Source organism: Pseudomonas sp. UBA6753, assembly GCF_002453565.1.
Taxonomy (GTDB): domain Bacteria; phylum Pseudomonadota; class Gammaproteobacteria; order Pseudomonadales; family Pseudomonadaceae; genus Aquipseudomonas; species Aquipseudomonas putida_Z.
The window spans coordinates 1-56,648 of sequence record NZ_DKHD01000006.1 but is presented as its reverse complement, the minus strand read 5'-3'; the positions used below and the strand labels follow the sequence as shown (position 1 = coordinate 56,648).

Here is a 56,648-nt window from a genome sequence, read left to right as displayed (position 1 = left end):
AACTGTGCGTGCAACCCGCTGCCATAGCTGCGCGGGAAGAACACGAACGGCTCATTGGCCAGGGCGGTCATGTGCACGCCATGCTCCGTGCCCTCGGCCAATGGATGCGAGGCATTGATCACTGCCACCAGCGGCTCGCGAAACAGCTCGGTGGCCACCAGCCCTTCCGGCAGCGGCATCGGCCGCATCAGCCCGACCTCGATGGACTCGTCGAACACCCCTTCTGCCACGTCGCGACTGCTCATTTCCTTGAGGTTCAGGTGCACCGCCGGGAAGCGCTGGCGAAACGCGTGGATGGCCTTGGGGATCTTCGAGGTGAACGGTGCCGAGGAGGTAAAGCCGATCTTCATCTCCCCCAGCTCCCCCAACTGCGCACGCCGGGCGACATCGGCGGCCTTTTCCACCTGCGCCAGCACCTGGCGGGCTTCCTCGAGGAACAACCGCCCCGCCTCGCTCAGCTCGACCCGACGGTTGGTACGCTCGAACAGCCGGGCCCCCAGCTCCTGCTCCAGCGCCTGGATCTGCTGACTCAAGGGTGGCTGCGAAATGCCCAGCTGCTGGGCGGCGCGGCCAAAATGCAGCTCTTCGGCCACGGCGATGAAGTAACGCAGATGGCGCAGTTCCATGATCAGCTCCGAACAGGTCGCAAAACATCTCAAATAGGTCGAACAATATATTGGATCTAATCATTAGCCAGCTATATGCTTTTTTTCATTGCGCCAGAGGTACCCCCCGTGAAAACTGCTGTAGCTCCCCTTCCCGCCGAGCCAGAACCTGCCTCGCTGAACGAAATGTGGATCGAAAAAGGCACCCCCGCCTTCATGAAGACCGTGCTGGCGCTATTTAGCGGCGGCTTCGCCACCTTCGCCCTGCTGTACTGCGTGCAGCCGATGATGCCGTTGCTGTCGAAGGAATTTGCCATCAATGCGGCGCAGAGCAGCCTGGTGCTGTCGGTCTCCACAGCCATGCTGGCGTTCGGCCTGCTGATCACCGGGCCGATCTCCGACCGCATCGGGCGCAAGCCGGTGATGGTGTTTGCCCTGGTCTGCGCCGCCCTTTCCACCCTGGCCAGCGCGGTGATGCCGAGCTGGGAGCTGGTACTGGCCACCCGCGCTCTGGTCGGCCTGTCGCTGAGCGGCCTGGCAGCGGTGGCGATGACCTACCTGAGCGAAGAGATCCACCCGCAGCACATTGGCCTGGCCATGGGCCTGTACATCGGCGGCAACGCCATTGGCGGCATGAGCGGGCGCCTGATCACCGGCGTGCTGATCGACTTCGTCAGCTGGCACACGGCGATGCTGACCATCGGCGGCCTGGCCCTGGTGGCGGCGCTGGTGTTCTGGAAGGTGCTGCCCGAATCGCGCAATTTCCGCCCGCAGGCGATGAACCCACGCAGCCTGCTGGATGGCTTCGTCATGCACTTCAGGGATGCCGGCCTGCCCTGGCTGTTCCTCGAAGCCTTCCTGCTGATGGGCGCCTTCGTCACCCTGTTCAACTACATCGGCTACCGCCTGCTGGCCGAGCCCTATCACATGAACCAGGCGCTGGTCGGTTTGCTGTCAGTGGTGTACCTGTCTGGCATCTACAGCTCGGCGCAGGTCGGCGCACTGGCTGACAAACTGGGCCGGCGCAAGGTGTTCTGGGCCAGTATCGTGGTGATGGCGGGCGGCTTGCTGATGACCCTGGCCAGCCCGCTGGTGACGGTTATCGTCGGTATGCTGGTGTTCACCTTCGGCTTTTTTGGCGCGCACTCGGTGGCCAGCAGCTGGATCGGCCGCAGGGCTTTGAAGGCCAAGGGACAGGCGTCGTCGCTGTACCTGTTCAGCTATTACGCCGGGTCGAGCGTGGCCGGTACGGCGGGCGGGGTGTTCTGGCACCAGTGGGGCTGGAATGGCATCGGGCTGTTCATTGGCAGCCTGCTGGCGGTGGCGTTGCTGGTGGCACTGCACCTGAGCAGGTTACCACCGAAATCGGTGTGAAACATTCGCGGGCACGCCCGCTCCCACAGGGACGGCGCCTCACCTGAAGCCACCGCCAAACCTGTTGGAGCGGGCGTGCCCGCGAACTTGCCGTTGGATCAGTTGGTGATTTCGACCATATCCACATCCACTTCCCGGCTCATCAGGTGCTTCTCCACCTCACCGGTCAGCTTGACCTTGGTCTTGTCGTTGAACGGCGTCGGCGGCAGGTCTTCATCATCGATTTCCACAGTGATGGTGCCGGTGTTGTCCTTGAACTCGTACTTGTCGTCGTTGTTGATCTTCTTGGTCACGAAGCCTTGCAGCACCACTGGGGTGTCGTCGGCAGCATCGTTGGCCGCAGCTACGGTGGTGACCGACTGAGCGCCGGGGCCGGTGTAGCCGGCAGCCAGGGCGGCAGTGCTGAACAGAGGGGCGAGGATCAAGGCGAGGTAACGGATTTTCATGGGACAGGTCCTGATTCGATTTCGATGGAAACAGCCTACCGCTGCTGGCTGAAGCCAACCTTAATCAGCACTGGCCTCATCCAGCGCCAACCCCAACTGCGCCTGCAGCTGCTCCCCAACAACTTGCAACTGCAAACTGCGGACCTGCGCGCCGTCAAGCTCCAGCGCATGCAGCCACCCCAGCAGTGGCGCAGGCTCGCCCTCGAGGCTTACGTCCACCTGACCGGCCCGTGCCTGCAACCCGGTAATTTGCAAATCGGCGACCAGTGCGCGTTGGTTCAGAACAGCAGGTGTCAGCACCGTCACCGCTTCCCCGGCCAAGGCCGGGCCTGTCGAAACCCGTTGCAGATGCCCGCTGAGCTTCAGCTCATGCGCATGGGCGAGCTCGGCCTGTTGCGAGCGCTGCTTGCCGGGTACCCAGGCAAACTGCCAGAGCACGACCATGGCCAAACTCCAGAGTGCGGCCATGATCACGGCCCTTCGATCACCGGGTATCGATTGCCATTGGCCTATCAAGGCCTGCCCAATCCACCGCATCAGCGAATCTCCCTGAAAGTCAGGGTCGCGCGCACAACCTGCTCGACCTGCCGGGCTTGATCCATCAGCACGGCAGGGGCCCGCTGGCGCAAGCGCTCAAGGTCATCGAAACCTTGCGCAACCACTTCCATTCGCCACCCTTCGCCGGGATTGGACACGGCCCGTTCAACCGTGATGTTCCCGGTTTCCACCAATTGCTCCGTGAAAGAAACCAGCCCCTCGACGGTAGTCTTCTCCCGGGGACGGAACTCCAGCGCCCTGATCTGCGTGGCCAGGTCACCTGCGACAGACTGCTCGGGCGCCCAACGCAGAAACGTCTGAAGATTCTCGGCATGTAGCTGTGCTGTACGTTCCGACAGCCATTCAGCACGCAGATGTTCCGCCAGGCACACCATTGCGAAGGCCAGCAGCGCTCCGCCCGCCAGGGAGGGCCAGGGCACGATCGGGCTGCGTCGCCGAAATGGCCCCTGACGCAGGTCCAGGGCCTTGGCCCGACCTTGGATGAAGGTGTGAAAGGCGCTATCGACGGTTTGGTTGTGGAGCGCCTGCCCTGCATCAGCAGGTTCGGCCGGCCGCTCCATCGGCGGCAGCTGGCGCACCAGGACCTCGGCCGCCTGGGGGCCGGCGACCAGCCAAGGCCCACCATGCCCACCCGACAACCAGCGACCCTCGAGCCACAGTGCACGGGGCTGCTCTGCGCCCAGCAGGTCGGCATCGACATGGATCCCGAGCGGGTCGATTCCCTGGCTTTTCAACAAGGCCATCAGGCTGGCCAGAACCTGACGCTCTATTACCAGAGCCCGGCGATGCCCCTCCGCATCCGGCGGGCCGAACACCAGATGCAGCGTTTCCAGCGGCGCTGCCAAATGGTCTTCGGCAGCGTAGGCCAATGTTTCAGGCTTGGGCCGCTTGCCCGGCACAGGACCGATCTCGCAACTGCCCAGCATCTCCATGGGTACCACCACGATAGCAGGACCGGTGAGCGTCGAAGCCAGCTCCTCCAGTCGTGCCTTGTGCAGGCTGCCGTCCGCCGCACGCAGCCACACCGGCCACCGCGCATCGGCCGCCGCAACCCCTTCCGGCAACAGGTACAGCCAATTCTCACTCATCTGCTCTTTGCTCCCGCATCGCAGAAAACATACGCCGCACCACACGAACCTGATGCGTGTCCAAATCGATCTCCAGGTCGCTGTACAGGTACATGCGCTTACCTGCCATCTCTGCCTGCACCTCCAGGCGAAACCAGCGGCTGGTCACGGCCAGCCCGCGCCTGTCCAGACCCACGCCCTCCAGTTGGGGCAGAGCCAAAAAACGCTCTACCGTGGGGTAACCCGCTTCGGGGCGCTCGCTTACCAGTTGGCTTGCCACCGTAAGCGACACCTCGGCGGACGCCGCAAGCAGTAGGGCCGGGGCCGTATTGATGTTGAGCCGCGCCTCCTTGGGCAACACCACGACCCAAGGCTGCAAACGCGCCATTACCTCAGCGGAAACACCCGGCAACGTACGCAACTGGGTTGGGTCGAGCATCGGCTGGCCAGCGAGCCCTTCCAAAGCGGGTGGCTCCACCTGCAACGAATGGCAAAGGCGCTCCCAGCGCTTGAGCAGCAGCGGGTCGGGGGTCTTGCCTGCCATCAGGGCGCCGAGGTTCAAGCGGCCCGAGAGGTCCTCCAGCTGCAGGCTCAGTTGCCCCTGACCAAGGGTGAGCGCTCGGGGCTGGGCCCAGGATTGTCGAACATGAGTGACCTGCAGTACTTCGCCTACCTCACGGCGCAAGCTCGCCAGGGCATGCTGCTCGCCGGCCTGAGCCAAACGCAGCAAGCGCGACGCTTCGATCTGCTGGCTGACACCACCAATCAGCAGTTGATGGCTGCGCAACATACCGGCTGACAGCAACGTGAGCAGCGCCATGACAAGCAGCACGGTGACCAGCGCAAGCCCCTTTTGCCGTTGCCCCCTCATTGGCTGGTGCCTCCCAGCGGCAGTACCCGCCGGATCTGTTGAAAACGCCTGGTCGACAGTGTCACCTCCAGCGCCTGCGGTGGCACCGGCCGGCGCTGGGCCATTGGCCAGCGCGCCTGCCAGCCGCGACCGGGCACGTGCAGACGCCAGTGCAGCTCGCCTACACCTTCGAGCAAACGCTGCGGGCGTGGCTGACCTTGCTCCAGCGTGCGTCGCTGGCGCCACAGCACGCCGTCTTCGAGCCAGTACTCGACAACCCTCAGCTCGCTGCGCTTGAGCGCTTGGCTGCCTTGTTCGCTGGCCAACCAATGGGCCCGAGTGCCGTTCAGCAGAATGCCGTAACCGCCCTTGCCCAGGCTCGCGGGCGCATACCCCAGCATGGCGTCGCGCTGGATCAAGCTCATGGCCCTGCCCAGCGCACGCAGCTCATCGGCCTGTGCCTGGCGTGCGTTCTCGGCACGCATGAACACATCGAGCACGCGCGCACTTCCGATAGCCAGGACGGCAAAGATAGCGAGCGCCAACAGCAACTCGATCAAGGTGAAGCCCCCCTGGCGGGTCATCCTGCCCGGGCTAGCGCGGCGCATCCGCCATCCCCAGCCACCCCGTGGCCTGATGCAGCACCTGGCGATCCGCAGCGAGGCCCACACGTACCTGCACTTCCAGCAAGCCACCCACGTCCAGACGGCGGCTTTCGTGCAGAGTCCAGCGGTGTTGACCGAACATGACCTCCAGGCTCCGCTGGCCGGGAGCCGGCGCAGCTTGCAGGCCCAGCTCCGTCAGGTGGTTGTCGGCCACCCAGCTAGCCAGTAGGCGCTCTCGAACCCCCTGCGATTGCGCCAGTACATGCTGGCTGGCCGTGGTCACCGCCACGGCCAGTACTGCGAAAATCGCCAGCGCCACCAACACCTCCAACAGGGTGAAGCCGCGTTCAGTGCACGAACTGGGGGTCATTGAGGCCATCACTCGACACGGAAACAAGGCGCACATCGTCCGCCTCGAAATGCAGGGAAAACGGCGTGTGCTCGTCATTACCGTACATCAGCAGCTGCGGCGCCCCGCCAGCCAGAGCATATGGCACAGGCAGCCCATCGATCTCCAAGCGCAGGTCCAGGTCAATATTGCGATGCCTGCCGGCTGCCTCCCAGCCATCCTCGGAGGCTTTAAGCAGTTGGTAGCTCTGGGCATCGATGCGAATACCTTGCGTCAGCCCTTCCAGCACCGCCTGCTGCCGCGCGTACTGCACCAACTGGAGGAAGAGGCTGGCCTCCTGGCTGGCCACACGCTGCGGATCGCGTGCGAACGTGAACCCGGCCATGCCCATCACAATGCCCAGCAACAGCATCACCAGAAGCAGCTCCAGCAGGGTGAAGCCTCGAGAGCGGCGCTGTTTCATTCAGACCAGTTACCGATATCAGCATCCATTTCCTCACCGCCCGGCTGGCCGTCGCCGCCCAGGGAGTAGAGGTCATAGCCCTGGGTCGAACGGGTTCCTGGGCTTGCGTACTGGTAATGCGAGCCCCAGGGGTCGGTTGGTGTGCTCTTCAGATAGCCTTGGGCACTCCATTGACGTGGCAGTGGCGCCACCGTGGGGCGTTTCACCAAGGCGTCCAGCCCTTGCGCGGTTGTCGGGTAGCGGCCGTTGTCCAGACGGTAGATTTCCAGCGCGGTGGAAATTGACTGGATATCGGTGCGGGCTGCGGTCAGCTTGGCATGGTCGGGACGGCTCATGACGTTGGGCAGCACCAGCGCGCCAAGAACCCCCAGGATAATGACCACCACCATGATTTCGATGAGAGTGAAGCCGCGTTCGGCGCGGCGTGATGAACGCATGGACATGTCAGTTGACCAGTTGGTTGAGGTTGAGGATCGGCAGCAGGATGGCGAGCACGATGAACAGCACGATGCCCCCCATCACCAGCAGCATCAGGGGCTCACAGAGGCTCACCAGCAAGGAAATACGCCCTGCCAGTTGTTTGGCCTGAAGGTCTGCGGCACGTTCGAGCATGGTGTCCAGCTCACCGGCGCGTTCGCCGCTGGCGATCATGTGCAGCATCAGCGGTGGCAAGGCTTCGCTGCGTGCCAGGCAGTTGGCCAGCGTGGTGCCCTCGCCCAGCTCACGGACGGCCCGCAGCAGGCGCTCGCGTAGAATCAGGTTGCCGATCACGGCCGCGCTGATGTTCATCGCCTCGACCAATACCACGCCGCTGCGCCCCAGGATCGCAAGGGTGCTGATGAAGCGGGCCGCTTCACTGGCCCGGACAAATTCGCCATATCCGGGCAGGCGCAGTGAAAAGCCATGCCATTGGCTGCGCCTTGCCGGTTGGCGAAGGGCACAGGCAACCAGTGCAATGGCCATGGCCAATAGCGCCAGCGCTGCCAAGCCGTAATGGTTCGTGGCATCGCTCAAGGTGATCAGCACTCGCGTTGCCAGCGGCAGCTGTGCATGGTCACGCGTAAAAGCCTGCACCACGTCTGGCACCACATAGCCCAGCAGAAAACCCACCACCAGCAACGAGACAACCAGCAGGATCACCGGGTAAACCATCGCCAGCTGTACCTTCTGTCGCAGGGCCTGATGGTTCTCGCCATGCTCGGCCAAACGCTCGAGCACGCCCGCCAGGTGGCCGGAACGTTCGGCAGCGGCCACGGTGGCCCGATAAACCATGGGAAATGCCTGTGGGTAATGCGCCAGGGCCTGCGCCAGCGCATGGCCTTCGGCAACCCGCTCAGCCACGCCGCGCAATACCTGACGTACGTGGCGCGGCGTACTCTGCTCGGCAACTGCCTGCAACGCCTCGGTCAACGGCACCCCGGCATGCAGCAGAGTCGCCAGCTGGCGCGTCAGCAGCGAGCGCCGGGCCAGACTCAGGGTATTGCGTGCCAGCAACCGGGCCAAAGGGGATGCCCCCAAGGGGCTCATGCTCAGCACCAGCAACCCTTGCTCGCGCAATGTTTGCCGGGCCTGGCGCGCACCCGACGCTTCCACGGTGCCTCGCTGGCGCACACCCTTTGCATCCTGGGCCTGATAGCGGAACAGCGCCATGTCAGTCCTGCCCCGTAACGCGCAGCAGTTCTGCCACGCTTGTCTGCCCCTGGCAGACACGCTGGACGCCATGCTGGAACAGGCTTGGTGTATCCACGCGGATCAATTCGAGCATGTCGTCCTGAGACGCCCGGGCGTGAATCGCCTGGGCCAACGCGGGCTTCACCACCAGCATCTCGTGCAACGCCACGCGCCCGCTGTAACCCAGCTGGCATTCGCTACAGCCCTGCGCCTTGTAGAGCCGCGGCGGCAATTCGGCCGGGTGGCCCAGGACGCTCGCCGTGGCCTCGTCCACTTCATGTTCGACCCGGCAATGGGGGCAAAGCCGTCGCACCAGACGCTGGGCCATGACCCCGGCCAGCGAAGATGCGAGCAGGCACGTATCGATGCCCATGTCGGCAAGGCGTGTGATTGCGCCCAGAGCGCTGTTGGTATGCAAGGTGGACAGCACCAGGTGGCCCGTCAACGAGGCCTGCACCGCAATCTCGGCGGTCTCCCGATCACGGATCTCGCCCACCATGACCACGTCGGGGTCCTGTCGCAAGATTGCACGCAGCCCCCGGGCGAAGGTCATGTCGACCTTGGTGTTGACCTGGGTCTGGCCGATGCCGGGAAGGTAGTACTCGACCGGGTCTTCGACGGTGAGGATATTGCGCGATACCTGGTTGAGGTACGAAAGCGCGGTGTACAGCGTTGTGGTCTTGCCGGAACCGGTGGGCCCGGTGACCAGGAAAATGCCATGTGGTTTCTCCAGCATGCGCATGAAGCCAGCACGCACAGAGCCAGGCATCTGCATATGGTCGATGTCCAGACGCATTGCCTGCTTGTCCAGCAAACGCAGTACCACCCGCTCGCCATGGGCGGCGGGCAAGGTCGACACCCGCACATCCACTTCGTGGCCGGCCAGGCGCAGGCTGATCCGGCCATCCTGAGGCACGCGCTTCTCGGCGATGTCCAGGCGCGCCATGACCTTGATGCGCGAAACCAGCAGTGCAGATAGCTCCCGTGGTGGCGCCAGCACCTCGCGCATGACGCCGTCGATACGCATGCGTACGCGCAGCTGATGCTCGAAGGTTTCCAGGTGGACGTCCGAGGCCCGGGCCCTCACCGCCTCGCTGAACAGGGCATTGAGCAGGCGGATGATCGGCGCGTCGTCCTGTTGCTCCAGCAGGTCGCTGGTTTGCGGCAAGGCTTCAGCCAGCTGCGCCAGGTCGATTTCCCGGTCCAGGCCCTGAACAACGGCCTGCGCTGCATCCTGGCCGGGGCCGTAGCAACTGGCCAGGCGCTCGGCGAAGTCGGCATCGCTGACACGCCGCAGGTGCCAGTTGCTGCCCACCACACGGCAGGCTTCGGCAAGGGCGGCCAGCGAAGTGCCTTCTCGCATCAGCAAGGCAGGCTCAGCCGCCTGGCGGTCGAGCAGGATGCCGTGACGTCGGGCAAAGCTGAACGGCAGGTCGCTTTTCATGAGCGTGGCCCTGGTGCCCCGGGCAGAGCCTGCGACTCGAACATCTGCCGGGGATCTTCCGGCAGGGTCGAATCATCCGCAGCGCGTACCCCTTCGTAGGCGCGTCGCCCCGTTTCGACCAGCTCGGCCTGGCTGCGCAGAATGGTCGGGCGCAGGAAGACCATCAGGTTGGTTTTTTCCTGAGTATCGCTGCGCCACCGGAACAGACCGCCCACCCATGGGATTCGGCTGAGCAGCGGAACACCGCGCTCTACCTTGCGCACGCTGTCCTTGATCAGGCCGCCGATCACGATAATCTCGCCATCGGCGGCCAAGATGGTGCTCTTGAGCGTGCGCTTGTTGGTGATCAGGTCGTTCTCGGCCGTGCTGGGTGCAATTTCAGAGCTCTCCTGCTCGACCTCGAGGCGCAGGCTGCGCCCTTCGTTGATGTGCGGGCGCACCTTCAGGCTGATACCGATGTCCTTGCGCTCGACTGTGGTAAAGGGGTTCTCCGAACCACTACCGGGGGTAACGTAGGAGCCGGTCTTGAACGGCACGTTCTGGCCTACCAGAATCTGCGCCTCCTGGTTGTCCAAGGTCAGCAGGCTCGGCGTCGACAACAGGTTGCTGCGGCTATTGCTGGCCAAGGCCGAAACCAGCGCGGCAAAACGGTCCGAGCCAATGGCCAGGGCGACGCCCCCCGGCAGCTTGGTTTCCTTGCCCAGCAGGTCGGCCAGGGCAGCACCACTTTCGCTGAAGGTAACGCCGCCTTTGAGGCCACCTTTGTCGATGCCCCATTGCAGGCCCAACGCTTCATCGATGCTGCCACTGACTTCGACGATTGCTGCATGGATCAGCACTTGCGCCCGGGGCTGGTCCAGTTGTTGGATGATCTGCTCCACGCGGCCCAGCGTCTGCGGCTCGCCCATTATTACCAGAGCGTTCTGGCTGGCATCGGCCTTGACCATGGCCTCGCCGGGGAGGTCCGCGCCCAGAGCCTTGGCGCCCGGCGTACCATCGAGCCGCTTGCCCACCTCACCCAATACTTCGGCAAGCTGCTCGGCACTGCTGTGTTGCAGGCGCACCACCCGCCAGTTCTGCGAAGTGGCCGGAACCGGTACATCCAGCGAGCGGGTCAGTTGCGCAAGACGTTGCCTGGACTTGATCGGGCCCAGGATCAGAAGACGGTTGCCGTTCATGTCAGCCAGTACCCGAACGCCGCTGTCCGGGCCACCGGCGGCGGCTTCGACCACCGGGAATACAACCTCGGCCTGGGCTTTGCGCAAGGTCACCAGTTCATGATCATGCCGCTGGCCACTGTCGAGCTGCAGGACCAAGTTTTCCAGGCGGTCCAGGTTGGCTGCGGAGTCGGTGATCACCAGGGCGTTGGCGGAGCTGGACGGTCCAATGTAGCCATTGCTGGAAACCAACGGCCGCAGCAAGCCGGCCAGATCGGCAGCGACACTACCCGACAGGTTGAAAACCCGTGTGGTGACCGCTGCCGGTATGGCCTCCACCTGCTGGTTTGCCCAGGCCTTGGCTTCGCTTGCAGGCAGCACCAGCAAGCGGTCGCCGTCGTTCACGGCGGCAAAGCCCTGGGCATTGAGCACCGAGTAGAACAGCCGCCGTATCCCTTCGCGATCAAGCGCCTCGTTCGAAAGGACGGTGATGCGCCCCTGCACGCGCGGGTCGAGAATGATCGGCTGGTCAAGGATCGCCCCCACCTCACGCACCACGTCGCGCACGTCGGCATCGCTCATCGCCAGTTGCCAGGTGGGTGCCTCAGCAAGCGCCAGGGAGCAGGCAAGGGTTAGAGAGGCGCCGAACGAGGCGGCGCGCAGATATCGCATCAAAGTCATTGCACCTCCCGCAACAGGCGGGCTGAGGGGTCTGAAACAGGGCGCAGGCGAGTCGCCGCACCCGCGGGCAGAAATACAGAGGGGGTATCGCTGGACAACGACACGACTTCCTCGCGGCCGTCGATCCACAGCACGATGGAACGCACATTTATTTGGCGCAGCACGCCATGGCCAGGTAACCGGTCTCCGACGCGATAGATAGCCTCGCCGCTATCGCTTCTCACCAACGCTCGGGCATCGCCCTGGCTGGAAACGAAGCTGGCCTTGAGGGCGATATCCGCCCGGCTCGACTGTCGTTGACCCGGCGCCTGAAAGCCGAACGCCAGGGCCAAGGTAGCCGCCGACAGTGGTTCTTCCGGCAAAGACGCTGTCGTCACCGGCGGGTCTTGGACGACCGGGGGCGCAACTGCGGGATAAACGCTTTCACGCCATGCCAGGCAGGCAAGCGTTACCAGCGCGAACGCCAGCCAAATCAGATACGACGAGCGCTTCATCGTAATCAGGGCAGCATCCGCCTCAGCACGCGCCGCCCGGACAGCTCATGCAAGAGCACGGCGGCGATGTGCATCGAAACGCCAAGGCCTAGCAACAGGCAGGAAGCGATGTGAGTCTTGAACCAGACGTTGTGCCAGAACGGGTCGCTCAGCATGGGCGCGATTGAGAACCAACCGAACACATCGATGAGCCGATCCATCATCAGCACACCGGACAACAGCACGATAGCTGTGGTCCAGTACAAGCCCTCATGGGCGACATGAGCGATGCGCTGGTGCTTGAGATGGTCATGCGGGCTGCGTGGTTTGGGTCTGGTCAGGCGCAACAGCCAGCGCAGCATGAATACCGGGATGAACAGCGTCGTCATGGCCACATTGACGAATGCCACAAAGTGGCGTGTAGCGGGGGAGACATTCAGGTACGCCACGTAGAAACCGCTGATCAAGACCCAAATGATGACCGTGGCAGAGATCCAGTGCAGGAGGATCTGCTGCCAGCAATATTTTTGTACTTGCATAGATAGTACTCGAGGAGCCTGGCCCCGCCGGAAGGGGCCAGGTCGGACGCTTTACTTCTCGGTCCAGGCCATGTTCCAGTCGGAGCCAACACCTGGCTCGAACTGGTTGGCAGCCGCTGAGTACTGCCCGCAGTAGCCCGAGTTAGGGAACGGCTGGCACTCGTAGACCTTGCCATTCTTAGGCTGCAGCACTGTTGTGCCAGCCTTGTAGCTCGACAGCGATTCCGGGAAAACGAAGTCGTGAGACCCATCGCCAGCCGCTTTGAGCTGAACCGTCTTCTCGTCCTGCAGCAGCACCCGCTCACGCTTGTCCACGCCTACGACCTTGAGGGTATGCTCGCCTTCGGTACTTTCGACATTCAGCACGAACGGCTCGGTGCCGTTGACGCTCTGACGCGAGTAAGAGACCTGCTTCTTGTTGGTATCGAACAGCCGCGCTGTCACTGTCAGGGCCTTGTTGGTCATGACGGTGAAATCCACACCACCCTTGCCGTCGGTGATCGTGTATTCGGGTTTGACATCGTGCAGGTGCATCGTGGCCTGCTCGCCAGCGGCCGTTTCAAAGTGCAGAAGGTAGTTGGTCAGCCCACTTTCGGTTTTGGCAAAGATGCTGTTGGAGCCCTGCACAGGCTCGATATTACCGTCCGCATCCATTTTACCGGCACGTACCAACGTCTGGGTTTCGTTGATCTGCTTGGCGAGCTTATAAGCCCAGTTGGCAGCTATGGCTTCTTCGGCATTTTCGATCTTGATGCTTACATGGTTTGCAGGACGCTCCCCATTGGCATCGAATGCCCGGGCAGTAACTTTGTCCCCAACTTCAAGGTCACGGCTGGCGCTGATTTCAGCCAGGCGCGGCCACTCAGGGACCGGGCCGCCATCCAGCTGGATATCGACGTCAGCAACACTGTGGAAAGCCTTATCGGTATCGCCAACCTTCCAGACGGCGAGAATCACGTGCTGGCCCGAACGGTCGGCTGGCAATGTGCAGCTATGCCTTGGATTGGTGTCAGTACCTTTTGCCGGTATCTGGTTGCTGCCATCCAACGCACAGAACGGGGTCGAATCGAATGAGTCACGGGTCAGCGCAGCGTTGGGGTTCCAATCCGCCTTGGTAATGAAGTACTCCCACGACCGCACCGGATGCGGGGCTTCATAATGCCAGTCGAACTGCATGTTACGGTCCACGACCGGGGTCAGATGCCAACGATTGGCTGATTGCTCATCGAGTGCGGCAAAGTCGCTTCGAACACCACCACTGGCGATTTTTCCATTCTCGGGACCTTGGCTTGGAAAGCGCCCTATCACTTCGCCGACCGACCACGGTTCGTACTGGGCACCTCCGCAGTTGACGTTCAGGTTTTTAAAACCTGCATGGCAGAGCGCTGCACGAGACGGAGGGTCAGCCAGGTAACCATGTGCATTGGCGATTTGCGCCTGCAAACCTGCACCTACGATCGCCATCCACACACCGGTGGCGACAACGCTTTTTCGCAGGGTCTTTCTTGTATTCATCACGAACTCCGAACGCATTGCTGGTTAAATGCGTAAAGGCGCATTTATTGAAATGCAATGCACCTTCAGCGCGAATGGAGCGCGGAGAGTAAAGAAAACAACTTTGCGTTCATGTAGGAATAAACCTGGCAGGCCGCGGTCTTTTCTCGTGGCCTTGAGGCAATTTCCATGTTGGGACTTTCGAAACAAAAGCGCTAAAGACGCGAGGAGGAATTACTATCGATCTTCAATGTCGAGAGCTTTCTCTACATCGAAAGATTCACAGCGACATGCAAGTTTCTTGGTGAAACGCTGACATGTAACTTGACCAAGCCTGTTCAACATCAGGGAAATATCCCCAATCTGATGCGAACAGGCTTGCGAAAGACTCCCCGACCCGAAACCTCGGGGAGCCTCGAATCAAGCGTGATATTGCGCCGACAGCTCATGCACCGCGTTGATGAACACGCCGGCGTGCTCCGGGTCGACTTCCGGTGTGATGCCATGGCCCAGGTTGAACACATGGCCTGTGCCGTGGCCATAGCTGGCCAGGATGCGCGCCACTTCCTTGCGGATGGCCTCGGGCTTGGCGTACAGCACGGTCGGGTCCATGTTGCCCTGCAGCGCAACCTTGTCACCCACGCGGCGGCGGGCATCGCCGATCTCGCAGGTCCAGTCCAGGCCCAGCGCGTCGGCGCCGGCTTCGGCGATGCTTTCCAGCCACAGGCCGCCGTTCTTGGTGAACAGGATCACCGGCACCTTGCGCCCTTCGTGCTCGCGGATCAGGCCGCTGACGATCTTGCGCATGTAGGCCAGGGAGAACTCCTGGTAAGCCGCCGCCGACAGGTTGCCGCCCCAGGTGTCGAAAATCTGCACGGCCTGGGCACCAGCGAGGATCTGGCCGTTGAGGTAGCTGGTGACCGACTGGGCCAGCTTGTCCAGCAGCAGGTGCAGGGCCTGCGGGTTGTCGTAGGCCATGGCCTTGGTCTTGCGGAAGTCCTTCGACGAGCCGCCTTCGACCATATAGGTGGCCAGGGTCCACGGGCTGCCGGAGAACCCGATCAGCGGCACGCGGCCGTTGAGCTCGCGGCGGATTGTGCTGACCGCGTCCATCACGTAGCCAAGGTCTTTCTGCGGGTCGGGGATCGGCAGCGCTTCGATGTCGGCCGGGGTGCTGATGACCTTCTTGAAACGCGGGCCTTCGCCGCTTTCGAAGTACAGGCCCAGGCCCATGGCATCGGGGATAGTGAGGATGTCCGAGAACAGGATCGCCGCGTCCAGCGGGTAGCGGTCCAGCGGCTGCAGGGTGACCTCGCAGGCGAACTGCGGGTTCATGCACAGGCTCATGAAGTCACCGGCCTTGGCGCGGCTGGCGCGGTACTCCGGCAGGTAGCGGCCGGCCTGGCGCATCATCCACACCGGGGTGACGTCTACGGGTTGCTTGAGCAGTGCACGCAGGAAACGATCGTTCTTCAGGGCAGTCATGTCGGCATCCGGAAAAATAGTGCGGGCATTTTCTCAGACGCACAAAGAAAAGGCACGGCCGTTTGCCGTGCCTTTTCTCTATAGGTATGTCCTGGATCAATAGATTTTGTATACAAAATTCTAATGATGGGGGTTCCGATGGCCCTAGCGCCGGCAAGCCAGCTCCCACAGGGTGAGCCGCAGCCCTTGTGGGAGCTGGCTTGCCGGCGATGAGGCCAGTACAGGCAACCTCAGACTTCCAGGTAGTCCAGGATCCCTTCAGCAGCAGTACGCCCTTCGAAGATAGCCGTCACCACCAGGTCCGACCCACGCACCATGTCGCCACCGGCAAACACTTTCGGGTTGCTGGTCTGGTGCTTGAACTTGCCCTTCTCCGGTGCCACCACGCGGCCCTGGCTATCCAGCTGGATGCCATGCTGCTCGAACCACGGCGCCGGGCTTGGGCGGAAGCCGAAGGCGATGACCACGGCATCGGCCGGCAGGATCTCTTCAGACCCCGGGATCGGCTCCGGGCTGCGACGGCCACGGGCATCCGGCTCGCCGAGACGAGTCTCGACCACCTTCACGCCTTCGACCTTGTCCTCGCCGACAATGGCGATAGGCTGGCGGTTGTAGAGGAACTTCACGCCCTCTTCCTTGGCGTTCTTCACCTCACGACGCGAACCCGGCATGTTGGCCTCGTCACGGCGATAGGCGCAGGTCACCGACTTGGCGCCCTGGCGGATCGAGGTGCGGTTGCAGTCCATCGCGGTGTCACCACCGCCCAGTACCACCACCTTCTTGCCCTGCATGTCGACGAAGTCTTCCGGCGACTTCTCGAAGCCCAGGTTGCGGTTGACGTTGGCGATCAGGAAGTCCAGCGCATCATGCACGCCCGGCAGGTCCTCGCCCGGGAAGCCGCCCTTCATGTAGGTGTAGGTACCCATGCCCATGAACACCGCGTCGTACTCGGCGAGCAGTTGCTCCATGGTCACGTCCTTGCCCACCTCGGTGTTCAGGCGGAACTCGATGCCCATGCCGGTGAACACTTCACGGCGGTTGCTGAGCACGGTCTTTTCCAGCTTGAACTCGGGAATACCGAAGGTCAGCAGGCCGCCGATTTCCGGATTGCGGTCGAACACCACCGGGGTCACGCCGGCACGTACCAGCACGTCGGCACAGCCCAGGCCGGCCGGGCCGGCACCGATGATGGCGACGCGCTTGCCGGTTGGCTTGACCTTGGACATGTCCGGGCGCCAGCCCATGGCGAAGGCGGTGTCGGTGATGTACTTCTCCACCGAGCCGATGGTCACCGCACCGAAGCCGTCGTTCAGGGTGCAGGCACCCTCGCACAGGCGGTCCTGCGGGCATACGCGGCCGCACACTTCCGGCAGGGTGTTGGTCTGGTGCGACAGTTCCGCCGCGGCCAGGATGTTGCCTTCGGACACCAGCTTCAACCAGTTGGGGATGAAGTTGTGTACCGGGCACTTCCATTCGCAATACGGGTTACCGCAGCCCAGGCAGCGGTGCGCCTGCTCCACGGACTGCTGCGGCTTGAACGGCTCGTAGATTTCCACGAACTCCTTCTTGCGCTGGCGCAGCAGCTTTTTCTTCGGGTCCTTGCGGCCCACTTCGATGAACTGGAAGTCGTTGTTCAGACGTTCAGCCATTTTTCAAAACCTCTTTACCGCAGTTGCCAGCCTCAGGCTGCAAGCTGCAAGACGATCACTTGAGCACGACAGGCCCCGCGCACGGGGCCGTCACTTGCAGCTGTTGTTACTGCGGGTTGGCACGGGTGCTGGACAGCAGTTGCTTCAGGTTGGCTGCCTTCGGCTTGACCAGCCAGAAGCGCCGCACGTAGTCGTCCAGGTTCTCCGAGAGCTCACGCCCCCACTCGCTGCCAGTCTCTTCCACGTACTCGGCAAGGACCCGCGCCAGGTGGCTGCGGTAGGCCTCCATCGCTTCACCACTGATACGCTGGATTTCCACCAGCTCATGGTTGAGCTTGTCGACGAAGGTATTGTCCATGTCGAGCACGTAGGCGAAGCCGCCAGTCATGCCAGAACCGAAGTTGTAACCGGTCTTGCCCAGCACGCAGACAAAGCCGCCGGTCATGTATTCACAGCAGTGATCGCCAGTGCCCTCGACAACAGCGTGGGCGCCGGAGTTACGTACAGCGAAGCGCTCGCCAGCAGTACCAGCGGCGAACAGCTTGCCGCCGGTGGCGCCGTACAGGCAGGTGTTGCCCACGATGGCGCTGTGCTGGGTTTCGAACGGGCTGCCGGCTGGCGGCACGATGGTGACCTTGCCACCGGTCATGCCCTTGCCGACGTAGTCGTTGGCGTCGCCTTCCAGGTGCAGGTTCAGGCCACCGGCGTTCCACACGCCGAAGCTCTGGCCCGCAGTGCCCTTGAAGCGGAAGGTGATCGGCGCCGCAGCCATGCCCTGGTTGCCGTGCAGGCGGGCGATTTCGCCCGACACGCGCGCACCGATGGAGCGGTCGCAGTTGCAGATGTCGAGGCTGAACTCGCCACCGGCCTGGTCGCGGATGGCCGGCATGGCCATTTCCACCATCTTCTCGGCCAGCTCGCCCTGGTCGAACGGCGGGTTCTTGTCGACTTCGCAGAACTGCGGCTTGTCAGCCGGGATGTGCGAGCTGCCCAGCAGCGGCGACAGGTCCAGGTACTGCTGGCGCTCGGTGTCGCCTGGCAGCACGTCGAGCAGGTCGGTACGGCCGATCAGCTCGCCGAGGCTGCGCACGCCCAGCTTGGCCAGCCACTCACGGGTTTCTTCGGCGACGAAGGTGAAGAAGTTGATCACCATGTCGACGGTGCCGATGTAGTGGTCCTTGCGCAGCTTGTCGTTCTGGGTGGCCACGCCGGTGGCGCAGTTGTTCAGATGGCAGATGCGCAGGTACTTGCAGCCCAGGGCGATCATCGGCGCGGTACCGAAGCCGAAGCTTTCGGCGCCGAGGATGGCTGCCTTGATCACGTCCAGGCCGGTCTTCAGGCCACCGTCGGTCTGTACCCGTACCTTGCCGCGCAGGTCGTTGCCGCGCAGGGTCTGGTGGGTCTCGGCCAGGCCCAGCTCCCATGGGGCGCCGGCGTACTTGATCGAGGTCAGCGGCGAAGCACCGGTACCACCGTCGTAGCCGGAGATGGTGATCAGGTCGGCATAGGCCTTGGCCACACCGGCGGCGATGGTGCCGACGCCAGCTTCTGCCACCAGCTTGACCGAAACCAGGGCCTGCGGATTGACCTGCTTGAGGTCGTAGATCAGCTGGGCCAGGTCTTCGATCGAGTAGATGTCGTGGTGCGGCGGTGGCGAGATCAGGGTCACGCCCGGTACCGCGTAACGCAGCTTGGCGATCAGGCCGTTGACCTTGCCGCCTGGCAGCTGTCCGCCTTCACCGGGCTTGGCGCCCTGGGCAACCTTGATCTGCAGCACTTCGGCGTTGACTAGGTACTCCGGAGTCACGCCAAAGCGGCCGGTGGCCACCTGCTTGATCTTCGAGCTCTTGATGGTGCCGTAGCGCGACGGGTCTTCACCGCCCTCGCCAGAGTTGGAACGCGCGCCCAGGCGGTTCATCGCCTCGGCCAGTGCTTCGTGGGCCTCTGGCGACAGTGCACCCAGCGAGATACCGGCGGAGTCGAAGCGCTTGAGGATCGCCTCCAGCGGCTCGATCTGCTCCAGCGGCAGCGCCTGGTCGGCCACTTTCACCTTCAGCAGGTCGCGGATCATCGACACCGGGCGCTGATCGACCAGCGTGGTGTATTCCTTGAACTTGGCGTAGTCGCCCTGCTGCACGGCGGCCTGCAGGGTGTTGACCACGTCCGGGTTGTAGGCGTGGTATTCGCCACCGTGGACGAACTTCAGCAGGCCGCCTTGCTGGATCGGCTTGCGCGCGCTCCAGGCTTCGGCTGCCAGCAGCTTCTGGTCGCTTTCCAGGTCTGCGAAGCGCGCACCCTTGATGCGGCTGGAAACGCCCTTGAAGCTCAGGCCCACCACTTCCTCGGCCAGGCCGATGGCTTCGAACAGCTGCGCGCCACGGTACGAGGCGATGGTGGAGATACCCATCTTCGACAGGATCTTCAGCAGGCCCTTGGAGATGCCCTTGCGGTAGTACTTGAAGACTTCGTCCAGGTCGCCCAACACTTCGCCGGTACGGATCAGGTCAGCCAGCACTTCATAGGCCAGGTACGGGTAAACGGCCGAGGCACCGAAGCCCAGCAGCACGGCGAAGTGGTGCGGGTCGCGGGCGGTGGCGGTTTCCACCAGGATGTTGCTGTCGCAACGCAGGCCCTGTTCGGTCAGGCGGTGGTGCACCGCACCAACGGCCAGCGAGGCGTGCACCGGCAGCTTGCCCGGGGCGATGTAGCGGTCGCTCAGCACCAGCTGGGTCTTGCCTGCGCGCACGGCTTCTTCAGCCTGGTCGGCGATGTTGCGGATGGCCGCTTCCAGGCCGACGCTCTCTTCATAGTTGAGGTCGATCAGCTGGCGGTCGAAACCTTCGCGCTCCAGGTTCATCAGCGAACGCCACTTGGCGGGCGAGATGACCGGCGAGCTGAGGATTACCCGCGAAGCGTGCTCCGGGGATTCCTGGAAGATGTTGCGCTCGGCACCCAGGCAGATTTCCAGGGACATGACGATCGCTTCGCGCAGCGGGTCGATCGGCGGGTTGGTCACCTGGGCAAACTGCTGGCGGAAGAAGTCGTACGGCGAACGCACGCGCTGCGACAGCACGGCCATTGGCGTGTCGTCACCCATCGAACCGACCGCTTCCTGGCCCTGCTCGCCGAGCGGGCGCAGCACCTGGTCACGCTCTTCGAAGGTGACCTGGAACATTTTCATGTACTGCTTGAGCTGGTCAGCGTCGTAGCTGGCCACGCCCTGGTCATCGGTCAGCGTCGCCTGGATGCGCGTGGCGTGCTGACGCAGCCAGCGCTTGTACGGGTGGCGCGACTTAAGACGGTTGTCGATGGCGTCGGTGTCGAGGATCTGGCCGGTTTCGGTGTCCACGGCGAAGATCTGACCCGGGCCGACGCGGCCCTTGGCGATGACGTCCTCGGGCTTGTAGTCCCATACGCCGATTTCCGACGCCAGGGTGATGTAGCCGTTCTTGGTGGTCACCCAGCGCGCCGGGCGCAGGCCGTTACGGTCGAGCAGGCACACCGCATGGCGGCCTTCGGTCATTACGATACCGGCCGGGCCATCCCACGGCTCCATGTGCATGGAGTTGTATTCGTAGAAGGCACGCAGGTCGGCGTCCATGGTCTCGACGTTCTGCCAGGCTGGCGGTACCAGCATGCGCACGCCACGGAACAGGTCGATGCCGCCAGTGACCATCAGCTCCAGCATGTTGTCCATGCTCGAGGAGTCGGAACCGACGCGGTTGACCAGCGGGCCGAGCTCGTCGAGGTCGGGGATCAGGTCGTTGGCGAACTTGGTGCGACGGGCCATGGCCCAGTTGCGGTTGCCGGTGATGGTGTTGATCTCGCCGTTGTGGGCGAGGAAGCGGAACGGCTGCGCCAGCGGCCATTTCGGCAGGGTGTTGGTGGAGAAGCGCTGGTGGAACACGCAGATCGCGGTTTGCAGGCGCTCGTCACCCAGGTCTGGATAGAAGGCCGCGAGATCGCGCGGCATCATCAGGCCTTTGTAGATGATGGTCTTGTGCGAGAAGCTGCAGATGTAGTGGTCGGCGTCGTGGGCGTTGGCCACGGATGAACGGCGACGGGCACTGAACAGCTTGATGGCGAATTCCTGGTCGCTCAGGCCTTCACCGCCGATGAACACCTGCTCGATCTGCGGCAGGCGCTCAAGGGCCAGGCGGCCGAGCACGCTGGTATCGATCGGCACCTTGCGCCAGCCGACCAGCTTCAGGCCAGCAGCGAGGATTTCGCGGTCCATGTTGGCGCGGGCGGCTTCGGCTTTGACCGGGTCCTGGTTGAAGAACACCATGCCGACAGCGTACTGCTTGGGCAGCTCGACAGCGAAGTGCTCCTGGGCCACGGCACGCAGGAATTGATCGGGCTTCTGCATGAGCAGACCGCAACCGTCACCGGTCTTGCCGTCGGCGTTGATACCGCCGCGGTGCGTCATGCAGGTCAGTGCCTGCATGGCGGTTTGCAGAAGGTGGTGGCTCGGTTCGCCCGTCATATGGGCGATCAGGCCAAAACCACAGTTGTCCTTGAATTCTTCGGGATGGTACAGACCTGTTTTCATAGACACATTCTCACCAGGTTCACCTCTCAACGGAGGTAAATCTCTTTTTTAACAACCACTTACCATCCACGCCGATCAAACGCCAGCTTTTTTGCGGTGGCCATGGAAAACCATTGTTGCACAGCGACAGCGATGCCCACAAATTTTCATGTCTCACCATTGAAAATTTATGTCGCAATTTTGAATGTTTTTGCGCCATGCGCCGTGATAGCGGCTTGGCTCGAGTCTGAAGCGTTTCAGCCATGACTGCAAGTAAGGCTTGTGGCCGGCAGTCTGGGACAGAAAAGCCTGCCGCGTGACAACGCAGCAGGCTATTCGAAAGTCAGTAATCGCTCAGCAACTGGGCGGCGGGGTGGTGCCGCCCGGAAGGTATCAGCGGGCCGAGGCCAGCTCTTGTTGGACGCTGGCGACGGTACGTGGCCAAGGTTTACCAGCCTGGACCTTCGCTGGCAAGTTCTTGATTGCCGCAACCGCTGCGTCGCGGTTGGCGAAGTTGCCGTAAGTGACTACGTACAGCGGCTTGCCCTGCAGGTTTTTCTTGAAGTAGCGATAGTCGCCACCCTGGGCCTTGACGAACGCCTGGGCCGAAGCTTCGGAGCTGGTACCCAGGATCTGCACCACGTAATTGCCCGGTTTCTGCCCGGCGTACCAGCCGCTGTTGCCGCTGCCACCGGCTGCCGGCTTCTCGACAGGCTTGGCGGCCGGCTTGGCCACGGCGACCTGGGTCGGTGCTGGTGCAGGCTTGACTGGCGCAACCGGCTTGGCAGGCTGGGTTGCGACAGGTTTTGGCGCAGGCGCAACCGGCTGCGGTTGCGGCTGTATCGGCTGGGCTGGCGCCGCGGCTACTGGCTGGGCAGGTACCGGTGCCGGGCCCGCCGGCACACCTTGCGGCGGTGCGATGGTGGTCACGGTTGGCGGCGGGTTGCCTGGCTGCAGGGCGGTATCACCGGCCGGGCTGCCCTCTTCACCCTCACCCATGCCCGCGGCCTGGGCCAGCGGCTCGCGCATCACCGGCTGCGACTGGCCAACCAGCGGCAGCGGCATCGGCTGGGACGAACCCGAGAACTCGATGGCCGGGTTGCCACCATTGGCCTGGCCCTCGCCAAGCGGCAACTGGGCCTGGGCGGCCGGCGCTTCGGCAGGCGCCTTGTCACCTTTCTTCGGCATCAACACCGCAGCCGCAACGGCGACCACAACCACAGCGGACAGCGCGAGCACATGTTTTTTAGGCATCTTGAACCCCATGGATGGTCGCTTGGCCGTCGAGCGGCTGGCGATCATGGCTTCGATCAAAGTGTCACGGGCGACCTGGTTGATGTTGCCAGGCCAGCCGTCAGAGTTTTCATGGATATCGACGATCTGTTCACGGCTGAACACCTCGATGCCCCGGCCAGCACCTTCCAGGCGCTGCTCCAGGTACTCGCGGGTTTCTTCTTCACTGTAGGGGGCGAGTTCGATGATGTGGAAGCGTTCTTCCTCGATATTGATCTCGTCCAGCCCGGCAATCAGCGACGGCTCACCGAACAGGAACACATGCGGGCGCCCTTCCGGCACACCCGCCGCCAATTCCAGCAACGCTTGGAGTGCCGACTCGTCGAGTTGTTCCGCATCGTCCACCAGCAAGTACACTTCCTGGCCGGTCAGTGCCAGTTGCACCACCTTGGCCAGGATCGCCTGCATTTCGGCCTCGGCCACATCCAGGCTCTGCGCGACCTGGCCGAGTACGCTGGCGGCATCGCTGGCACCACGGGCGGACACCACCACGCTCTGCACCGCCTGCTTGTTGGTACTGGCCACCAGGGCCTGGCGCAGCAGGGTCTTGCCGCTGCCCAGCGGGCCGGTGACAACCAGCATCAGCTGGCTGTAGCGCGCCAAGTGGTGCAGTTGGCCGAGCACGGGCTTGCGCTGGGCCGGGAAGAACTTGAAGCCGGGCACGCGGGGCGCGAACGGATCGTGGCTCAACTGGTAATGGTCGAGAAAGGCCTCATCGGCATGCAAACTGGTCATTGCGCTGTCACAACCTCAAAGCTGGGCCACGATCGCGCGGTAATCCGCCGACAACGTGGCCTGTAGAATCTCTTTCGGATAGTCGTCGGTCACCACGGCCTCGCCCATCTGGCGCAGCAGCACCAGACGCAGACGGCCGTCGAGCACCTTCTTGTCGACCGCCATGTGCTCCATGAAATGCGCCGGGGTCATTTCCTGTGGTGGCACCACCGGCAAACCTGCGTCCTGCAACAGGCGGATTCCGCGATCGCGCTCGGCCTGGTCGATCCAGCCAAGGCGCATGGACATCTCCAGGGCCATCACCGTGCCCGCCGCCACGGCTTCGCCGTGCAGCCACACGCCGTAACCCATGTGGGTCTCGATGGCATGCCCGAAGGTATGCCCCAGGTTCAGCGTGGCGCGTACGCCAGACTCGCGCTCGTCGGCACCCACCACCGCGGCCTTTGCCGCACAGGAGCGGCGGATGGCTTCGGTCAACGCCACCGGGTCGAGGGCACGCAGCGCCTGCATATTGTCCTCGAGCCAGGCGAGGAACGGCTTGTCGCAGATCAGGCCGTACTTGATCACTTCGGCCAGGCCTGCGGACAGCTCGCGCGCCGGCAGGGTCTTGAGGCTGGTGGTGTCGATCAGCACCGCATTGGGCTGGTAGAAGGCACCGACCATGTTCTTGCCCAGCGGGTGGTTGATGCCGGTCTTGCCACCGACCGAAGAGTCGACCTGGGACAGCAAGGTGGTCGGCACCTGGATGAAGTCGACGCCGCGCTGGTAGCAGGCGGCGGCGAAGCCGGCCATGTCACCGATCACGCCGCCACCCAGGGCGACCACGGTGGTGCGGCGGTCGTGCCGTGCAGTCAGCAGGCCATCGAAGATCAGTTGCAGGGTTTCCCAGTTCTTGTGGGCTTCGCCATCGGGCAATACCACCGGCAGCACCGAATAGGCACCCAGGGTCTTGCTCAGGCGTTCGAGATACAGGGGCGCGACGGTCTCGTTGGAAACGATGGCAACCTGCCGCCCGGCGATGTGCGGCGCCAGCAGCTCGGGCTGGTCCAGCAGGCCTTCGCCAATGTAGATCGGGTAGCTACGCTCGCCCAGGTCGACCTTTAGTGTCTGCATGTATCCCCACAATGTACTTGGGCGCGGCGCCGTTCAGGCACCCGCGCGGTAACGTTGAACCTCGCCTCGGCGCTGGTGGCCGAGAATAGTCCCGGGCTAACGGGGCGGCAACTGCTGCAAGCGCTCGAGAATATCGATCACCACCATGCGTGGCGGCCGCTCGTCGGTTTCCACTACCAGGTCGGCGATCTCGCGGTAGAGCGGGTCGCGGGTTTCCAGCAGGGCGCGCAAGGTCGCCTCGGGATTGGCGGTGCGCAGCAGGGGGCGATTGCGATCACGTGCGGTGCGGCCAACCTGCTGTTCCACCGAAGCATGCAGGTAGATCACCCGGCCACCCTGGTGCAGGGCCTGGCGGTTGGCTTCGCGCATTACCGCGCCACCGCCGGTCGCCAGGACCACGCCGTCGAGTGCGCACAGCTCGGCGATCATCGCCTGCTCGCGGTCACGGAAACCCGGCTCGCCTTCCTTGTCGAAAATCCACGGGATGTTGGCGCCGCATCGCAGTTCGATTTCCTTGTCGGAATCCTTGAACAGCAGGCGCAGCTCTTTGGCCAATAGGCGTCCGATGGTGCTTTTACCAGCGCCCATGGGCCCCACAAGTATCAAATTTCGCACAGAATCAACGACTCACAGCAATCGCCTGGTCACTCATGATACGCGGAGTCAGGAAGACCAGCAGCTCGGATTTTTTCTCTTGTAATGCATCGCGTCGAAACAGCCGCCCAACATACGGCAGATCGCCGAAAAATGGCACCTTGTCGACCACATTGTTTTGCGAAGTCGAGTACACGCCACCAATCACGATCGTTTCACCGTCCACCACGCGAACCTTGGCATTGACCTCGTTCTTGCGGATCGGCGGTACGTTGTTCAAGGCATTGACGTAATCCGGCTCGTCCTTGGTCACCCTGACGGTCATGATCACCTTGTTGTCCGGGGTGATCTGCGGGGTCACCTCCAGCGACAACGAGGCTTCGCGGAACGCTACCGAGGTGGCGCCGCTCTTGCTGGTTTCCTGGTACGGCACCTCGGTACCCTTGAGGATCCTGGCGGTTTCCTTGTCGGCCGTGACCACCTTGGGCTGCGAGATGATTTCGCCGTTTCCGCTCTTTTCCATGGCACTGAGCTCCAGGTCGAGCAGCACGTCGCCACGCAGCAGGCCCAGGCCGATGCTGCCACCCACCCGCTCCACCCCGAGGTCGACGAACAGGTCCTTGCCCGGCAGCGGGTCTTCAACGTAAAGCGGCCCACCCCAGCGTACCCCCAGGCTTTTTTCGTAATCGACGTTGGCCTCGACGATACGCGCCTCGATCGCCACCTGGCGCACCGGTACGTCCAGCTGCGCCACCAGTTGCCTCAGCTCGGCAAGGCGATCGGCCGGCAGGTGTACCACCAGCGTATTGGTGCGCTCATCGACACTGAGGCTGCCCCGACCGGTGAGGATGCCGTCATCCGCCAGGCTCGCCAGCAGCAGCTCCGCCAGTTCGCCAGCCTTGGCGTGATGGATGGGCAACAGCTCCCGACGCAACGGCTGCAACTGCGCATCCAGCGCCTGGCCCACACGGGCATCGACAGACTGCGCGGCAAACTCGGCCGCAGGCGCCACCAGCAGCACATTGCCCTCCTGGCGCCGGGCCAGGCCCTTGCTACGCAGCACCAGGTCCAGCGCCTGGTCCCATGGCACGTCCTGCAAACGCAAGGTGACGCTACCCTGCACGGCATCGCTGGCGACCAGGTTGACGCCAGCATAGTCAGCCAGCACCTGCAGCACCGAGCGCACTTCCACATCCTGGAAGTTCAGCGACAGTGGTTCACCCTGATAAGGCGTCGCCGACGCCAGCGGGACCGGCAGCAGGGCTGCCAGCATCCATTTCATCAACGTTTTCATCGTCGTCCGGGGCCTCCTTGCCCAGGTGCTTTGCGAGTGTGATGAACGCCGTGCGTTCATGCCACACCCCTGCCATGAACAGCCGCTCGCGTACTTCGACCTGGGTTTGATCAACGCTCGCCACCACCCCTTGGTCACGCCCGACCCGGTCCCCAGGGCGCACGCGATAGAGCCTGCCAGCCGCCATCAGCAGTGCTTCGTGTTCCGCCCCACGCGACAGGCTGCCGACCATCTCCAGTTGCGCCAAAGGCACATCGGCCAACCCGCTGCCCGTCAATCGCTTCGCCCCAGGCGCAAACGGGTCGACCGGGGGCGCTGCCGTCACGCCCCTGGCCGGCATGCGCGCAAGCATCGCAGGCTCCGGCACTGGCGCCAGCGCCTGATAGGCATTAACCCGCAACTGCAGGCGTAGCAGGCCAGGCTTGCCATCGGCTGCAGCCAGCTGCAGGTCACCGCTGCGCAGAACACGCGCCTGGCCCAACCAGTCGCCCAGCCACTGGCGCAAGGCCGCGTATCGCCCCACCACCTGTAGCTCCAGCGGTACCTTGCGAAAGCCAGCCTGTTGTTCGTCTTCATGTACATCGAAGCGCTCGATGAGCAAGCCGTGCGCATGCCCCGACGCTGCCAGGCGCTCGAGCAGGTCGCTCATGCCCTCCCCGGCCGCCAGGTGCCAGTACGCCTCCCGCAAGCGTCGCTCGGCAATGACCACAGACGCCTGGAGCTGCTCCAGTTCGGCCAGATGCACCGCGCCGGCTGAATGCTGTTCGTGCAACTCGGCGTGCCGGGCCTCCTCCTGCGCCTGCTGCTGCAGCACTGCAGGGAGACGTATGGCGCAACCCAGGCCGAACAACGCCAAGGCCACCAGCACTGGCGCCAGCTGCCTGAAGCGGCTGGAGCGCTCGGCCATGGCCAGCCAACCGAGCACCTGTGCAGCATTCACGACCAGAACGCCGAAACGCGCGCGCCCAGCAGGAATTCATCGCCGCCCGGCAGGCTCCTGATGCGCTTGAGCTCCAGACCAACCAGCGCACTCGAGCGACTCAGGTCCCGCATGAACTGCGCGACCACGGCACCGGACGTGGCCAGCCCGGTCATCTGCAGGCTGCCGTCTTCCAGGCTGAGGTCGAGCAGTTGCACACCCACTGGCAACGCCCGCTCGAGGTCAGCGAACACCCCGGCCAGCACATCCTGGTTGGCACGCAGGCCTTCCAGCGCCACCGCACGCGCCAGTAGCGCCTCATGCTGCGCACGCACATCGGCCAGCGGCTGCAATTGCTCGCCCAACACTTCAAGGGCCGCCTGGTGCCGGATACTGGCCAGCGCCTGCTGCTGCCCGCGCTGGCGGGCCAGCTGGTCGACCAGCGTCACGCCACACAGGGCCAGCAGCGCGCCGGCGACCAGTCGCCTGCGGAAAGACCGCAACGCGGCCTGGCGTTGCCGTTCGCGCCAGGGCAGAAGGTTCAGCCGCATCATCGGCGCAACCCTCCGAGAGCCAGGGCGCACGCCAGAATCATCGCGCCATCGACGTGTTCCACGCGCGCCAGGTCGGGTACCAGGCGACACGGCAGGTTCAACCGGGAGCCGAGGCTCTGCAACTGGCCCGGCTCGATCGGAGAACGGCTGGCGATCAACAGACAATCGGGCAAAGGCTCACCGGCGAGCAGGGCCAGCAGGCGCTCCGGCAGCGCCCCGGCTATCGTCGACAGCCCCAGGTTCAGCTCACGCCGTTGCTGAGGCCGACCCGACTGCCAGCCATGAAGGGTGGTGCTTTGCGCCTCGATACGCAGCAACGCCGAGCTTTGGTGCCTGGCCAGCGGCAGCATGCGCCCCAAGGCAATGCTGTCGACCTCCACGGCCTCCAGTTGCAACCCGGCCTCCTCGACGATGCCCTCAAGTGGCGCCAGTGCACTCTGCCGACACGCAGCCACCATCACCTCGGCGCAGCCTGGCTGGACGCTAGAGCCTCCCAGGACCTGAAAATCCAGGGCCAGGTCTTCCAGCGGAAATGGAAACAGCCGTTCGGCGTCAGCCAGCAGTTGCGCCTCCATTTCTGCCCCGCCCTGTTCCATTGGCAGGTGGCACAGCTTGCAGATCACCTGGTTGCCCGGCAGTGCCAGCGCGACCCGGCGCTGCCTGAGGCCGCTGCGTCGGTAGGCGCGCCTCAAGGCAGCCGCCACGGCGCCAGGCTCTGCCGCCCAGTCACTGCCAGCCGGTGATTCGAACGGCTCTTGTACCGAGGCAAGCACCCGGCAGCGCCGGTTACGCCGCTGCAGTTGCACAATCCGAACGGAGTCGGGGGCAATTTCCACCCCCACGAGTGAACCGGCATCCTTGCCGAAGCGTCCTAGCATCGTGGCATCCTTGTTGTCTGTCGCCGCCATCTGTCGCGGCTACCTGCCCCAACCCCGCGTCAACACTAGGCCGCGCCGGCCCATCGAGGCGACGGGCAGCCTGGCCGGTAACCCGGAGAGGCGAAAAAATGCTTATAATGCCCAGCGTTTTTTGGTCCGCCGGACCTGCGTGCAATCCACTCCCAACCTGGACACCGAAAAGCCTTGATACGTCTGCTGAAGTTCTTCTGGTGGTCTTCCGTCGCAGTCATTTGCGCGCTCGTACTCGGTGTGAGCGGTGCGTTTCTGTATCTTAGCCCCAGCCTGCCCTCGGTCGAGTCGCTCAGAAGCATCCAGTTGCAGATCCCCCTCAGGGTGTACAGCAGCGACGGCAAGCTGATTGCCGAGTTCGGCGAAATGCGCCGCTCGCCGATCCGCTTCGCGGAAATTCCCCCACAATTCATCCAGGCGCTTCTGTCGGCCGAGGACGACAATTTCCTCAACCACTATGGTGTCGACCCCAGCAGCCTGATGCGTGCCGCGACCCAGCTGGTGAAAACCGGCCATATCCAGACCGGCGGCAGTACCATCACCATGCAGGTGGCGAAGAACTTCTTCCTCACCAGCGAGCGCAGCTTCTCGCGCAAGACCAACGAGATTCTGCTGGCCCTGCAGATCGAGCGTGAGCTGACCAAGGACGAGATCCTCGAGCTGTACGTGAACAAGATCTACCTGGGCAACCGCGCCTACGGTATCGATGCCGCCGCGCAGGTGTACTACGGCAAGTCGATCCGCGACGTGAGCCTGGCCCAGATGGCGATGATCGCCGGCCTGCCCAAGGCACCCTCGCGCTTCAACCCGCTGGCCAACCCGGTGCGCGCCAAGGAGCGCCGCGACTGGATCCTCGGCCGCATGTACAAGCTGGGCAAGATCGACGAAGCCAGCTACCAGGCAGCCCTGGCCGAGCCGCTCAACGCCAGCTACCACGTGCCCACGCCTGAGGTGAATGCGCCTTACATCGCCGAAATGGCCCGCGCCGAAATGGTCGGCCGCTACGGCAGCGACGCCTACACCGAAGGCTTCCGCGTCACCACCACGGTGCCCAGCGACATGCAGGAAATGGCCAACAAGGCCATCCTCAACGGCCTCTCCGACTACGACGAGCGCCACGGCTACCGCGGCCCCGAAGCACGCTTCCCGGGCCGCACCCAGGCGGCCTGGCTGCAGGAACTGGGCAAGCAACGCAGCCTTGGCGGCCTGGAGCCGGCCATCGTCACCCAGATCGAAAAAACCGGCCTCAAGGTGCTGACCCGCAGCGGCCAGGAAGAGCTGGTAGCCTGGGACACCATGAAATGGGCGCGCCCGTTCATCAACAGCAACTCCCAGGGCCGTGCGCCGCAGTCGCCGGCAGACGTGGCCCAGGTCGGCGACCTGGTGCGCCTGCAGCGCCTGGAAGATGGCCAGTTCAAGTTCAGCCAGGTACCTGGCGCGCAGAGTGCGCTGGTCACCCTCGACCCTTACAACGGCGCCATCCGCGCCCTGGTCGGCGGCTTCTCGTTCGAGCAGAGCAACTACAACCGCGCCATGCAGGCCAAGCGGCAGCCGGGCTCGAGCTTCAAACCGTTCATCTACAGCGCCGCCCTGGACAGTGGCTACACCGCATCCAGCCTGGTCAACGATGCACCGATCGTGTTCGTCGACGAGTACCTGGACAAGGTCTGGCGACCGAAGAACGACACCAACACCTTCCTTGGCCCGATCCGCATGCGCGAAGCGCTGTACAAGTCGCGCAACCTGGTGTCGATCCGCCTGCTGCAGGCCATGGGCGTGGACCGCACCATCGACTACATCGCCAAGTTCGGCTTCAACAAGCAGGACCTGCCGCGCAACCTGTCGCTGGCACTGGGCACCGCCACCCTGACCCCGATGGAAATCGCCACAGGCTGGAGTACTTTCGCCAACGGCGGTTACAAGATCACCCCGTACCTGATCGAACGCATCGAAAGCCGCAGCGGCGAGACGTTGTTCACCGCCAACCCGGCCCGGGTACCGCAAGGTGCCGAGGACCAGGCAGGTGTGGCCGCCCCCGAACAGCCGATCAGCACCGCCGCCATGCCGGGCGAGGCACCCGCAGCCTTCAGCCAGGTGGCGTCTGCACCGCAGGCGCCGGCCGTGGCCGAGCAGATCATCGACGGGCGCACCACCTACATCCTCACCAGCATGCTGCAGGACGTGATCAAGCGCGGTACCGGCCGCCGGGCGCTGGCCCTGGGCCGCACCGACCTGGCAGGCAAGACCGGTACCACCAACGAGTCCAAGGACGCCTGGTTCTCCGGCTACAACGCCGACTACGTGACCACCGTGTGGGTCGGTTTCGACCAGCCCGAAACCCTTGGTCGCCGCGAGTACGGCGGCACCGCGGCACTGCCGATCTGGATGAGCTTCATGGGCGCAGCCCTCAAGGACAAGCCTGCGCATGCGCCGGCAGAGCCGGAAGGCATCCTCAGCCTGCGCGTCGACCCGGTCAGCGGCCGTGCCGCTTCGCCGAGCACACCGAATGCCTACTTCGAGCTGTTCAAGGCCGAAGACTCGCCGCCGTCGGTGGACGAACTGGGCACTGGCGCAGCACCGGGCAGCCCGTTGCCGGCGGATGAAGCGGCGCCGATGGATCTGTTCTAAGAGCCCTCGAAGGCAACACCGACCCTGTGGGAGCGGGCATGCCCGCGAACACCGGCGTAGCCGGTGCCAGCCTCCGCGCTGGATTCTTCGCGGGCACGCCCGCTCCCACAAAGGCCGCGCCAACCCCACCGGTAAACAAAAAGCCCCGGCTCATACGAGCCGGGGCTTTTTTATGTCGCCAGGCAGCAATCAGCCTTTGAACACGTCATCCACGCTGGTCAGCGGGTAGTGCTTCGGATACGGCAGGGTTGCCACGCCGGATTCGATGGCGGCCTTGGCCACAGCGTCGGAAACGACGGTGATCAGGCGTGCATCCAACGGCTTCGGAATGATGTACTCACGACCAAACTCCAGAGCCTGTACGCCGTAGGCTTCGCACACTTCCTTCGGCACTGGCAGCTTGGCCAGATCTTTCAGGGCGATGGCGGCGGCGATCTTCATTTCTTCGTTGATGCGCTTGGCGCGAACGTCCAGGGCACCACGGAAGATGAACGGGAAGCCCAGTACGTTGTTGACCTGGTTCGGGTAGTCGGAACGACCGGTAGCCATGATCACGTCGCTGCGAGTGGCGTGCGCCAGCTCTGGCGAGATTTCCGGGTCCGGGTTCGAGCAGGCGAACACGATCGGGTTGGCAGCCATCGACTTCAGGCCTTCGGCGCTCAGCAGGTTCGGGCCGGACAGGCCTACGAACACGTCGGCACCGTCGAGGGCGTCAGCCAGAGTGCGCTTGTCGGTAGCGTGGGCGAACTGCGCCTTGTACTGGTTCAGGTCGTCACGGCCAGCGTGGATCACGCCGCTGCGGTCGATCATGTAGATGTTCTCGACCTTGGCGCCCATGCTCACCAGCAGCTTCATGCAGGAGATGGCAGCAGCGCCGGCACCCAGGCAGACGATCTTGGCGTCTTCCAGCTTCTTGCCGGCGATTTCCAGGGCGTTGATCATGCCGGCCGCGGTCACGATGGCGGTACCGTGCTGGTCATCGTGGAATACCGGGATGTCGCACTGTTCGATCAGGGTGCGCTCGATTTCGAAGCACTCAGGCGCCTTGATGTCTTCGAGGTTGATGCCACCGAAGGTGATCGAGATGCGGCGAACGGTGTCGATGAACGCCTGCGGGCTTTCCGATTCCACTTCGATGTCGAAGACGTCGATACCGGCGAAACGCTTGAACAGAACACCCTTGCCTTCCATGACCGGCTTGGAAGCCAGTGGGCCGAGGTCACCCAGACCGAGGATGGCGGTGCCATCGGAAATCACCGCAACCAGGTTGCCTTTGCCGGTGTATTTGTAAGCCAGCTCTGGATCACGGCCGATTTCACGCACGGGCTCAGCAACACCTGGGCTGTAGGCCAGGGCGAGGTCACGGGCGGTGGCGGTGGGCTTGGAAAGTTCGACGCTCAGTTTCCCCGGACGAGGTTGAGCGTGATATTCGAGAGCGGCGGTTTTCAGGTCTGACATGGTGGGCATTCCGCTATTTACTGTTCTGACGGACCGCCGAGGATACGCAAAGAGCCGGGGAGCCACAAGACTGGTCGGTCACTTGTGTCAAGGCCTTTAGCCTACGACTTTACGCTATAACCCACGGGGCATACGGCTAACAGTGTGTACAATCCAATAGCGAAATGTCTACATCTTTTAGCCTGAAATGCGCTCCAACATGCTCGGATCGGTCAACGGCAACAGCCAGCGTCGCTGCCCGGGCTTGAGGCCGCCCTTGCGGGAACGATCCAGCACCCAGCCACGCGCCTCGACTTGGCGTCCCTTGAGGTTATCGAAGAAGCTGGCGGGGAAGTTGCGCTGCAGACGAGCGGGAACCTGCAGCACCACCGCACCGTCCAGGTTCAGCCAGACCCCGCCACGGTTGCGCTCCACGCCTTCGATGCGCCCCGCAATGACCGCGAACCCCGACTGCCGGACATCCCCGGCACGCACCACCGGCGAACGACGCCACAGCCCGGAGCCAGCCTTGCGCGCAGCCTGCTCGGCAAGCTGCTGGCAAGCGCTGAGGCGCACATTTGGGGCAACCGCGACGCGATAGCCCAAGCCCTCGCTGAGCAACTGTGCTTCGATATTGTCGCCATTGCGGCCGTAGATATGCGCCAGCGTGCGGCCGTATTTGTCCTTGGCCTCTACGCCCGGCTCCAGCCCGATACGCCCGTCGCTGGCTTTGACCAAGGCCTGCAAACGCTGCCTGGCGGCCTCGGCATAGGGCTCGCTGGTGCGCCCGTTACGGCCGATTTCCGGGGCATTGATGCCGATCAGTCGCACGCTGCGGCCATCGACCAGACGCAAGGTATCGCCATCGACCACCTGGCGCACCGCCACCTGCTGAGGGCTGCCTGGTAGCGGGCAGAACGCCAGGGCCGGGAAATGCCAGATGACGCCCACAAAAAAGGCGCCCACAAGGGGCGCCTTTTTTTGCAGCAATGCGAAACCCGAGGGGTTCGCCATGCGCATGATTACTTCTTGGTACCGAACATACCGAAGCGATCGGCGAACTTCTGTACGCGACCACCGGTGTCCAGGACTTTCTGCTTACCGGTGTAGAACGGGTGGCACAGGTTGCAAACGTCGATCGCCAGGGTGCTGCCCAGGGTCGAACGGGTTTCAAACTTGTTGCCGCAGCTGCAGGTGACTGCAACTACTTCGTAGTTCGGATGAATATCTGCTTTCATGGTCACTTCCTCGAGCTGCGTGCCGCCACCCAACACCAATTGTTGAATACCGCACGTAATTAGGCGGCGAATAATACCAGAGCATCACGCCAACGCAAGTTGTCGCTTGCACCGACCGTCGTCTGCTAGGCTCGCCAGTCTTTGAAACGCCCTCCGAGACTTTCCGCGTGTCCGACGTCATCCTGCGCCTTGCCCTGCCCTCCCCGCTGCGTCGCCTGTTCGACTACAAGGCGCCGGCAAGCATGGCGCGCCAGGCCTTGACCCCGGGCATGCGCATTCGCGTGCCATTCGGCCGCCGCGAAATGATCGGCGTGCTGGTGGAGGTGTGCGAGCAGAGCGAAGTGCCCGCCGACAAGCTCAAGCCGGCCAGCGCCCTGCTCGACCCGGTGTCGCCGATCCCGCCGTCGCTGTTCAAGTTGTGCCTGTGGACCGCCCAGTACTACCAACACAGCCTGGGTGACACCCTGAGCTGGGCCTTGCCGACCCTGCTGCGCCAGGGCGAGCCCGCCGAGATGCGCCAGGAGCGCTTCTGGCACTTCGCCCCCGGCGCTCGCCTGGAAGACCCGCGCATCGCCCGCGCACCACGCCAGCGCGATGCCCTCAAGACCCTGGCCCAGCACCCGCACGGCGTGGCCCACAGCCTGCTGGCCAAGCTCAACCTGAACAAGGACAGCCTCGACCTGCTGCTGGCCAAGGACCTGGTGCAGATCGAGGTCCGCCGCCACCTGCCGTCGCTGCGCCACGAACACTGGCTGGCACAGCCGGAACTGCCGCTCAACGAAGAGCAACGCGACGCCTTCGACGCCGTGCGCGAAGGCTTTGGCGGCTTCGGCGCCTTCCTGCTGGCCGGTGTCACCGGCAGCGGCAAGACCGAGGTATACCTGCAACTGATCCGCGAAACACTGGAAGCCGGCAAGCAGGCCCTGGTGCTGATCCCGGAGATCAACCTCGGCCCGCAGACCCTGGCCCGCTTCGAGCAACGCTTCAACGCCCGCATCGCGCTGCTGCATTCGGCGGTGAACGACCGCGAACGCCTGGATGCCTGGCTGGCAGCCAGGGACGGCGAGGCCGACATCATCATCGGCACCCGCTCGGCGCTGTTCACGCCGATGAAGAACCCCGGCCTGATCATCATCGACGAGGAGCACGACGGTTCCTATAAACAGCAGGAAGGCCTGCGCTACCAAGCCCGCGACCTGGCGCTGGTGCGCGCCCACCAGGAAAACGTCCCGATCCTGCTCGGTTCTGCCACGCCATCGCTGGAAACCCTGCACAACGCCCTGACCGGCCGCTACCGCCTGCTGCGCATGAACCAGCGCGCCGGCGGTGCCCGCCCGCCGCGCATGCTGCGCCTGGATGTGAAGAGCCTGCCGCTGGATAGCGGCATCAGCGGCCCACTGCAGCAGGCCATCCGCCAAACCCTGGAAGCGGGCCAGCAAGTGCTGGTGTTCCTCAACCGCCGCGGTTTCGCCCCGACCTTGCTGTGCCACGATTGTGGCTGGCTGTCCGAATGCCCGCGCTGCGATGCGCGCATGACCGTGCACCAGCGCTCCGGCGTGCTGCGTTGCCACCATTGCGGCTATGACGAGCGCCTGCCGCAGCAGTGCCCGCAGTGCAACCATGTTGACCTGCGCCCGGTCGGCGCCGGCACCGAGCGTGCCGAGGAACGCCTGAAAGTGCTGTTCCCGGATTACCCGATCCTGCGTGTGGACCGCGACAGCACCGCGCGCAAGGACGCCATGCACAACCTGTTCAGCACCATCCAGCGCGGCCAGCCGAGCATCCTCGTCGGCACCCAGATGCTCGCCAAGGGCCATCACTTCCCGCGGGTGACCCTGGTGGCCATCCTCGATGCCGATGGCGGGCTGTTCTCCGGCGACTTCCGTGCCAGCGAACGCATGGCACAGTTGATCGTGCAGGTCGCCGGGCGGGCCGGGCGGGCCGAAGAGCCCGGCAAGGTCATCATCCAGACCCACCTGGCCGACCATCCACTGCTGGTGCAGCTTACCGAGCAGGGCTACTTCGCCTTCGCCGAGCAGGCCCTGGACGAACGCCGCGCCGCCGGGCTGCCGCCTTACTCGCACCTGGCGCTGCTACGCGCCGAAGCGCACAAGCCCGGGCAGGCCGAAGGTTTCCTCGACGAGGCCTGCGCCGCCGCCGAGCGCCTGGTGGCCGAACAGCGCCTACCTGGCATCGAGCTGCTGGGGCCGGTGCCAGCACCGATGGAGCGCCGCGCCGGGCGCTTCCGCGCACAACTGTTGATACAGGCCAATACGCGGGCGCCTTTGCATCGACTGATCAGCGCCTGGTTGCTAGTGTTGGAGCAGATGCCGAGCGGGCGCCAGGTGCGGTGGTCGCTGGATGTCGACCCGGTAGACCTTTATTGATCCTGCGGGCTGCTTTGCAGCCCCAAAGGTTGGCAACCCGCCCCCAGCCACGGATAATGCCCAGTTTTTCCACCTGCGCATCCAAGCGCTCCACCGCGCTTGCGGTCGAAAAGAGATCCCCATGAAAGACACCATTCGCCAGCTGATCCAGCAAGCCCTCACCCAACTCGTCACCGACGGTGTGCTGCCTGAAGGGCTGTCGCCGGCGATCCAGGTGGAAAACGCCCGGGACAAGACCCACGGCGACTTCGCCAGCAACATCGCCATGATGCTGGCCAAGCCGGCCGGCATGAAGCCGCGCGACCTGGCCGAGAAACTGATCAATGCCCTGCCGGCCAGCGCCGACATCAGCAAGGTCGAAATCGCCGGCCCCGGCTTCCTCAACTTCTTCCAGAACACCGACGCCCTGGCCAACCGCCTGGATGCCGCACTGGCCGACGCCCACCTGGGCGCGCGCAAGGCCGGCCCTGCGCAAAAGGTTGTGATCGACATGTCGGCACCCAACCTGGCCAAGGAGATGCACGTCGGCCACCTGCGTTCGACCATCATCGGTGACAGCGTGGCGCGCGTGCTGGAGTTCCTCGGCGATGACGTGATCCGCCAGAACCACGTGGGCGACTGGGGCACCCAGTTCGGCATGCTGCTGGCCTACCTGGAAGAAAACCCGATCACCAGCGACGAGCTGTCGGACCTGGAAAACTTCTACCGCGCCGCCAAGAAACGCTTCGACGAATCCGAAGAGTTCGCCACCCGTGCCCGTGGCCTGGTGGTCAAGCTGCAGGCCGGCGACCCGGACTGCATGGCCCTGTGGACGCGCTTCAAGGACATTTCGCTGTCGCACTGCCAGAAGACCTACGAGCTGCTGAACGTCAAGCTGACCATGGCCGACGTGATGGGTGAAAGCGCCTACAACGACGACCTGGCCAACGTGGTCGCCGACCTCAAGGCCAAGGGGCTGCTGGTCGAAGACCAGGGCGCCCAGTGCGTGTTCCTCGACGAGTTCAAGAACAGCGAAGGCGAGCCACTGCCGGTGATCGTGCAGAAGGCCGACGGCGGCTACCTGTACGCCACCACCGACCTGGCCGCCGTGCGCTACCGCAGCAACGTCCTCAAGGCGGACCGCGCCCTGTACTTCGTCGACCAGCGCCAGGCCCTGCACTTCAACCAGGTGTTCGAAGTTGCACGCCGCGCAGGCTTCGTGGGCCACCCGATGCAGATGGAGCACATGGGCTTCGGCACCATGAACGGTGCCGACGGCCGCCCGTTCAAGACCCGTGACGGCGGTACCGTGAAGCTGATCGACCTGCTCACCGAGGCCAAGGAACGCGCCTACGCGCTGGTCAAGGAAAAGAACCCGAGCCTGGCCGACGAAGAACTGCGCCACATCGGTGAAGTGGTGGGCATTGGCGCAGTGAAGTACGCCGACCTGTCCAAGCACCGCACCAGCGACTACAGCTTCAACTTCGAGCTGATGCTCAACTTCGAAGGCAACACCGCGCCTTACCTGCTGTACGCCTACACCCGCGTGGCCGGCGTATTCCGCAAACTGGGCAAAGGCTTCGATGAAGTCGATGGCAACATTGTGCTGCAGGCTGCCCACGAGCAGGACCTGGCCGCGCGCCTGGCGCAGTTTGGCGAAATCCTCAACAACGTCGCCGACAAGGGTACGCCGCACGTGCTGTGCAGCTACCTGTACGACCTGGCCGGCCTGTTCTCCAGCTTCTACGAGAACTGCCCGATTCTTGCCGCCGAAACCCCGCAGCAGCAGCAGAGCCGCCTGCGCCTGGCGGCGCTGACCGGTCGCACCCTCAAGCAAGGTCTGGAACTGCTCGGCCTGGAAACCCTGGAGCGCATGTAAGTTGGCTGCCAAGAAAAAACCTGCACCCAAACGCGGCGCCAGCCGCCAGACGGCGCCGGCCAAGCAGCCGATTCCCGGTTGGGTATGGCTGGCGGTCGGCCTGACCGTAGGCGCGTTCATCGTGTTCCTGATGAAGCTCGAGCCTGGTGGCGAAGACATCAAGCGCACCAAGCCGGAGCAGCAGAAAGCGGACAAGGTGGCCGAAGCCGGCAAGTCGGCGCAGCCCACTCCGCAGCAGCCGGTGAAGCCGAAGTACGACTTCTACACGCTGCTGCCGGAGTCCGAGGTGATCGTACCGCCGGAGGCCGTACCAGAGAAGACGCCACCCGTCCCGGCCCAGCCGGTGACCCCGGTGACGCCAGCCGAAGCGGCAAAGATCGACACGGTGCGAGCCCAGGCAGCATTGATGGGCCAGACACCGCCACCGGCACCGCCAGTCATCAAGCCGGCGGCGACCACCCAGTTCTTCCTGCAGGCCGGCTCGTTCCGCAAGCAGGCCGATGCTGACAAGGTGCGCGCGCAGATCATCCTGCTGGGGCAGTCGGTAAAGGTAGAGTCGGGCACGGTCAAGGACGAAACCTGGTACCGCGTGCTGGTGGGGCCGTTCAGCAACCGCGAGCAGCTGACCGGGGCGCAGAAGCAACTGGCCGGGGCAGGCTTCAGCAACCTGCTGCTGCAACAGCGGCAGACCCGTCAGTAACCTGGAATTCGGGGGCGCTTTGCGCCCCCTGTGTCCTCAACCCCGCCCCGCATTCCGCTCAGAAACCTGGCTGTTCAGCGTCCAGAAGTCGTACAGCACCCCCACCAGAAACAGCCCGCCGGTAAAGAAGTAGATGATCGCGGTGATCCACTTGCCCTGATACAGCCGGTGCAGACCAAACACCCCGAGGAAGGTCAGCAGGATCCAGGCGATGTTGTAGTCAATGCGCCCGGACTGGAACCGGAGGTCGGCTTCACGGTCCATGGACGGGATCAGGAACAGGTCGATCAACCAGCCGATGCCCAGCAGGCCCAGGGTGAAGAACCAGATGGTGCCGGTTACTGGCTTGCCGTAATAGAAACGATGCGACCCGGTAAAGCCGAAAATCCATAGCAGGTAGCCAATGGTCTTGCTGTGGGTGTCGTGAAACGGCGCCCCCTGTTGATAACTGTTCATTCATAGCCCCCGTGGGTTATCCGAAAATTTTCTAAGAAAAAATGTGACTTTCTTGTCGCAGGCCGACGTACGGCACCTGGACAATCGACCAACGGATCAAAGATTGATCAAAAAGCTGTTATAAAGTTGCGCGCCCAACACATAACTATTCATAAGAGCTTCATCTATGCCGCCTTTACTCAAGACATGGCTGACCCTCTGCCTATTATTGCCCCTGGCCGCCCACGCCACCAATCGTGAGCAACGTCTTCCCAATGGTTTTACCGGCTACACCACCAATGCCTCGGTAAGACATGCACCGGTCAAGCAGACCGCGCTGCGCACCCGCCCAAGCAATGCCGCCAGCAGCCGCAGCGTGCCCGGTGCGCCGGTCGCCGCCATGTCGCCGAAGCAGAGCAGCGATGTGCTCAGCCGTGCGGTGAATGTGCTCGGCACCCCTTATGTCTGGGGCGGCAGCAGCCCGAAGAAAGGCTTCGACTGCAGCGGGCTGGTCAAATACGCCTTCAACGACGTCGCCGACGTCGACCTGCCGCGCACCTCCAATGCCATGGCCCAGGGCCACGGCGTCAAGGTAGCCAAGGGTGACCTGAAGCCAGGTGACCTGATCTTCTTCAACATCAAGAGCCGCCGGGTGAACCACGTTGCCATCTACCTGGGCAACGACCGCTTCATCCATGCTCCACGCCGTGGCAAGCGGGTAAGCATCGACACCCTGAGCAAGCCTTACTGGCAGAAGCATTACGTGGTGGCCAAGCGAGTGCTGCCGAAAGAACAGCAGCAGCTGAACCTGGCCAAGCGCTGATCTGATCGGCGCTCTCCTGTATCGGCCTCTTCGCGGGCACGCCCGCTCCCACAGGTACCGCGTCGCTCTCGCGGGCAGCGCCATTCCTGTGGGAGCGGGCGTGCCCGCGATGGGGCCGGTACAGCCACTACAAGTCATCGATCAGCCCTCGCTCCCTCAGCCCCCGCATCGCCCCTTCCATCGTCCGCATCCCGTCCGCACCACCCGCCTGCATCACCGAACACAACTGCGCCATCCGCCCCTCCCGAACCAGGTTACGCACCGCTGACGTCACCACCAGCACTTCCCGCGCAGCAACCCGCCCACCGCCCACACGCCTGACCAGCACCTGCGCCACCACCAGGCGCAACGACTCGGCCAGCATCGCCCGCACCAGCGGCTTCTCTTCGGCAGCGAACACCTCCACCAACCGGTCAATACTGCTCACCGCCGAACGCGTATGCACGGTCGCCAGCACCAGGTGCCCAGTCTCGGCCGCTCGCAAAGCCAGGCGAATGGTTTCCAGGTCGCGCAGCTCACCGATCATGATCACATCCGGGTCCTGACGCAGGGCACTGCGCAGCCCCTGGGCGAACCCACCGCAATGGCGGCCGACCTCACGCTGGTTGACCAGGCTGCGCTGGCTACTATGGATAACTTCGACAGGGTCTTCGAGGGTGATGATATGCAGAGCCCGATCGCGGTTCAGTTGGTCAAGCAGTGCCGCCAAGGTGCTGGACTTGCCGCTGCCGGTCGGCCCACCCACGAGGATCAAGCCATCGCTGCACTGCGCAACAGCTTGAAACACATCCCCCAGGTCGAGTTCATCGAGCGTGGCGATATGCCCCGGGATCAGGCGAAAGGTGGCCGCAGGGCCATGCAACTGGCGAAACAGGTTCAGCCGAAAGCGCCCCAGCACCGGCAATTCCAGCGCCAGGTCCAGCTCATCACCCTCGGCCCACTGTCGGCGCTGGTCTTCATCCAGCATGGGTGCCATGCCCTCGGTCAAGGTCGCCGGGCCCAAGGTCGGCAGGGCCATGCGCTGCAGCTCGCCATCCAGGCGCAACATCGGTAACTGGCCCGCCGCCAGGTGCAGGTCGGAAGCCCCCGCATCCACGGCCCGGGCCAACAGGTCGGTCACATCCATGAGACTCCCCAAAGGCCTTCAAGTAGGTAGAATGCCGCAAACCCTCCAGCCGCCGGCATCAGTCCATGTCCACCCTAGCAGACAACCTTTCCGCTATTTCCGCCCGTATCGCCAGCGCTGCCCAAGCTGCCGGGCGTGATCCGGCCAGCGTCCAGTTGCTGGCCGTGAGCAAGACCAAGCCAGCCAGCGCCATCCGCGAAATCCACGCCGCCGGCGTATGCGATTTCGGGGAAAACTACCTACAGGAAGCGCTGACAAAGCAGCAGGCACTCAGCGACCTGCCCTTGATCTGGCACTTCATCGGCCCCATCCAGTCGAACAAGACCAAAGCCATCGCCGAGCATTTCGACTGGGTACATTCCGTGGACCGCCTGAAAATCGCCCAACGCCTCTCGGAGCAGCGCCCGGCCGGTCTGCCACCACTGAACATCTGCCTGCAGGTGAACGTCAGCGGCGAAGACAGCAAATCCGGCTGCACCCCTGCCGACCTGCCGGCCCTGGCCAAAGCGATAGCCGCACTGCCCAACCTGCGCCTGCGCGGGCTGATGGCCATTCCCGAACCCACTGATGACCGCGCCGCCCAGGAAGCCGCCTTCGCCACCCTGCGCCAGTTGCAGGAAGGCCTTGGCCTTGGTCTGGACACCCTGTCCATGGGCATGAGCCACGATCTGGAAGCGGCCATTGCACAGGGTGCGACCTGGGTGCGTATCGGTACCGCCCTGTTCGGTGCCCGCGATTACGGGCAGCCCTGATTCCATGCTTTACTCACTCTTTCCTACAAGGACCTGACATGAGCAAGACTCGTATTGCCTTTATCGGCGCCGGCAACATGGCCGCCAGCCTGATCGGTGGTCTGCGTGCCCAGGGCCTGGACGCCTCGCAGATCCGCGCCAGCGACCCGGGCGCCGAGACCCGCAGCCGCATCCAGGCCGAGCACGGCATCGAAACCTTCGAGAACAACGCTCAGGCCATCGATGGTGCCGACGTCATCGTCCTGGCGGTCAAGCCCCAGGTCATGAAAGCCGTGTGCCAAGCCCTGCAACCAAACCTGCAGGATGGCCAGCTGATCGTTTCCATCGCCGCCGGCATCACCTGCGCCAGCCTGCAAAGCTGGGTCGGCGCTCGCCCTGTGGTGCGCTGCATGCCCAACACCCCGGCACTGCTGCGCCAGGGCGTCAGCGGCCTGTACGCCACCGCGGAAGTATCCAGCGAACAACGCCAGCAGGCCGAGCAACTGCTGTCGGCCGTGGGCACCGCCCTGTGGCTCGAGCAGGAGCAGCAACTGGACGCCGTGACGGCAGTCTCCGGCAGCGGCCCGGCGTACTTCTTCCTGCTGATCGAAGCCATGACCGCGGCAGGCGAAAAGCTTGGCCTGCCACGTGAAACCGCCTCCCAGCTGACTCTGCAGACAGCCTTGGGCGCCGCACGCATGGCGGTTGCCAGCGATGTCGATGCTGCCGAACTGCGCCGCCGAGTCACCTCGCCTGCAGGCACTACCGAAGCGGCGATCAAGTCGTTCCAGGCCAGCGGCTTCGAAGCCATTGTCGAACAGGCGCTGCAGGCTGCGGCTACACGTTCCGCCGAGCTGGCCGAACAACTGGGCAAATAAGGAGCTTCAGATGAATGCACTGTCCGGCGCCGCGATCTTCGTGGTGCAAACCCTGGTCAGCCTGTATCTGGTGATCGTCCTGCTGCGCTTCGTCCTGCAGCTGGTCAAGGCCAACTTCTACAACCCGCTGTGCCAGTTCGCCGTGCGTGCCACGCAGCCGCTGCTCAAGCCGATCCGCCGGGTCATCCCCAGCGTTGGTGGGCTGGATACCTCGTCGCTGCTGTTGTCGGTGGTCATCCAGGCGTTGCTGATGGCTTTCGTGCTGATGGTCACCTACGGCACCTTCGGTGACATCCTGCACCTGCTGATGTGGGCCATCATCGGTATCACCTCGCTGTTCCTGAAGATTTTCTGGGTGGCGATGATCGTCATGGTGATCGTGTCCTGGGTTGCTCCCAACAGCCACAACCCGGCGGCCGAACTGGCCTACCAGATCAGTGAACCGGTGCTGGCACCGTTCCGCCGCATCGTGCCCAACCTGGGCGGCATGGACATCTCGCCGATCTTCGCCTTCCTCGCGATCCAGGTAATCCAGTCGTTCGTCATGCCGCCGCTGGCCGCCTACGCCGGCATGCCACAAGAGCTGTGGCGGATGATCTGAGCCTCACCCTGACCCTGGTTGCTTCCAGCGACAAGCCTCTGCTTGCCGCTGGGGGTAGCGCTCTTTAGACTTACGCCTCCGTCAAGCGTGAGCAGGGTCGATGTCCACTGTCTTTCCCGAAGATTCCGTCGGTCTGGTAGTACCGCAAACCGCCCGGTTCGATGAACCGCTGGCACTGGCTTGTGGCCGCTCCTTGGCCAGTTACGAACTGGTCTACGAGACCTATGGCACCCTGAACGCCAGCGCGAGCAACGCCGTGCTGATCTGCCATGCCCTTTCCGGCCACCACCATGCCGCTGGCTACCATGCCCCCACCGACCGCAAGCCGGGCTGGTGGGACAGCTGCATCGGCCCTGGCAAGCCGATCGACACCAACCGCTTCTTCGTGGTCAGCCTGAACAACCTGGGCGGCTGCAACGGCAGCACCGGCCCCAGCAGCATCAACCCGGCCACCGGCAAGCCCTATGGCGCCGACTTCCCGGTGCTGACCGTGGAAGACTGGGTGCACAGCCAGGTGCGCCTCGCCGAGCGCCTGGGCATCCAGCAGTGGGCCGCCGTGGTCGGTGGCAGCCTGGGTGGCATGCAGGCGCTGCAGTGGACCATCAGCTACCCCGAGCGCGTGCGCCATTGCGTCGACATCGCCTCGGCGCCCAAGCTGTCGGCACAGAACATCGCCTTCAACGAAGTGGCACGCCAGGCCATCCTCACCGACCCCGAATTCCACGGTGGTTCGTTCCAGGACCAGGGCGTGATCCCCAAGCGCGGCCTGATGCTGGCGCGAATGGTCGGCCACATCACCTACCTGTCGGACGACTCGATGGGTGAAAAATTCGGCCGCGAGCTGAAGAGCGACAAGCTCAACTACGACTTCCACAGCGTCGAATTCCAGGTCGAGAGCTACCTGCGCTACCAGGGCGAGGAGTTTTCCGGGCGCTTCGACGCCAACACCTACCTGCTGATGACCAAGGCGCTGGACTACTTCGACCCCGCCGCCGCCCAGGGCGGCGACCTGGCGGCCACCCTGGCCCACGTCAAGGCGGATTACTGCATCATGTCGTTCACCACTGACTGGCGCTTCTCCCCGGCCCGTTCGCGCGAGATCGTCGACGCCCTGATGGCCGCGCGCAAGAACGTCTGCTACCTGGAGATCGACTCGCCTTACGGGCACGACGCCTTCCTGATCCCCACGCCTCGCTACATGCAGGGTTTCTCGAACTACATGAACCGCATTGCCATCTGAGGACAGCATGAGAGCCGATCTGGAAATCATCCACGACTGGATCCCCGCCGGCAGCCGGGTACTCGACCTGGGCTGCGGCAGCGGCGAACTGCTGGCCTCGCTGCGCGACCGCAAGCAGGTCACCGGCTATGGCCTGGAGATCGACGCCGACAACATCGCCGCCTGCGTGGCCAAGGGCGTCAACGTCATCGAGCAGGACCTGGACAAGGGCCTGGGCAACTTCGCCAGCAACAGTTTCGACGTGGTGATCATGACCCAGGCCCTGCAGGCCGTGGAGTACCCCGACCGCATCCTGGACGAGATGCTGCGCGTGGGCCGCCAGTGCATCATCACCTTCCCCAACTTCGGCCACTGGCGTTGCCGCTGGTACCTGGCGACCAAAGGCCGCATGCCGGTTTCGGACTTCATGCCGTACACCTGGTACAACACGCCAAACATCCACTTCTGCACCTTCGCCGACTTCGAAGAGCTGTGCCACGAGCGCCGCGCCAAGGTGCTAGACCGCCTGGCGGTCGACCACTTGCACCGCAACGGGTGGGGTGGCCGGCTTTGGCCTAATCTTCTAGGTGAGATCGGCATCTACCGCGTCAGCAGCCCGGGCCTGCAAGAACATCAGCTCGCGGTCTGACGCCCACCGGAGGAATCACCCCATGCGTCGCCTAGCCCTGTTCCTGTTCAGCCTGTGCCTGGCCCTGCCGGTACTGGCTGCCGATGCTGCCCGTCCCGAGCGCAAGGAAGTGTTTGGCGACGTGACGGTGCACTACAGCGCGTTCACCTCGAGCATGCTGACACCGGAGGTGGCCGCAGCCACCGGCCTGGTACGCAGCAAGAACCAGGGCGTACTCAACATCGCCGTGCTCAAGGCCAACAAGCCCGCCACGGCGGTGGTCAGCGGCACGGTCAAGGACCTGACCGGGCACAGCAGCCCGCTGTCATTCAAGCAGATCACCGAACAGGGCGCGGTGTACTACATCGCCCAGTTCAAGATCGACCAGGCAGAGACCGTCACCTTCGACCTGAATATCGAAACCGGCGGCATCAGCAACTCCCTCAGCTTCAACCAGGAAGTGTTCCCAGGCGAATGATGAATTTCCAGCAACTCGTATTGGCCAGCCACAACGCCGGCAAACTCAAGGAACTCCAGGCCATGCTCGGCGCGTCCGTGCAACTGCGCTCGATCGGCGAGTTCAGCCAGGTCGAGCCGGAAGAAACCGGCCTGTCGTTCGTCGAGAACGCCATCCTCAAGGCGCGCAACGCCGCACGCATTTCCGGCCTGCCGGCCCTGGCCGACGATTCGGGCCTGGCGGTGGACTTCCTCGGCGGCGCGCCTGGCATATACTCGGCGCGCTATGCCGACGGCAAGGGTGACGCGGCGAACAACGCCAAGCTGCTCGAAGCGCTGAAAGACGTGCCTGAAGCCGAGCGCGGCGCACAGTTCGTCTGCGTCCTGGCACTGGTGCGCCATGCCGACGACCCGCTGCCGATTCTGTGCGAAGGCCTGTGGCACGGGCGCATCATGTTCGAGGCCAGTGGCGAGCACGGCTTTGGCTACGACCCGCTGTTCTGGGTACCGGAGCGCAGCTGCTCCAGCGCCGACCTGGCCCCTGTGGACAAGAACCAGCTCAGCCACCGCGCCCGCGCCATGGCCCTGCTGCGCCAACGTCTGGGCCTGGCATGATCGAAACGCTGTCCACCCCCGGCGCGGCGGGCTTCACCAGCCTGCCGCCGCTGGCGCTGTACATACACATCCCGTGGTGCGTACGCAAATGCCCTTACTGCGACTTCAACTCCCACGCTGCCGGGCCTGAACTGCCGGAAGATGCCTACGTCGCCGCCCTGCTGACCGACCTCGACCAGGAACTGGCCGCCGTGCAAGGCCGGCCGATCAGCTCGATCTTCTTCGGCGGCGGCACCCCCAGCCTGTTCAGTGCCGACGCCCTTGGCCGACTGCTGCGTGGCGTAGAGCAACGCATCCCGTTTGCGCCGGACATCGAAATCACCCTGGAGGCCAACCCGGGCACGTTCGAGCAGGACAAGTTCAAGGCCTACCGGCAAACCGGTATCAACCGTCTGTCCATCGGTGTGCAAAGCTTCCAGCCAGCCAAACTGCAGGCGCTGGGGCGTATCCACAATGGCGATGAAGCGGTCCGCGCTGCCGGCATGGCACGCGCCGCCGGCTTCGACAACTTCAACATGGACCTGATGCACGGCCTTCCCGACCAGTCGCTCGACGACGCGCTGGGCGACCTGCGCCAGGCCATCGACCTGGGGCCGACGCACCTGTCGTGGTACCAGCTGACCGTGGAGCCGAACACGGTGTTCTGGAACCAGCCGCCCGAGCTGCCCGAGGACGACATCCTCTGGGATATCCAGGAGGCCGGCCAGGCACTGATGGCCGAACACGGCTTCCGCCAGTACGAGGTCTCGGCCTATGCCCAGGCGGGGCGCGCTGCCCGGCACAACCTCAACTACTGGCGCTTTGGCGACTTCATCGGCATCGGCGCTGGTGCCCACGGCAAGCTGACCTTCGCCGACGGGCGCATCCTGCGCACCTGGAAAACCCGCCTGCCCAAGGACTACCTGAACCTGGCCAAGCCGTTCAAGGCCGGCGAAAAGCTGCTGCCAGTCGACGAGCTGCCGTTCGAGTTCCTGATGAACGCCCTGCGCCTGACCGATGGGGTGGAAGCCGAACTGTTCACCCAACGCACCGGTTTGCCGCTGGCACAACTGCGCGAGGCACGCCGCGCGGCCGAACAAAAAGGCCTTTTGCAGGTCGAACCGGATCGACTGGTGGCCACGCCAAGGGGCCAGTTGTTCCTCAATGACCTGCTGCAGTATTTCTTGACCTAAGGATGACCCATGGATCTGGTACTTGATCTGCTCGCGACGGTTTCTCGCTGGAGCCGCAGCAACCTGTCGGAGATTTCACTGGCCTTGGTAGGCTGCCTGCTGGTGCTGTTCGGCACCGATATCAAGGGCTGGGTGGAACAGCGCCTGGGCGGCCTGGCGGGCGCCCTGCGCGTACCGTTCATGGCTTTGCTGGTGATGATCGGCAGCGGTGCGGCGCTGATCTATGCCACACCTTGGGTGGTGAAAGGGCTGAGCCAGTTCAACAACTACGCGCTGGCGCCGGTGTTGCTGGTGGTACTGGTGCTGATCGGGGTGGTGGCGGATCGACGGGGCTGAGCCACGGCCTTGCACTGAACCTTGCAGGAGCAACTGTCTTGCTCAAAATTTAAATGCGCATGCGGTCACTGTGGGAGCGGGCATGCCCGCGAACACCGGCAAAGCCGGTGCCATCCACCGCGTCGCCTGTTTCGCGGGCACGCCCGCTCCCACAAAGTCCCGAACGCTCTTGAGCGCAGTCATAAAAAAACCGCCCTTCTCAAGGCGGTTTTTTTTCGCCTGCATTTCTGCAGGCATCGGCATATCGAAAGGCCGTATCAGCCGGTCAATCCACCTTCTCGAACTTCAAATCCCAAACCCCATGCCCCAGCCGCTCGCCGCGGCGCTCGAACTTGGTGATCGGGCGCTCTTCCGGGCGCGGCACGTAGGTACCGTCAGCCGCACGGTTGCGATAGCCCGGGGCAGCGCTCATCACTTCCAGCATGTACTCGGCATACGGTTCCCAGTCGGTGGCCATGTGGAACACGCCACCGGGCTTGAGCTTGCGTCGTACCAGCTCGGCGAACTCTAGCTGGACGATGCGGCGCTTGTGGTGGCGCGCCTTGTGCCATGGGTCGGGGAAGAACAGCATCAGGCGGTCGAGGCTGTTGTCCGCCACGCAGCGGTTCAGCACTTCGATGGCATCGCAGTCATATACCCGCAGGTTCTTCAGGCCCTGGGTCAGCACGCCGTTGAGCAGCGCGCCAACACCCGGGCGGTGTACTTCCACACCGATGAAGTCCTGTTCAGGCGCGGCAGCAGCCATTTCCAGCAGGGAATGGCCCATGCCGAAGCCGATCTCCAGGGTGCGCGGCGCCGAGCGGCCGAACACCTGGTCGTAATCCACCGGGCTGTCGGCCAGCGGCAGGATGTACAGCGGGCCGCCCTGCTCCAGGCCACGTTGCTGGCCTTCGGTCATGCGCCCGGCGCGCATCACGAAACTCTTGATGCGGCGGTGCGGGCGGGCTTCGCCGTCGGGGGTGATCGGCGTATCGTGCGATTCAGTCATCAGGGGCTCTTACTTGATCAGACCATCCAGCGGCGAAGAGGCGCTGGCATAGAGTTTCTTCGGCATACGGCCGGCCAGGTAGGCCATGCGACCGGCGACGATGGCGTGCTTCATGGCCTCGGCCATCAGCACCGGCTGCTGGGCGTGGGCGATGGCCGAGTTCATCAGCACCGCTTCGCAGCCCATTTCCATGGCGATGGTGGCGTCGGACGCGGTACCCACGCCAGCATCGACCAGCACCGGCACCTTGGATTCTTCCAGGATGATCTGCAGGTTGTAGGGGTTGCAGATACCCAGGCCGGTACCGATCAGGCCAGCCAGCGGCATGACCGCGATGCAGCCGGCTTCGGCCAGCTGGCGGGCGATGATCGGATCGTCGCTGGTGTAGACCATCACGTCGAAACCATCCTTGACCAACACTTCGGCGGCCTTGAGGGTTTCGATCACATTGGGGAACAGGGTTTTCTGGTCAGCCAGTACTTCCAGCTTGACCAGGTTGTGGCCATCCAGCAGTTCGCGGGCCAGGCGGCAGGTGCGCACGGCTTCGACCGCGTCGTAGCAGCCAGCGGTGTTCGGCAGGATGGTGTAGCGGTCCGGTGGCAGCACATCGAGCAGGTTCGGCTCGCCCGGGTTCTGGCCGATGTTGGTGCGGCGCACGGCAACGGTGACGATCTCGGCACCCGAGGCTTCGATGGCCAGGCGGGTTTCTTCCATGTCACGGTACTTGCCGGTACCGACCAGCAGGCGCGACTGGAAAGTACGCCCGGCCAGGGTGAAGGGCTTGTCGCTACGAACGTTGCTCATGGTTGTTCCTCGGGAAAAGGTTGCTGGGCTTGCAGGTGAATCGCCGGCCGGAATCAGCCGCCACCGATGGCGTGGACCACTTCGACCTGGTCGCCGTCGTTCAACAGCGTGCTGTCGTGCTGGCTACGCGGCACGATATCCAGGTTAAGTTCCACCGCGACGCGGCGCCCGGTCAGCTCCAGGCGGGCCAGCAGGGCCGCGACGCTTTCGCCAGCGGGCAATTCGTAAGGTTCACCGTTCAGTTGAATGCGCATGCGCACGGCCACCATTGTTCTTTGGGGGCCCGCATTCTAGCGCTGAACCGCCCTGCAACCCAAGGGCGCTGCACGCCATTAGTCGCGATTGTGGACCACTCGGTCAACCGAGCCGCCAGGCTGCCAGGCCCAGGCACAGCCAGCCGGCGAGGAAGCACAGGCCACCAATCGGGGTGATGATGCCGAGCTTGCCCAGGCCGCTGAGGGTCAGCAGGTACAGGCTACCGGAGAACAGCACTATCCCCACGGCAAACAGGCCGCCAGCCCAGCCGACCAGGCGCCCTGGTAGGTGCACCGAGAGCACGGCGACAGCGAAGATCGCCAGGGCATGCACCAACTGGTAGGTCACACCAGTCTGGAAGATCGCCAGATAGTCGGCCGTCAGCCGGCTTTTCAGGCCATGGGCAGCGAAAGCGCCCAGGGCCACACCGGTGAAGCCGAAAAAGGCGGCAAGCATCAGGAAGCTGCGAAGCATGGGACGACTCCTTGGATCGGGTCTGTATAATGGCCCCTTCCACCCGTACGGCCAAGCCATCGTCATGCTGCCAACCCTTCTCCGCCGCCTCTCCCGCGCCCTGCTCTGGTTCGCTGCCGGCAGCATCGTGCTGGTGCTGGTGTTCCGCTGGGTGCCACCACCCGGTACGGCGCTGATGGTCGAGCGCAAGGTGCAGTCCTGGGTGAATGGCGAGCCGATCGACCTGCAGCGCGACTGGGAGCCGTGGGAGAACATCTCCGATGACCTCAAGGTCGCGGTCATTGCTGGCGAGGACCAGAAGTTCGCCAACCACTGGGGTTTCGACATCCCGGCTATCCAGGCGGCGCTGGCCTACAACGAGCGCGGCGGCAGCATTCGCGGTGCCAGCACCCTGACCCAGCAGGTGGCCAAGAACCTGTTCCTGTGGTCCGGGCGCAGCTGGTTCCGCAAAGGGCTGGAGGCCTGGTTCACCGCGTTGATCGAGCTGTTCTGGTCGAAGGAGCGGATTCTCGAGGTCTACCTGAACAGTGCCGAATGGGGCAAAGGTGTGTTTGGCGCCCAGGCGGCAGCGCGCTACCACTTTGGCATCGATGCGAGCAGGCTTAGCCGCCAGCAGGCGGCGCAGCTGGCGGCGGTGCTGCCGAGCCCGATCAAGTGGAGCGCCAGCCGACCGAGCGCCTATGTGGCCAGCCGAGCCGGCTGGATTCGCCGGCAGATGAGCCAGTTGGGTGGGCCCAGCTACCTGATGCAGCTCGACACTTCGCGCAAGCCTTGAGGGCCTCTTCGCGGGCACGCCCGCTCCCACAGGGCCAGCATTACCCCTGAGGCCTGTGCAGTACCTGTGGGAGCGGGCGCGCCCGCGAAAAGGCCGGTAAATCTTGCGCAAAAAAAAAGCCGCTCACCCCATACGGGCCAGCGGCTTTTCCTTGCAGCCAAGGCTCGATCAGGCCGCGATCAGCGCCTTGACCTTGTTCATCGCATTCTTCTCCAGCTGGCGAATCCGCTCAGCCGAAACGCTGTACTTGTCCGCCAGCTCATGCAACGTGGCCTTCTCTTCCGCCAACCAGCGCTGGTAGAGGATGTCGCGGCTACGCTCGTCCAGCCCTTGCAGTGCTTCGTGCAGGTTGCTGGTGGAGTTGTCGCTCCAGTCGGCATCCTCCAGCTGCACCGCCGGGTCGTAACGGTGGTCTTCCAGGTAATGCGCAGGCGACTGGAAGGCACTGTCGTCGTCAGCTTCCGCTGCCGGGTCGAAAGCCATGTCCTGGCCGCTGAGGCGGCTTTCCATCTCGCGCACTTCACGCGGCTCCACGCCCAGGCTTTCCGCCACGCGGTGCACTTCGTCGTTGTTCAGCCAGGCCAGACGCTTCTTCTGGCTGCGCAGGTTGAAGAACAGTTTGCGCTGGGCCTTGGTGGTAGCCACCTTGACGATGCGCCAATTGCGCAGGATGAACTCGTGGATCTCTGCCTTGATCCAGTGCACGGCGAACGACACCAGGCGCACGCCCATTTCCGGGTTGAAGCGCTTGACGGCTTTCATCAGGCCGACGTTGCCTTCCTGGATCAGGTCGGCCTGGGCCAGCCCGTAGCCGGCATAGCTACGGGCGATATGTACGACGAAACGCAGGTGGGCCATCACCATTTGACGAGCGGCCTCGACATCCTGCTCATAATAGAGACGCTCGCCCAGATCACGCTCCTGCTCGACAGTCAGCAGCGGGATGCTGTTGACCGTGTGCACGTAGGCTTCCAGGTTTGCACCGGGTACCAGGGCATAGGCAGGTTGCAACGATGTGGTCATTCAAGAACCTCCGACTTACAGAACTCGCGCCTTGTGGGCGCTGCCAACATTGACCTGGAACGACGGTACAAGTTCCATAGTGAAGAATTTGTCAATGCTGGCACGTAAAAACTATCGCGGCGCCAGCTCGTTCAAATGGCGGGCCACTGCGATCCATGCACCGATATACCCCAACAGCACCGCTCCGATCAAGAGCGACAGACCATCGGACGCCGGCACCCCGCCCAGGGCGAAGTCGCTGCCATACAGCCCGGAAAGCCCTACCACCGCCTCGTTCAGCCAGTTCAGGCCAAACGCCAGGATGCCCCATGCGATCACCCCTGCACCCAGGCCATACAGCGCGCCCATGTACAGGAAAGGCCGGCGTACGTAGGCATCCGTGCCACCGACCAGCTTGATCACTTCGATCTCGGTACGGCGGTTTTCAATGTGTAGACGAATTGTGTTACCGATTACTAACAGCAGGGCAGAAATCAGCATCACGGCCAGGCCAAAGACAAAGCGGTCACCCAGCTTGAGGATGGCCGCCAGGCGCTCGACCCAAACCAGGTCGAGTTGCGCCACGTCCACCCGCGGCAGCTCCGACAGGCGCTGACGCAAGGCTTCCAGGGCCGGCTTGTCGACTTCGGTAGGGGTCACCACCACCACGCCAGGCAGCGGGTTGTCAGGCAGCTCACGCAGGGCTTCGCCCAGGCCGGACTGTTGCTGGAACTCCTCCAGCGCCTGCTCGCGGCTGACATACTGCGCGTCGGCCACACCAGGCATGCCCTTGATCTCGTCACGCAGCGCCTCGCCTTCGCGGCTGCCGGCATCGAGCTTGAGGTACAGCGAAATCTGCGCGGCGCGCTGCCACGAGCCGCCAAGCTTCTCGACGTTCTTCAGCAGCAGCGACAGGCCCATGGGCATGCTCAGCGCCACCGCCATCACCAGGCAGGTGAAGAAGCTGCCGATCGGCTGCTTGCCCAGCCGGCGCAGGCTGTCGGCCATGCTGGCACGGTGGCTTTCCAGCCAGGCATGCAGCAGCGTGCGGAAATCCGGGCCGTCATCGTCGTCGTGCTTTTTCTTCGCCGGTTGCGGGTCGGCCGGTTTCGGCGCAACCCGCTCGGAAACCTTCGGCGTACGTGTAGTGCTCATTGCCCGGCCTCCCCATCGCCGATCAAGCGGCCGCGCTGCAAGGTCAGCATGCGGTGGCGCATGCGCGCAATCAGTGCCAGGTCGTGGCTGGCGATCAATACCGTGGTACCCAGGCGGTTGATGTCCTCGAACACCCCCATGATCTCCGCGGCCAGGCGCGGGTCGAGGTTACCGGTGGGTTCGTCGGCCAGCAGCAGGGCTGGCTGGTGAACGATGGCGCGGGCGATGCCTACCCGTTGCTGCTGCCCGGTGGACAGGTCGGCCGGGAACAGCTCGCCCTTGTCGGCCAGCGACACTCGCTCCAGCGCCGAGTCCACGCGCTTGGCGACCTCGGCCTTGGACAGGCCGAGAATCTGCAGCGGCAAGGCGATGTTGTTGAACACCGTGCGGTCGAACAACAGCTGGTGGTTCTGGAACACCACGCCGATCTGCCGGCGCAGGAACGGGATCTGCGAGTTGCTGATCTGGCCCAGGTCCTGCCCGGCCAGCATCAGCTTGCCGCTGGTCGGGCGCTCCATGGCCAGCAGCAGGCGCAGCAAGGTGCTCTTGCCCGCGCCCGAGTGGCCGGTGACGAACAGGAATTCGCCCCGGCGCGCCCGGAAACTCAGCTCATGCAAACCCACATGACCATTGGGATAGCGCTTGGCAACCTGTTCGAATCGGATCATGTTCAGTCTCGCTCGGCGAACAGAGCCTTGACGAACGGCTCGGCTTCGAAGGTACGCAGGTCGTCGATGCCTTCACCGACACCGATGAAGCGGATCGGCAGCTTGAACTGCTTGGCCAGGGCGAAGATCACCCCGCCCTTGGCAGTGCCGTCCAGCTTGGTCAGGGCCAGGCCGGTCAGTTCGACGCTCTGGTTGAAGTACTTGGCCTGGCTGATGGCGTTCTGGCCGGTGCCCGCATCGAGTACCAGCAGCACCTCGTGCGGCGCCTCGGCGTCGAGCTTGCCGATGACCCGGCGGACCTTCTTCAGTTCTTCCATCAGGTTGTCTTTGGTGTGCAGGCGGCCAGCGGTGTCGGCGATCAGCACGTCGACGCCACGGGCCTTGGCGGCCTGTACGGCATCGAAGATCACCGAAGCGGAGTCGGCGCCGGTGTGCTGGGCGATCACCGGGATCTGGTTACGCTCGCCCCACACCTGCAGCTGCTCGACTGCAGCGGCACGGAAGGTGTCGCCAGCAGCCAGCATCACTTTCTTGCCTTCGAGCTGCAGCTTCTTGGCCAGTTTGCCGATGGTGGTGGTCTTGCCGGCGCCGTTCACACCGACCACCAGAATCACATAGGGCTTGTTCTGCGCCTGTACCACCAGCGGCTGCTCGACCGGGCGCAGCAGCGCAGCCAGTTCTTCCTGCAGCGACTTGTACAGGGCATCGGCGTCAGCCAGCTGCTTGCGGGCAACCTTCTGGGTCAGGTTCTGGACGATGGTGGAAGTGGCTTCCACGCCAACGTCGGCGGTCAGCAGTCGGGTTTCGATTTCGTCGAGCAGGTCGTCATCGATGACTTTCTTGCCCAGGAACAGGCTGGCCATGCCCTCGCCGATGCTGGCGCTGGTCTTCGACAGGCCCTGCTTGAGGCGGGCGAAGAAGCCGGGCTTGGCCTGCTCGGCCTGCGCGGCGACCGGGGCTGCAGCCACAGGGGCAGCAGGCTCTGGTGCAGGGCGTTCCGGGATGGCGGGCGGCGCTTTCGGCTCCAGATCCGGCACCAGGGCCACGGGTTCTTCGGCAACCGGCAGCACCAGGTTGCTGACCGGCGCGGCCGGTTCGACGACCGGGGCCGACTCGACAGGGGCTGGCTCGACCGGGGCCGCCTGCAAGGGCATGGACGCGACCGGCTGCGGTGCAGGTGCCACCAGTGGCTGGGACGCGACCGGCTCGGGTTCAGGGGCCTGCAACGGCTGGGAAGCAACCGGTTCGGGGACAGGGGCCTCGACCACCGGGGATTGGACGGGTGCGGCGACCTGCTGCGGTTCTGTCAGCTGTGGGGCCGCAGGGGCCTGAACGGGTTCAGGGGCCTGTGGCGCTTCGGCGGTAGCCCCCTCGACCGGAGCGGCTGCAGGCTGCTCGACGGCTGGGAGTTCATTCGCGGGCACGCCCGCTTCCACAGGTTGCTGCGGTTTCTTGCGAAACCAGCTGAACAGGCCTTTCTTCTCACCAGCCTCGGCCGGCGCTTTTTTGTCGTCGTTGGAACCAAACATGGAAGACGGCTATCTCAGGGTAGCGATGGGCCAGCTATGGCGCATCGGGAATTCTCTCTACGCAGAACAGACTATCTTGAAGCCGGCTGGTTCATGCGCAACGTTTTGTCTTAGTGTCCTGCGGGCCAGAACGGCGACAGGCATGGTCGCCAGGCAACCGGATCAGTATCCTAGCACCTCCTGGCCCGCCGACGCTAAACCAGCGGGCCGCCGAACAGGTTAAACACCGTATGAATGCTCTAGCCCGCCGCGCCGCTGGCCTGTTGCTCGGCACGCTCTGCCTGCCGCTCGCGGCCTTCGCCGCCGATGTGCAACCCACCCACGAATTCATCCTCGACAACGGCCTGAAAGTGGTCGTGCGCGAGGACCACCGCGCCCCGGTGGTGGTCTCGCAGATCTGGTACAAGGTTGGCTCCAGCTACGAAACCCCGGGCCAGACCGGCCTGTCCCACGCGCTGGAACACATGATGTTCAAGGGCAGCGCCAAGGTCGGCCCCGGCGAGGCTTCGCGCATCCTGCGTGACATTGGCGCCGAAGAAAACGCCTTCACCAGCGACGACTACACCGCCTATTACCAGGTGCTGGCGCGCGACCGCCTGCCGGTGGCCCTGGAACTCGAGGCCGACCGCCTGGCCAGCCTGCGCCTGCCCGCTGACGAATTCAGCCGTGAAATCGAGGTGATCAAGGAAGAACGCCGCCTGCGTACCGACGACCAGCCCAACTCCAAGGCGTTCGAGCTGTTCCGCGCCATGGCCTACCCGGCCAGCGGCTACCACACCCCGACCATCGGCTGGATGGCCGACCTGGAGCGCATGAAGGTCGAGGAACTGCGCCACTGGTACGAATCCTGGTACGCCCCCAACAACGCCACCCTGGTGG

At 63.9% G+C, this 56,648-nt stretch carries 55 protein-coding genes (1 of these 55 running past the window's edge); 17 read left to right on the top strand and 38 right to left on the bottom strand.

Going from position 1 to position 56,648, the window contains the following annotated elements; all coding sequences use genetic code 11:
- Nucleotides 1–626, bottom strand: the 5' portion of a protein-coding gene (locus tag B2790_RS03765) for a LysR family transcriptional regulator (protein ID WP_085663473.1). It extends 286 nt beyond the left edge of the window; only the first 626 of its 912 coding nucleotides appear in the window; its start codon is at nt 624–626; its stop codon lies beyond the left edge, outside the window.
- 165 nt (nt 627–791) lie between these two features.
- On the opposite strand from B2790_RS03765, the gene B2790_RS03760 reads away from it, so the two are divergent.
- The gene (locus B2790_RS03760) at nt 792–1,979 is read left to right on the top strand and encodes an MFS transporter (RefSeq protein ID WP_286918333.1); all 1,188 of its coding nucleotides are present in this window, start codon (nt 792–794) and stop codon (nt 1,977–1,979) included.
- A 98-nt stretch (nt 1,980–2,077) separates the two neighbouring features.
- On the opposite strand, the gene B2790_RS03755 is transcribed toward B2790_RS03760, so the two are convergent.
- The 24 genes from B2790_RS03755 to pilM all read right to left on the bottom strand — a co-directional run bounded on the left by B2790_RS03755 (nt 2,078) and on the right by pilM (nt 28,821).
- Complete coding sequence (locus tag B2790_RS03755) at nt 2,078–2,425, bottom strand: YgiW/YdeI family stress tolerance OB fold protein (protein ID WP_286918297.1); 348 nt, start codon at nt 2,423–2,425, stop codon at nt 2,078–2,080.
- Between the two features lie 60 nt (nt 2,426–2,485).
- Nucleotides 2,486–2,893, bottom strand: a complete 408-nt coding sequence (locus B2790_RS03750) for a hypothetical protein (protein WP_286918296.1) — start codon at nt 2,891–2,893, stop codon at nt 2,486–2,488.
- A 68-nt stretch (nt 2,894–2,961) separates the two neighbouring features.
- Nucleotides 2,962–4,071: a type II secretion system protein GspL gene (gene gspL / locus B2790_RS03745; protein WP_286918295.1), complete on the bottom strand. Its 1,110-nt coding sequence runs from the start codon at nt 4,069–4,071 to the stop codon at nt 2,962–2,964.
- Entirely contained in the window at nt 4,064–4,921 is an 858-nt protein-coding gene (locus B2790_RS03740) for a general secretion pathway protein GspK (RefSeq protein ID WP_286918294.1), read from the bottom strand. Before B2790_RS03740 ends, gspL begins: the two co-directional genes overlap by 8 nt.
- Nucleotides 4,918–5,508 carry a type II secretion system minor pseudopilin GspJ gene (gspJ, locus tag B2790_RS03735; protein ID WP_286918293.1) on the bottom strand — a complete coding sequence of 197 codons (591 nt, stop codon included), beginning with the start codon at nt 5,506–5,508 and terminating at the stop codon, nt 4,918–4,920. Before gspJ ends, B2790_RS03740 begins: the two co-directional genes overlap by 4 nt.
- Nucleotides 5,495–5,875, bottom strand: coding sequence for a type II secretion system minor pseudopilin GspI (gene gspI, locus B2790_RS03730; RefSeq protein WP_084785292.1), 381 nt, complete (start codon nt 5,873–5,875; stop codon nt 5,495–5,497). Before gspI ends, gspJ begins: the two co-directional genes overlap by 14 nt.
- The gene (gspH, locus tag B2790_RS03725; RefSeq protein WP_075046634.1) at nt 5,853–6,317 is read right to left on the bottom strand and encodes a type II secretion system minor pseudopilin GspH; all 465 of its coding nucleotides are present in this window, start codon (nt 6,315–6,317) and stop codon (nt 5,853–5,855) included. Before gspH ends, gspI begins: the two co-directional genes overlap by 23 nt.
- Entirely contained in the window at nt 6,314–6,760 is a 447-nt protein-coding gene (gspG, locus tag B2790_RS03720) for a type II secretion system major pseudopilin GspG (protein ID WP_075046635.1), read from the bottom strand. The genes gspH and gspG overlap by 4 nt, the downstream gene beginning before the upstream one ends.
- Nucleotide 6,761: 1 nt before the next feature.
- A complete protein-coding gene (gspF, locus tag B2790_RS03715; protein ID WP_286918292.1) occupies nt 6,762–7,967 on the bottom strand; it encodes a type II secretion system inner membrane protein GspF in 1,206 nt (401 codons plus the stop codon).
- A gap of 1 nt (nt 7,968) precedes the next feature.
- A complete protein-coding gene (gspE, locus tag B2790_RS03710; RefSeq protein ID WP_286918291.1) occupies nt 7,969–9,432 on the bottom strand; it encodes a type II secretion system ATPase GspE in 1,464 nt (487 codons plus the stop codon).
- The gene (gspD, locus tag B2790_RS03705) at nt 9,429–11,270 is read right to left on the bottom strand and encodes a type II secretion system secretin GspD (protein ID WP_286918290.1); all 1,842 of its coding nucleotides are present in this window, start codon (nt 11,268–11,270) and stop codon (nt 9,429–9,431) included. The genes gspE and gspD overlap by 4 nt, the downstream gene beginning before the upstream one ends.
- Complete coding sequence (locus B2790_RS03700) at nt 11,267–11,764, bottom strand: type II secretion system protein N (RefSeq protein WP_286918289.1); 498 nt, start codon at nt 11,762–11,764, stop codon at nt 11,267–11,269. Before B2790_RS03700 ends, gspD begins: the two co-directional genes overlap by 4 nt.
- A gap of 5 nt (nt 11,765–11,769) precedes the next feature.
- On the bottom strand, nt 11,770–12,282 hold the full coding sequence (locus B2790_RS03695; protein WP_286918288.1) for a cytochrome b: 513 nt from the start codon (nt 12,280–12,282) through the stop codon (nt 11,770–11,772).
- A gap of 51 nt (nt 12,283–12,333) precedes the next feature.
- Nucleotides 12,334–13,797: an N-acetylglucosamine-binding protein GbpA gene (gene gbpA, locus B2790_RS03690; protein WP_286918287.1), complete on the bottom strand. Its 1,464-nt coding sequence runs from the start codon at nt 13,795–13,797 to the stop codon at nt 12,334–12,336.
- Between the two features lie 399 nt (nt 13,798–14,196).
- Nucleotides 14,197–15,261, bottom strand: coding sequence for a uroporphyrinogen decarboxylase (gene hemE, locus B2790_RS03685; RefSeq protein ID WP_075046641.1), 1,065 nt, complete (start codon nt 15,259–15,261; stop codon nt 14,197–14,199).
- Nucleotides 15,262–15,491: 230 nt separating this feature from the next.
- Nucleotides 15,492–16,910 (bottom strand): FAD-dependent oxidoreductase, encoded by a 1,419-nt coding sequence (locus B2790_RS03680; protein ID WP_013974599.1) that lies wholly within the window; start codon nt 16,908–16,910, stop codon nt 15,492–15,494.
- A gap of 106 nt (nt 16,911–17,016) precedes the next feature.
- Nucleotides 17,017–21,462 (bottom strand): glutamate synthase large subunit, encoded by a 4,446-nt coding sequence (gltB, locus tag B2790_RS03675; protein ID WP_286918286.1) that lies wholly within the window; start codon nt 21,460–21,462, stop codon nt 17,017–17,019.
- 372 nt (nt 21,463–21,834) lie between these two features.
- The gene (locus B2790_RS03670) at nt 21,835–23,469 is read right to left on the bottom strand and encodes an SPOR domain-containing protein (RefSeq protein ID WP_286918285.1); all 1,635 of its coding nucleotides are present in this window, start codon (nt 23,467–23,469) and stop codon (nt 21,835–21,837) included.
- 15 nt (nt 23,470–23,484) lie between these two features.
- Nucleotides 23,485–24,582, bottom strand: coding sequence for a 3-dehydroquinate synthase (gene aroB, locus B2790_RS03665; RefSeq protein WP_015272135.1), 1,098 nt, complete (start codon nt 24,580–24,582; stop codon nt 23,485–23,487).
- A gap of 96 nt (nt 24,583–24,678) precedes the next feature.
- Nucleotides 24,679–25,197, bottom strand: coding sequence for a shikimate kinase AroK (gene aroK / locus B2790_RS03660; RefSeq protein WP_025340956.1), 519 nt, complete (start codon nt 25,195–25,197; stop codon nt 24,679–24,681).
- 4 nt (nt 25,198–25,201) lie between these two features.
- Nucleotides 25,202–26,470 carry a type IV pilus secretin PilQ gene (locus B2790_RS03655; protein WP_085704166.1) on the bottom strand — a complete coding sequence of 423 codons (1,269 nt, stop codon included), beginning with the start codon at nt 26,468–26,470 and terminating at the stop codon, nt 25,202–25,204.
- Nucleotides 26,394–27,395, bottom strand: a complete 1,002-nt coding sequence (locus B2790_RS03650) for a pilus assembly protein PilP (RefSeq protein WP_286918332.1) — start codon at nt 27,393–27,395, stop codon at nt 26,394–26,396. The genes B2790_RS03655 and B2790_RS03650 overlap by 77 nt, the downstream gene beginning before the upstream one ends.
- 11 nt (nt 27,396–27,406) lie before the next feature.
- Nucleotides 27,407–27,943, bottom strand: a complete 537-nt coding sequence (locus B2790_RS03645; protein ID WP_286918284.1) for a PilN domain-containing protein — start codon at nt 27,941–27,943, stop codon at nt 27,407–27,409.
- Nucleotides 27,940–28,821, bottom strand: a complete 882-nt coding sequence (pilM, locus tag B2790_RS03640; protein WP_286918283.1) for a type IV pilus biogenesis protein PilM — start codon at nt 28,819–28,821, stop codon at nt 27,940–27,942. The genes B2790_RS03645 and pilM overlap by 4 nt, the downstream gene beginning before the upstream one ends.
- A 207-nt stretch (nt 28,822–29,028) precedes the next feature.
- Here pilM and B2790_RS03635 point away from each other — a divergent pair, with 207 nt between their 5' ends.
- A complete protein-coding gene (locus tag B2790_RS03635) occupies nt 29,029–31,479 on the top strand; it encodes a penicillin-binding protein 1A (RefSeq protein ID WP_414708556.1) in 2,451 nt (816 codons plus the stop codon).
- A 189-nt stretch (nt 31,480–31,668) separates the two neighbouring features.
- On the opposite strand, the gene B2790_RS03630 is transcribed toward B2790_RS03635, so the two are convergent.
- The 3 genes from B2790_RS03630 to rpmE all read right to left on the bottom strand — a co-directional run bounded on the left by B2790_RS03630 (nt 31,669) and on the right by rpmE (nt 34,154).
- A complete protein-coding gene (locus tag B2790_RS03630; RefSeq protein WP_137162583.1) occupies nt 31,669–32,937 on the bottom strand; it encodes a malic enzyme-like NAD(P)-binding protein in 1,269 nt (422 codons plus the stop codon).
- A 177-nt stretch (nt 32,938–33,114) separates the two neighbouring features.
- Nucleotides 33,115–33,936 (bottom strand): thermonuclease family protein, encoded by an 822-nt coding sequence (locus tag B2790_RS03625; protein ID WP_286918281.1) that lies wholly within the window; start codon nt 33,934–33,936, stop codon nt 33,115–33,117.
- 2 nt (nt 33,937–33,938) lie between these two features.
- Complete coding sequence (rpmE, locus tag B2790_RS03620) at nt 33,939–34,154, bottom strand: 50S ribosomal protein L31 (protein WP_003257833.1); 216 nt, start codon at nt 34,152–34,154, stop codon at nt 33,939–33,941.
- A gap of 167 nt (nt 34,155–34,321) precedes the next feature.
- Here rpmE and B2790_RS03615 point away from each other — a divergent pair, with 167 nt between their 5' ends.
- From B2790_RS03615 to B2790_RS03605, 3 genes are all read left to right on the top strand, one after another.
- Complete coding sequence (locus tag B2790_RS03615) at nt 34,322–36,541, top strand: primosomal protein N' (protein ID WP_286918280.1); 2,220 nt, start codon at nt 34,322–34,324, stop codon at nt 36,539–36,541.
- Between the two features lie 121 nt (nt 36,542–36,662).
- On the top strand, nt 36,663–38,399 hold the full coding sequence (gene argS / locus B2790_RS03610) for an arginine--tRNA ligase (protein ID WP_013974613.1): 1,737 nt from the start codon (nt 36,663–36,665) through the stop codon (nt 38,397–38,399).
- A 1-nt stretch (nt 38,400) separates the two neighbouring features.
- Entirely contained in the window at nt 38,401–39,099 is a 699-nt protein-coding gene (locus tag B2790_RS03605) for an SPOR domain-containing protein (RefSeq protein WP_286918279.1), read from the top strand.
- A 36-nt stretch (nt 39,100–39,135) separates the two neighbouring features.
- Here the strand turns inward: B2790_RS03605 and B2790_RS03600 are convergent, their stop codons facing one another.
- The gene (locus B2790_RS03600) at nt 39,136–39,555 is read right to left on the bottom strand and encodes an NINE protein (RefSeq protein WP_013974614.1); all 420 of its coding nucleotides are present in this window, start codon (nt 39,553–39,555) and stop codon (nt 39,136–39,138) included.
- Nucleotides 39,556–39,721: 166 nt separating this feature from the next.
- Here B2790_RS03600 and B2790_RS03595 point away from each other — a divergent pair, with 166 nt between their 5' ends.
- The gene (locus B2790_RS03595) at nt 39,722–40,357 is read left to right on the top strand and encodes a C40 family peptidase (protein WP_025340966.1); all 636 of its coding nucleotides are present in this window, start codon (nt 39,722–39,724) and stop codon (nt 40,355–40,357) included.
- 127 nt (nt 40,358–40,484) lie between these two features.
- Here B2790_RS03595 and B2790_RS03590 read toward each other — a convergent pair whose 3' ends face one another.
- The gene (locus B2790_RS03590) at nt 40,485–41,483 is read right to left on the bottom strand and encodes a type IV pilus twitching motility protein PilT (protein ID WP_286918278.1); all 999 of its coding nucleotides are present in this window, start codon (nt 41,481–41,483) and stop codon (nt 40,485–40,487) included.
- Between the two features lie 65 nt (nt 41,484–41,548).
- Here B2790_RS03590 and B2790_RS03585 point away from each other — a divergent pair, with 65 nt between their 5' ends.
- The 9 genes from B2790_RS03585 (at nt 41,549) to B2790_RS03545 (ending at nt 48,119) form a co-directional block, all read left to right on the top strand.
- Entirely contained in the window at nt 41,549–42,235 is a 687-nt protein-coding gene (locus B2790_RS03585) for a YggS family pyridoxal phosphate-dependent enzyme (protein WP_286918277.1), read from the top strand.
- A 38-nt stretch (nt 42,236–42,273) separates the two neighbouring features.
- A complete protein-coding gene (gene proC, locus B2790_RS03580) occupies nt 42,274–43,092 on the top strand; it encodes a pyrroline-5-carboxylate reductase (protein WP_025340969.1) in 819 nt (272 codons plus the stop codon).
- Nucleotides 43,093–43,102: 10 nt separating this feature from the next.
- Nucleotides 43,103–43,693: a YggT family protein gene (locus B2790_RS03575; RefSeq protein WP_013974619.1), complete on the top strand. Its 591-nt coding sequence runs from the start codon at nt 43,103–43,105 to the stop codon at nt 43,691–43,693.
- 100 nt (nt 43,694–43,793) lie between these two features.
- The gene (metX, locus tag B2790_RS03570) at nt 43,794–44,933 is read left to right on the top strand and encodes a homoserine O-succinyltransferase MetX (RefSeq protein WP_286918276.1); all 1,140 of its coding nucleotides are present in this window, start codon (nt 43,794–43,796) and stop codon (nt 44,931–44,933) included.
- Nucleotides 44,934–44,940: 7 nt separating this feature from the next.
- Nucleotides 44,941–45,561, top strand: coding sequence for a methionine biosynthesis protein MetW (metW, locus tag B2790_RS03565; RefSeq protein ID WP_015272149.1), 621 nt, complete (start codon nt 44,941–44,943; stop codon nt 45,559–45,561).
- Nucleotides 45,562–45,583: 22 nt separating this feature from the next.
- Entirely contained in the window at nt 45,584–46,018 is a 435-nt protein-coding gene (locus B2790_RS03560; protein ID WP_286918275.1) for a DUF4426 domain-containing protein, read from the top strand.
- Nucleotides 46,015–46,611, top strand: coding sequence for an RdgB/HAM1 family non-canonical purine NTP pyrophosphatase (gene rdgB, locus B2790_RS03555; protein ID WP_003257822.1), 597 nt, complete (start codon nt 46,015–46,017; stop codon nt 46,609–46,611). The genes B2790_RS03560 and rdgB overlap by 4 nt, the downstream gene beginning before the upstream one ends.
- Nucleotides 46,608–47,783, top strand: a complete 1,176-nt coding sequence (gene hemW / locus B2790_RS03550) for a radical SAM family heme chaperone HemW (protein ID WP_075046652.1) — start codon at nt 46,608–46,610, stop codon at nt 47,781–47,783. The genes rdgB and hemW overlap by 4 nt, the downstream gene beginning before the upstream one ends.
- Nucleotides 47,784–47,792: 9 nt before the next feature.
- Nucleotides 47,793–48,119: a DUF3392 domain-containing protein gene (locus B2790_RS03545; protein ID WP_003257821.1), complete on the top strand. Its 327-nt coding sequence runs from the start codon at nt 47,793–47,795 to the stop codon at nt 48,117–48,119.
- Nucleotides 48,120–48,384: 265 nt separating this feature from the next.
- Here the strand turns inward: B2790_RS03545 and trmB are convergent, their stop codons facing one another.
- From trmB to B2790_RS03525, 4 genes are all read right to left on the bottom strand, one after another.
- On the bottom strand, nt 48,385–49,107 hold the full coding sequence (trmB, locus tag B2790_RS03540) for a tRNA (guanosine(46)-N7)-methyltransferase TrmB (RefSeq protein WP_013974624.1): 723 nt from the start codon (nt 49,105–49,107) through the stop codon (nt 48,385–48,387).
- A 9-nt stretch (nt 49,108–49,116) separates the two neighbouring features.
- Complete coding sequence (locus tag B2790_RS03535; RefSeq protein ID WP_013974625.1) at nt 49,117–49,911, bottom strand: thiazole synthase; 795 nt, start codon at nt 49,909–49,911, stop codon at nt 49,117–49,119.
- 53 nt (nt 49,912–49,964) lie between these two features.
- Complete coding sequence (thiS, locus tag B2790_RS03530; RefSeq protein WP_003257817.1) at nt 49,965–50,165, bottom strand: sulfur carrier protein ThiS; 201 nt, start codon at nt 50,163–50,165, stop codon at nt 49,965–49,967.
- A 103-nt stretch (nt 50,166–50,268) separates the two neighbouring features.
- Nucleotides 50,269–50,640 (bottom strand): DUF423 domain-containing protein, encoded by a 372-nt coding sequence (locus tag B2790_RS03525; protein ID WP_015272153.1) that lies wholly within the window; start codon nt 50,638–50,640, stop codon nt 50,269–50,271.
- 64 nt (nt 50,641–50,704) lie between these two features.
- On the opposite strand from B2790_RS03525, the gene mtgA reads away from it, so the two are divergent.
- A complete protein-coding gene (gene mtgA, locus B2790_RS03520) occupies nt 50,705–51,415 on the top strand; it encodes a monofunctional biosynthetic peptidoglycan transglycosylase (protein ID WP_085587709.1) in 711 nt (236 codons plus the stop codon).
- A 168-nt stretch (nt 51,416–51,583) separates the two neighbouring features.
- On the opposite strand, the gene rpoH is transcribed toward mtgA, so the two are convergent.
- From rpoH to ftsY, 4 genes are all read right to left on the bottom strand, one after another.
- The gene (rpoH, locus tag B2790_RS03515; RefSeq protein WP_003249083.1) at nt 51,584–52,438 is read right to left on the bottom strand and encodes an RNA polymerase sigma factor RpoH; all 855 of its coding nucleotides are present in this window, start codon (nt 52,436–52,438) and stop codon (nt 51,584–51,586) included.
- Nucleotides 52,439–52,549: 111 nt separating this feature from the next.
- The gene (gene ftsX / locus B2790_RS03510) at nt 52,550–53,572 is read right to left on the bottom strand and encodes a permease-like cell division protein FtsX (RefSeq protein ID WP_286918274.1); all 1,023 of its coding nucleotides are present in this window, start codon (nt 53,570–53,572) and stop codon (nt 52,550–52,552) included.
- A complete protein-coding gene (gene ftsE / locus B2790_RS03505) occupies nt 53,569–54,240 on the bottom strand; it encodes a cell division ATP-binding protein FtsE (RefSeq protein ID WP_013974630.1) in 672 nt (223 codons plus the stop codon). Before ftsE ends, ftsX begins: the two co-directional genes overlap by 4 nt.
- A 2-nt stretch (nt 54,241–54,242) precedes the next feature.
- Nucleotides 54,243–55,769, bottom strand: a complete 1,527-nt coding sequence (ftsY, locus tag B2790_RS03500; RefSeq protein ID WP_286918273.1) for a signal recognition particle-docking protein FtsY — start codon at nt 55,767–55,769, stop codon at nt 54,243–54,245.
- A 230-nt stretch (nt 55,770–55,999) separates the two neighbouring features.
- Between ftsY and B2790_RS03495 the strand changes: the two genes are divergently transcribed.
- Nucleotides 56,000–56,648 (top strand): M16 family metallopeptidase (locus B2790_RS03495; RefSeq protein WP_286918272.1); only part of this gene is annotated, 649 nt, incomplete at its 3' end.

Coding starts and splice junctions, on each gene's coding strand:
- B2790_RS03760 (WP_286918333.1), top strand. CDS start 792: ATGTGGATCGAAAAAGGCACCCCCGCCTTCATGAAGACCGTGCTGGCG.
- B2790_RS03755 (WP_286918297.1), bottom strand. CDS start 2,425: ATGAAAATCCGTTACCTCGCCTTGATCCTCGCCCCTCTGTTCAGCACT.
- B2790_RS03750 (WP_286918296.1), bottom strand. CDS start 2,893: ATGGCCGCACTCTGGAGTTTGGCCATGGTCGTGCTCTGGCAGTTTGCC.
- gspL (WP_286918295.1), bottom strand. CDS start 4,071: ATGAGTGAGAATTGGCTGTACCTGTTGCCGGAAGGGGTTGCGGCGGCC.
- B2790_RS03740 (WP_286918294.1), bottom strand. CDS start 4,921: ATGAGGGGGCAACGGCAAAAGGGGCTTGCGCTGGTCACCGTGCTGCTT.
- gspJ (WP_286918293.1), bottom strand. CDS start 5,508: ATGCGCCGCGCTAGCCCGGGCAGGATGACCCGCCAGGGGGGCTTCACC.
- gspI (WP_084785292.1), bottom strand. CDS start 5,875: ATGACCCCCAGTTCGTGCACTGAACGCGGCTTCACCCTGTTGGAGGTG.
- gspH (WP_075046634.1), bottom strand. CDS start 6,317: ATGAAACAGCGCCGCTCTCGAGGCTTCACCCTGCTGGAGCTGCTTCTG.
- gspG (WP_075046635.1), bottom strand. CDS start 6,760: ATGTCCATGCGTTCATCACGCCGCGCCGAACGCGGCTTCACTCTCATC.
- gspF (WP_286918292.1), bottom strand. CDS start 7,967: ATGGCGCTGTTCCGCTATCAGGCCCAGGATGCAAAGGGTGTGCGCCAG.
- gspE (WP_286918291.1), bottom strand. CDS start 9,432: ATGAAAAGCGACCTGCCGTTCAGCTTTGCCCGACGTCACGGCATCCTG.
- gspD (WP_286918290.1), bottom strand. CDS start 11,270: ATGACTTTGATGCGATATCTGCGCGCCGCCTCGTTCGGCGCCTCTCTA.
- B2790_RS03700 (WP_286918289.1), bottom strand. CDS start 11,764: ATGAAGCGCTCGTCGTATCTGATTTGGCTGGCGTTCGCGCTGGTAACG.
- B2790_RS03695 (WP_286918288.1), bottom strand. CDS start 12,282: ATGCAAGTACAAAAATATTGCTGGCAGCAGATCCTCCTGCACTGGATC.
- gbpA (WP_286918287.1), bottom strand. CDS start 13,797: ATGAATACAAGAAAGACCCTGCGAAAAAGCGTTGTCGCCACCGGTGTG.
- hemE (WP_075046641.1), bottom strand. CDS start 15,261: ATGACTGCCCTGAAGAACGATCGTTTCCTGCGTGCACTGCTCAAGCAA.
- B2790_RS03680 (WP_013974599.1), bottom strand. CDS start 16,910: ATGGCTGAACGTCTGAACAACGACTTCCAGTTCATCGAAGTGGGCCGC.
- gltB (WP_286918286.1), bottom strand. CDS start 21,462: ATGAAAACAGGTCTGTACCATCCCGAAGAATTCAAGGACAACTGTGGT.
- B2790_RS03670 (WP_286918285.1), bottom strand. CDS start 23,469: ATGACCAGTTTGCATGCCGATGAGGCCTTTCTCGACCATTACCAGTTG.
- aroB (WP_015272135.1), bottom strand. CDS start 24,582: ATGCAGACACTAAAGGTCGACCTGGGCGAGCGTAGCTACCCGATCTAC.
- B2790_RS03655 (WP_085704166.1), bottom strand. CDS start 26,470: ATGAAAACGTTGATGAAATGGATGCTGGCAGCCCTGCTGCCGGTCCCG.
- B2790_RS03645 (WP_286918284.1), bottom strand. CDS start 27,943: ATGATGCGGCTGAACCTTCTGCCCTGGCGCGAACGGCAACGCCAGGCC.
- pilM (WP_286918283.1), bottom strand. CDS start 28,821: ATGCTAGGACGCTTCGGCAAGGATGCCGGTTCACTCGTGGGGGTGGAA.
- B2790_RS03630 (WP_137162583.1), bottom strand. CDS start 32,937: ATGTCAGACCTGAAAACCGCCGCTCTCGAATATCACGCTCAACCTCGT.
- B2790_RS03625 (WP_286918281.1), bottom strand. CDS start 33,936: ATGCGCATGGCGAACCCCTCGGGTTTCGCATTGCTGCAAAAAAAGGCG.
- rpmE (WP_003257833.1), bottom strand. CDS start 34,154: ATGAAAGCAGATATTCATCCGAACTACGAAGTAGTTGCAGTCACCTGC.
- argS (WP_013974613.1), top strand. CDS start 36,663: ATGAAAGACACCATTCGCCAGCTGATCCAGCAAGCCCTCACCCAACTC.
- B2790_RS03600 (WP_013974614.1), bottom strand. CDS start 39,555: ATGAACAGTTATCAACAGGGGGCGCCGTTTCACGACACCCACAGCAAG.
- B2790_RS03595 (WP_025340966.1), top strand. CDS start 39,722: ATGCCGCCTTTACTCAAGACATGGCTGACCCTCTGCCTATTATTGCCC.
- B2790_RS03590 (WP_286918278.1), bottom strand. CDS start 41,483: ATGGATGTGACCGACCTGTTGGCCCGGGCCGTGGATGCGGGGGCTTCC.
- B2790_RS03585 (WP_286918277.1), top strand. CDS start 41,549: ATGTCCACCCTAGCAGACAACCTTTCCGCTATTTCCGCCCGTATCGCC.
- proC (WP_025340969.1), top strand. CDS start 42,274: ATGAGCAAGACTCGTATTGCCTTTATCGGCGCCGGCAACATGGCCGCC.
- B2790_RS03575 (WP_013974619.1), top strand. CDS start 43,103: ATGAATGCACTGTCCGGCGCCGCGATCTTCGTGGTGCAAACCCTGGTC.
- metX (WP_286918276.1), top strand. CDS start 43,794: ATGTCCACTGTCTTTCCCGAAGATTCCGTCGGTCTGGTAGTACCGCAA.
- metW (WP_015272149.1), top strand. CDS start 44,941: ATGAGAGCCGATCTGGAAATCATCCACGACTGGATCCCCGCCGGCAGC.
- B2790_RS03560 (WP_286918275.1), top strand. CDS start 45,584: ATGCGTCGCCTAGCCCTGTTCCTGTTCAGCCTGTGCCTGGCCCTGCCG.
- rdgB (WP_003257822.1), top strand. CDS start 46,015: ATGATGAATTTCCAGCAACTCGTATTGGCCAGCCACAACGCCGGCAAA.
- hemW (WP_075046652.1), top strand. CDS start 46,608: ATGATCGAAACGCTGTCCACCCCCGGCGCGGCGGGCTTCACCAGCCTG.
- B2790_RS03545 (WP_003257821.1), top strand. CDS start 47,793: ATGGATCTGGTACTTGATCTGCTCGCGACGGTTTCTCGCTGGAGCCGC.
- trmB (WP_013974624.1), bottom strand. CDS start 49,107: ATGACTGAATCGCACGATACGCCGATCACCCCCGACGGCGAAGCCCGC.
- B2790_RS03535 (WP_013974625.1), bottom strand. CDS start 49,911: ATGAGCAACGTTCGTAGCGACAAGCCCTTCACCCTGGCCGGGCGTACT.
- thiS (WP_003257817.1), bottom strand. CDS start 50,165: ATGCGCATTCAACTGAACGGTGAACCTTACGAATTGCCCGCTGGCGAA.
- B2790_RS03525 (WP_015272153.1), bottom strand. CDS start 50,640: ATGCTTCGCAGCTTCCTGATGCTTGCCGCCTTTTTCGGCTTCACCGGT.
- mtgA (WP_085587709.1), top strand. CDS start 50,705: ATGCTGCCAACCCTTCTCCGCCGCCTCTCCCGCGCCCTGCTCTGGTTC.
- rpoH (WP_003249083.1), bottom strand. CDS start 52,438: ATGACCACATCGTTGCAACCTGCCTATGCCCTGGTACCCGGTGCAAAC.
- ftsX (WP_286918274.1), bottom strand. CDS start 53,572: ATGAGCACTACACGTACGCCGAAGGTTTCCGAGCGGGTTGCGCCGAAA.
- ftsE (WP_013974630.1), bottom strand. CDS start 54,240: ATGATCCGATTCGAACAGGTTGCCAAGCGCTATCCCAATGGTCATGTG.
- ftsY (WP_286918273.1), bottom strand. CDS start 55,769: ATGTTTGGTTCCAACGACGACAAAAAAGCGCCGGCCGAGGCTGGTGAG.